At 72.4% G+C, this 47,050-nt stretch carries 44 protein-coding genes and 3 tRNA genes (1 of these 47 running past the window's edge); 11 read left to right on the forward strand and 36 right to left on the reverse strand.

Going from position 1 to position 47,050, the window contains the following annotated elements:
• Window positions 1-248, forward strand: partial view of a DUF402 domain-containing protein gene (locus BUE44_RS20375; RefSeq protein WP_073500403.1) — the 3' end only. It extends 256 nt beyond the left edge of the window; 248 of the gene's 504 nt are visible here — the last part of the coding sequence; its start codon lies off the left edge, out of view; it ends in the stop codon at window positions 246-248.
• A gap of 49 nt (window positions 249-297) precedes the next feature.
• On the opposite strand, the gene BUE44_RS20380 is transcribed toward BUE44_RS20375, so the two are convergent.
• The 6 genes from BUE44_RS20380 to nsdA all read right to left on the reverse strand — a co-directional run bounded on the left by BUE44_RS20380 (window position 298) and on the right by nsdA (window position 8,330).
• On the reverse strand, window positions 298-813 hold the full coding sequence (locus BUE44_RS20380; RefSeq protein WP_073500404.1) for a GNAT family N-acetyltransferase: 516 nt from the start codon (window positions 811-813) through the stop codon (window positions 298-300).
• Window positions 814-849: 36 nt separating this feature from the next.
• The gene (gene ffh, locus BUE44_RS20385; RefSeq protein ID WP_073500405.1) at window positions 850-2,406 is read right to left on the reverse strand and encodes a signal recognition particle protein; all 1,557 of its coding nucleotides are present in this window, start codon (window positions 2,404-2,406) and stop codon (window positions 850-852) included.
• Window positions 2,407-2,512: 106 nt separating this feature from the next.
• The gene (locus BUE44_RS20390) at window positions 2,513-4,942 is read right to left on the reverse strand and encodes a [protein-PII] uridylyltransferase (protein WP_073500406.1); all 2,430 of its coding nucleotides are present in this window, start codon (window positions 4,940-4,942) and stop codon (window positions 2,513-2,515) included.
• Between the two features lie 26 nt (window positions 4,943-4,968).
• Complete coding sequence (locus tag BUE44_RS20395) at window positions 4,969-5,307, reverse strand: P-II family nitrogen regulator (RefSeq protein WP_033173073.1); 339 nt, start codon at window positions 5,305-5,307, stop codon at window positions 4,969-4,971.
• Window positions 5,304-6,635, reverse strand: a complete 1,332-nt coding sequence (locus BUE44_RS20400; protein WP_073500407.1) for an ammonium transporter — start codon at window positions 6,633-6,635, stop codon at window positions 5,304-5,306. The genes BUE44_RS20395 and BUE44_RS20400 overlap by 4 nt, the downstream gene beginning before the upstream one ends.
• A 234-nt stretch (window positions 6,636-6,869) precedes the next feature.
• Window positions 6,870-8,330, reverse strand: coding sequence for a transcriptional repressor NsdA (nsdA, locus tag BUE44_RS20405; RefSeq protein WP_235002291.1), 1,461 nt, complete (start codon window positions 8,328-8,330; stop codon window positions 6,870-6,872).
• A 351-nt stretch (window positions 8,331-8,681) separates the two neighbouring features.
• Between nsdA and BUE44_RS20410 the strand changes: the two genes are divergently transcribed.
• On the forward strand, window positions 8,682-9,416 hold the full coding sequence (locus BUE44_RS20410; RefSeq protein ID WP_073500409.1) for a bifunctional DNA primase/polymerase: 735 nt from the start codon (window positions 8,682-8,684) through the stop codon (window positions 9,414-9,416).
• Window positions 9,417-9,518: 102 nt separating this feature from the next.
• Here the strand turns inward: BUE44_RS20410 and ftsY are convergent, their stop codons facing one another.
• The 5 genes from ftsY to BUE44_RS20435 form a co-directional block, all read right to left on the reverse strand.
• The gene (ftsY, locus tag BUE44_RS20415) at window positions 9,519-10,730 is read right to left on the reverse strand and encodes a signal recognition particle-docking protein FtsY (protein ID WP_073500410.1); all 1,212 of its coding nucleotides are present in this window, start codon (window positions 10,728-10,730) and stop codon (window positions 9,519-9,521) included.
• A gap of 84 nt (window positions 10,731-10,814) precedes the next feature.
• A complete protein-coding gene (locus tag BUE44_RS20420) occupies window positions 10,815-12,230 on the reverse strand; it encodes a sugar porter family MFS transporter (RefSeq protein WP_073500411.1) in 1,416 nt (471 codons plus the stop codon).
• Window positions 12,231-12,324: 94 nt separating this feature from the next.
• Complete coding sequence (gene smc / locus BUE44_RS20425; protein ID WP_073500412.1) at window positions 12,325-15,957, reverse strand: chromosome segregation protein SMC; 3,633 nt, start codon at window positions 15,955-15,957, stop codon at window positions 12,325-12,327.
• A 222-nt stretch (window positions 15,958-16,179) separates the two neighbouring features.
• Window positions 16,180-16,380 carry a hypothetical protein gene (locus tag BUE44_RS20430; RefSeq protein ID WP_073500413.1) on the reverse strand — a complete coding sequence of 67 codons (201 nt, stop codon included), beginning with the start codon at window positions 16,378-16,380 and terminating at the stop codon, window positions 16,180-16,182.
• A gap of 365 nt (window positions 16,381-16,745) precedes the next feature.
• Window positions 16,746-17,027, reverse strand: coding sequence for an acylphosphatase (locus BUE44_RS20435; RefSeq protein ID WP_073500414.1), 282 nt, complete (start codon window positions 17,025-17,027; stop codon window positions 16,746-16,748).
• A gap of 136 nt (window positions 17,028-17,163) precedes the next feature.
• Here BUE44_RS20435 and BUE44_RS20440 point away from each other — a divergent pair, with 136 nt between their 5' ends.
• Together BUE44_RS20440 and BUE44_RS20445 are read left to right on the forward strand one after the other, a co-directional pair.
• Window positions 17,164-18,033, forward strand: a complete 870-nt coding sequence (locus tag BUE44_RS20440) for a CAP domain-containing protein (protein ID WP_073500415.1) — start codon at window positions 17,164-17,166, stop codon at window positions 18,031-18,033.
• Window positions 18,034-18,094: 61 nt separating this feature from the next.
• A complete protein-coding gene (locus tag BUE44_RS20445; RefSeq protein ID WP_073500416.1) occupies window positions 18,095-18,520 on the forward strand; it encodes a winged helix-turn-helix transcriptional regulator in 426 nt (141 codons plus the stop codon).
• Here the strand turns inward: BUE44_RS20445 and mutM are convergent.
• The 9 genes from mutM to BUE44_RS35895 all read right to left on the reverse strand — a co-directional run bounded on the left by mutM (window position 18,475) and on the right by BUE44_RS35895 (window position 28,081).
• Complete coding sequence (mutM, locus tag BUE44_RS20450; RefSeq protein WP_073500417.1) at window positions 18,475-19,341, reverse strand: bifunctional DNA-formamidopyrimidine glycosylase/DNA-(apurinic or apyrimidinic site) lyase; 867 nt, start codon at window positions 19,339-19,341, stop codon at window positions 18,475-18,477. The genes BUE44_RS20445 and mutM overlap by 46 nt on opposite strands.
• Before the next feature lie 134 nt (window positions 19,342-19,475).
• Window positions 19,476-20,225 carry a ribonuclease III gene (gene rnc, locus BUE44_RS20455; RefSeq protein ID WP_073500418.1) on the reverse strand — a complete coding sequence of 250 codons (750 nt, stop codon included), beginning with the start codon at window positions 20,223-20,225 and terminating at the stop codon, window positions 19,476-19,478.
• A gap of 19 nt (window positions 20,226-20,244) precedes the next feature.
• Window positions 20,245-20,418 (reverse strand): 50S ribosomal protein L32, encoded by a 174-nt coding sequence (rpmF, locus tag BUE44_RS20460; protein WP_073500419.1) that lies wholly within the window; start codon window positions 20,416-20,418, stop codon window positions 20,245-20,247.
• A 2-nt stretch (window positions 20,419-20,420) separates the two neighbouring features.
• Entirely contained in the window at window positions 20,421-21,044 is a 624-nt protein-coding gene (locus BUE44_RS20465) for a YceD family protein (RefSeq protein WP_073500420.1), read from the reverse strand.
• A 149-nt stretch (window positions 21,045-21,193) separates the two neighbouring features.
• Window positions 21,194-22,342: an ATP synthase F0 subunit B gene (locus tag BUE44_RS20470; protein WP_073500421.1), complete on the reverse strand. Its 1,149-nt coding sequence runs from the start codon at window positions 22,340-22,342 to the stop codon at window positions 21,194-21,196.
• Window positions 22,343-22,352: 10 nt separating this feature from the next.
• Window positions 22,353-22,832, reverse strand: coding sequence for a pantetheine-phosphate adenylyltransferase (gene coaD, locus BUE44_RS20475; RefSeq protein WP_073500422.1), 480 nt, complete (start codon window positions 22,830-22,832; stop codon window positions 22,353-22,355).
• Between the two features lie 23 nt (window positions 22,833-22,855).
• On the reverse strand, window positions 22,856-23,437 hold the full coding sequence (gene rsmD / locus BUE44_RS20480) for a 16S rRNA (guanine(966)-N(2))-methyltransferase RsmD (protein WP_073500423.1): 582 nt from the start codon (window positions 23,435-23,437) through the stop codon (window positions 22,856-22,858).
• A gap of 106 nt (window positions 23,438-23,543) precedes the next feature.
• Window positions 23,544-25,745: an ATP-dependent DNA helicase RecG gene (recG, locus tag BUE44_RS20485; protein WP_073500424.1), complete on the reverse strand. Its 2,202-nt coding sequence runs from the start codon at window positions 25,743-25,745 to the stop codon at window positions 23,544-23,546.
• Window positions 25,746-25,792: 47 nt separating this feature from the next.
• Window positions 25,793-28,081 carry a DAK2 domain-containing protein gene (locus tag BUE44_RS35895; protein WP_079189909.1) on the reverse strand — a complete coding sequence of 763 codons (2,289 nt, stop codon included), beginning with the start codon at window positions 28,079-28,081 and terminating at the stop codon, window positions 25,793-25,795.
• A gap of 459 nt (window positions 28,082-28,540) precedes the next feature.
• On the opposite strand from BUE44_RS35895, the gene rpmB reads away from it, so the two are divergent.
• The gene (rpmB, locus tag BUE44_RS20500) at window positions 28,541-28,726 is read left to right on the forward strand and encodes a 50S ribosomal protein L28 (protein ID WP_033173090.1); all 186 of its coding nucleotides are present in this window, start codon (window positions 28,541-28,543) and stop codon (window positions 28,724-28,726) included.
• Between the two features lie 121 nt (window positions 28,727-28,847).
• Here the strand turns inward: rpmB and thiD are convergent, their stop codons facing one another.
• The gene (gene thiD, locus BUE44_RS20505) at window positions 28,848-29,657 is read right to left on the reverse strand and encodes a bifunctional hydroxymethylpyrimidine kinase/phosphomethylpyrimidine kinase (protein WP_073500425.1); all 810 of its coding nucleotides are present in this window, start codon (window positions 29,655-29,657) and stop codon (window positions 28,848-28,850) included.
• Window positions 29,654-30,619 (reverse strand): thiamine-phosphate kinase, encoded by a 966-nt coding sequence (locus tag BUE44_RS20510; RefSeq protein WP_073500426.1) that lies wholly within the window; start codon window positions 30,617-30,619, stop codon window positions 29,654-29,656. Before BUE44_RS20510 ends, thiD begins: the two co-directional genes overlap by 4 nt.
• Before the next feature lie 158 nt (window positions 30,620-30,777).
• Here BUE44_RS20510 and BUE44_RS20515 point away from each other — a divergent pair, with 158 nt between their 5' ends.
• The gene (locus BUE44_RS20515; RefSeq protein WP_073500427.1) at window positions 30,778-31,011 is read left to right on the forward strand and encodes an Lrp/AsnC family transcriptional regulator; all 234 of its coding nucleotides are present in this window, start codon (window positions 30,778-30,780) and stop codon (window positions 31,009-31,011) included.
• A 19-nt stretch (window positions 31,012-31,030) separates the two neighbouring features.
• A complete protein-coding gene (locus BUE44_RS20520) occupies window positions 31,031-31,519 on the forward strand; it encodes a DUF3515 domain-containing protein (RefSeq protein WP_073500428.1) in 489 nt (162 codons plus the stop codon).
• Window positions 31,520-31,567: 48 nt separating this feature from the next.
• Here the strand turns inward: BUE44_RS20520 and BUE44_RS20525 are convergent, their stop codons facing one another.
• From BUE44_RS20525 to BUE44_RS20535, 3 genes are read right to left on the reverse strand one after another with little or no spacing between them, the layout of a single operon-like run.
• Window positions 31,568-32,755, reverse strand: a complete 1,188-nt coding sequence (locus BUE44_RS20525; protein WP_073500429.1) for a D-alanine--D-alanine ligase family protein — start codon at window positions 32,753-32,755, stop codon at window positions 31,568-31,570.
• A gap of 12 nt (window positions 32,756-32,767) precedes the next feature.
• Window positions 32,768-33,769 (reverse strand): NAD(P)H-dependent glycerol-3-phosphate dehydrogenase, encoded by a 1,002-nt coding sequence (locus BUE44_RS20530; RefSeq protein WP_073500430.1) that lies wholly within the window; start codon window positions 33,767-33,769, stop codon window positions 32,768-32,770.
• Window positions 33,766-34,488, reverse strand: a complete 723-nt coding sequence (locus tag BUE44_RS20535; protein ID WP_073500431.1) for a lysophospholipid acyltransferase family protein — start codon at window positions 34,486-34,488, stop codon at window positions 33,766-33,768. The genes BUE44_RS20530 and BUE44_RS20535 overlap by 4 nt, the downstream gene beginning before the upstream one ends.
• Window positions 34,489-34,616: 128 nt before the next feature.
• Here BUE44_RS20535 and cofC point away from each other — a divergent pair, with 128 nt between their 5' ends.
• Both cofC and BUE44_RS20545 read left to right on the forward strand, forming a co-directional pair.
• Entirely contained in the window at window positions 34,617-35,243 is a 627-nt protein-coding gene (gene cofC / locus BUE44_RS20540; RefSeq protein WP_073500432.1) for a 2-phospho-L-lactate guanylyltransferase, read from the forward strand.
• Between the two features lie 132 nt (window positions 35,244-35,375).
• Window positions 35,376-35,594, forward strand: coding sequence for a hypothetical protein (locus BUE44_RS20545; protein ID WP_073500433.1), 219 nt, complete (start codon window positions 35,376-35,378; stop codon window positions 35,592-35,594).
• 129 nt (window positions 35,595-35,723) lie between these two features.
• On the opposite strand, the gene BUE44_RS20550 is transcribed toward BUE44_RS20545, so the two are convergent.
• The 4 genes from BUE44_RS20550 to leuC all read right to left on the reverse strand — a co-directional run bounded on the left by BUE44_RS20550 (window position 35,724) and on the right by leuC (window position 38,896).
• A complete protein-coding gene (locus BUE44_RS20550; protein WP_073500434.1) occupies window positions 35,724-36,326 on the reverse strand; it encodes an HU family DNA-binding protein in 603 nt (200 codons plus the stop codon).
• 132 nt (window positions 36,327-36,458) lie between these two features.
• A complete protein-coding gene (locus BUE44_RS20555) occupies window positions 36,459-36,683 on the reverse strand; it encodes an SCO5555 family protein (RefSeq protein ID WP_073500435.1) in 225 nt (74 codons plus the stop codon).
• A 189-nt stretch (window positions 36,684-36,872) separates the two neighbouring features.
• Window positions 36,873-37,466 (reverse strand): 3-isopropylmalate dehydratase small subunit, encoded by a 594-nt coding sequence (gene leuD / locus BUE44_RS20560; protein ID WP_073500436.1) that lies wholly within the window; start codon window positions 37,464-37,466, stop codon window positions 36,873-36,875.
• Window positions 37,467-37,471: 5 nt separating this feature from the next.
• Complete coding sequence (gene leuC / locus BUE44_RS20565; RefSeq protein ID WP_073500437.1) at window positions 37,472-38,896, reverse strand: 3-isopropylmalate dehydratase large subunit; 1,425 nt, start codon at window positions 38,894-38,896, stop codon at window positions 37,472-37,474.
• 144 nt (window positions 38,897-39,040) lie between these two features.
• On the opposite strand from leuC, the gene ndgR reads away from it, so the two are divergent.
• Window positions 39,041-39,757, forward strand: coding sequence for an IclR family transcriptional regulator NdgR (gene ndgR / locus BUE44_RS20570; protein WP_033173104.1), 717 nt, complete (start codon window positions 39,041-39,043; stop codon window positions 39,755-39,757).
• A gap of 137 nt (window positions 39,758-39,894) precedes the next feature.
• Here ndgR and BUE44_RS20575 read toward each other — a convergent pair.
• The 7 genes from BUE44_RS20575 to BUE44_RS20605 all read right to left on the reverse strand — a co-directional run bounded on the left by BUE44_RS20575 (window position 39,895) and on the right by BUE44_RS20605 (window position 43,598).
• Window positions 39,895-39,967, reverse strand: a tRNA-Glu gene (locus BUE44_RS20575).
• Between the two features lie 67 nt (window positions 39,968-40,034).
• Window positions 40,035-40,107 (reverse strand) — tRNA-Glu (locus tag BUE44_RS20580).
• A 13-nt stretch (window positions 40,108-40,120) separates the two neighbouring features.
• Window positions 40,121-40,192, reverse strand: a tRNA-Gln gene (locus BUE44_RS20585).
• 83 nt (window positions 40,193-40,275) lie between these two features.
• Window positions 40,276-40,995: an HAD family hydrolase gene (locus BUE44_RS20590; protein WP_073500438.1), complete on the reverse strand. Its 720-nt coding sequence runs from the start codon at window positions 40,993-40,995 to the stop codon at window positions 40,276-40,278.
• Window positions 40,996-41,028: 33 nt separating this feature from the next.
• Window positions 41,029-42,513, reverse strand: a complete 1,485-nt coding sequence (gene gltX / locus BUE44_RS20595; protein WP_073500439.1) for a glutamate--tRNA ligase — start codon at window positions 42,511-42,513, stop codon at window positions 41,029-41,031.
• Window positions 42,506-43,315 (reverse strand): fumarylacetoacetate hydrolase family protein, encoded by an 810-nt coding sequence (locus BUE44_RS20600; protein ID WP_073500440.1) that lies wholly within the window; start codon window positions 43,313-43,315, stop codon window positions 42,506-42,508. The genes gltX and BUE44_RS20600 overlap by 8 nt, the downstream gene beginning before the upstream one ends.
• Window positions 43,316-43,391: 76 nt before the next feature.
• Window positions 43,392-43,598, reverse strand: a complete 207-nt coding sequence (locus BUE44_RS20605) for a hypothetical protein (RefSeq protein ID WP_073500441.1) — start codon at window positions 43,596-43,598, stop codon at window positions 43,392-43,394.
• Between the two features lie 585 nt (window positions 43,599-44,183).
• On the opposite strand from BUE44_RS20605, the gene BUE44_RS20610 reads away from it, so the two are divergent.
• Window positions 44,184-47,050, forward strand: a 2,867-nt coding sequence (locus BUE44_RS20610; RefSeq protein ID WP_073500442.1) for a nitrate- and nitrite sensing domain-containing protein, incomplete at its 3' end; no start/stop codon positions are given.

Raw genomic sequence — 47,050 nt, forward strand, 5'->3', positions numbered from 1 at the left:
AGGGCTGGTACTGCGACATCACCCGCCCGGTCGCCGTCGCGGACGGGGTGCTCACCTCGGAGGACCTGGACCTCGACCTGTGGGTGTCGGCCGACGGCACCGAGGTGCTGCGGCTGGACGAGGACGAATTCGCCGCGAGCGGTCTGGCGGCACGCGACCCGGACGCGGCCCGGCGTGCGGTGCGCGCCCTGGACGAACTGGAGGCGCTGGCCCGCCGCGACGGCGGCCTGGCACCGCTGCTCGGCTGAACCGGGACCCGCGGGCACCCGCCCTCACCCGGCCTCGGCCATTACCCGGTCACACGCCGGGCCATTCCTCCACGGTCAGGGCGAAGCGCTCGTGGTCGCGCCAGGCATCGTTGATGTAGAGCATCCGCGGTGAGAAGCCCTCGTGCCGGAACCCGAGCCGCTTGGCCATGGCCACCGACCTGACGTTGTCCGGCTGGACGCTGATCTCCAGCCGGTGCAGGCCGAGGCCCCGGGGCTCGGCGGTGAAGCAGCGGTCCACCACCAGCCGCAGGCCCTCGCTCATCCGCCCGGTCCCGTTGTAAGGCACGTAGCTGTCGTAGCCGAGCGCGCCGTTGCGGAAGCGCGCCATCACGATGTTGGCGACATTGCACTTGCCGACGATGCCGCCGTCCTCGTCGTTGATGATCAGGAAGGTCCGCAGGCCCTCACCCTGCCGCCGGAGCAACTCGGGCAGTCCGTCGGGCTCCACCGGATTCCACGGCGCGAGGTGCTCGACGGACCGCAGCACGGCGCTGCGGTGCGCCTCGGCGTCACTGGACCTGGGCTCTCTGATCGATACGCGCATGAACCCATCATCCCCGGACGCCGGCAGGCGCCCGCATCAGCCCATGAACTTCTTGAACTCGTCGGGCAGTTCGAAGTCCTGGCCACCGGCCGGCAGACCGAACGGGCTGTCGCCCTGGCCGGCGCCCTGCCCCTGCTCCTCGCGACGGGCGGCCGCCGCGGCGGCGTCGGCCTTGCGCTTCATCGGGTTGCCGCTCTGCCGCTTGCCCTTGGCCTGCTTCTGCTGCTTCTTCTGCCGGCCCGGGCCGCCGCCCATGCCCGGCATCCCCGGCATACCCGGCATGCCGCCGCCCTGCGCCATCCGCGACATCATCTTGCGCGCCTCGAAGAACCGCTCCACCAGGCTCTTGACCGCGCTGACCTCGACACCGGAGCCCTTGGCGATACGGGCCCTGCGCGAGCCGTTGATCAGGTGCGGGTCGGCCCGCTCGCCCGGCGTCATGGACTTGATGATCGCCGCGGTGCGGTCGACGTCCCTCTCGTCCAGGTTGTTGATCTGGTCCTTGATCTGGCCCATGCCCGGCAGCATGCCGAGCAGCTTGGAGATCGAGCCCATCTTGCGGACCTGCTCCATCTGGGCCAGGAAGTCGTCCAGCGTGAATTCCTTGGGGCCCTTCGCCAGCTTGGCCGCCATCTTCTCGGCCTCGGCCTGGCTGAAGGTCTGCTCGGCCTTCTCGATCAGCGACAGCATGTCGCCCATGCCCAGGATGCGGGACGCCATCCGGTCCGGGTGGAACGCGTCGAAGTCGTCCAGCTTCTCGCCGTTCGACGCGAACATGATCTGCTTGCCGGTGACGTGCGCGATCGACAGGGCCGCGCCGCCGCGGGCGTCGCCGTCGAGCTTGGAGAGCACCACGCCGTCGAAGCCGACGCCGTCGCGGAAGGCCTCCGCGGTGTTGACCGCGTCCTGGCCGATCATCGCGTCGACGACGAAGAGGATCTCGTCGGGGTGGGTCGCGTCGCGGATGTCCGCGGCCTGCCGCATCAGCTCCTGGTCGACGCCGAGGCGGCCCGCGGTGTCGACGATCACGATGTCGTACTGCCGGGACTTGGCGAAGTCGATGGAGTCCTTGGCGACCTTGACCGGGTCGCCGACGCCGTTGCCCGGCTCGGGCGCGTAGACCGCGACGCCGGCGCGCTCGGCGACGACGCTGAGCTGGTTGACGGCGTTCGGCCGCTGGAGGTCGCACGCGACCAGCAGCGGGGTGTGGCCCTGGCCCTGCAGCCACTTGCCGAGCTTGCCCGCCAGCGTGGTCTTTCCCGCGCCCTGGAGGCCGGCCAGCATGATCACGGTCGGCGGCTGCTTGGCGAAGCGCAGGCGGCGGGTCTCGCCGCCCAGGATGGTGATCAGCTCGTCGTTGACGATCTTGATGACCTGCTGCGCGGGATTCAGCGCCTGCGAGACCTCGGCGCCCGAGGCGCGCTGCTTGACGTTGGCGATGAAGGCGCGCACGGCGGGCAGCGCGACGTCCGCCTCGAGGAGCGCGATCCGGATCTCGCGCGCGGTGGCGTCGATGTCCGCCTCGGACAGACGGCCGCGCCCCCGGAGGGTCTTGAAGGTATTCGCGAGGCGATCAGACAGAGTGTCGAACACGGTGGTCGCAGATCCTCGGGGTCGGGAGTGGAAACGTCGCCTCCCAGAGTATCCGGCCGGGCAGAAAGCTGTTCCTGCCCGCCGGACTCGAGCCGGCGGTACGACGTCAGCGCAGCGCCGCCTCCACCTGGCGGGCCACTTCCGCCGCCCTTGCGGGCGGGAGCACCTTGCCGTCCTTGCCGACGACGTAGAAGGCGTCGACCGCGTTGGCGCCCAGCGTGGAGATGCGGGCAGACCGTACGGTGACGCCCGTGGCGGTCAGGGCCAGGCCGATGCGGTGCAGCAGGCCGGGGGCGTCGTGGGCGCGGACCTCCAGCACGGTGGCGGTCTGCGAGGTGTGGCCCGGGGCGACGGTGACCCGGGGCGGCGGCGGGGTCACCCCGCGCCGCCTGGGGTAGGCGGCCTCGCGCTCGGCGAGCCTGGCCTCGATGTCCAGGGTGCCCTCGAAGGCCCGCGCCAGGTCGGCCCGCAGCCGCGCGGCCTCGGGCAGGGCGCCGTATTCGGCCGAGACCCGCCAGCTGAGCAGGGCGACAGGGCCCTCGCCGATCGGGTCGACGGCCCGCAGGTCGGCGGCTCTGACGCCGAGCCGGTGCAGCGCGAGCACACCGGCGGCCTGGGCGAGCAGCGCGGGGCGGTCGGGGACGGCGAGCAGCAGTTCCACGCCCAGGGCCTCGTCCAGGGCCTCGCCCTCGCCGTCGGGCTCGGCGTGGGCGTGCAGGGCCAGGACGGGGCCGTGGGTGCGGGCGGCCTCGATGGCCAGGCGCTCCTCCTCCGCGGTGGAGTCGCGCTCGGCGGCCTCGGGCAGCGCGCCGGTGTCCAGCGCCCCCGCGACCCGCTCGACCAGTTCGGCCAGCAGCGAGGCCCGCCAGGTGCTCCAGGCGGCGGGACCGGTCGCGAGGGCGTCGGCCTCGGTGAGCGCGGCCAGCAGCTCCAGCGTGGAGGTGTCCCGTACGACGCCGGCGACCGCGCGTACGGTCTCCGGGTCGTCCAGGTCGCGCCGGGTCGCGGTGTCGATCAGCAGCAGGTGGTGGCGTACCAGCAGCGCCAGCGTGTCGGCGTCGGCGCTGTTGAAGCCGATCCTGGTGGCGACGTCGCGGGCGATGACCTCGCCGGCCTCGCTGTGGTCGCCGGGCCAGCCCTTGCCGATGTCGTGCAGCAGGGCCGCGGTCAGCAGCAGGTCGGGGCGGCCGACCCGGCGGGTCAGGCCCGCGGCCTGCACGGCGGTCTCGACCAGGTGCCGGTCGACGGTGAAGCGGTGCACGGCATTGCGCTGCGGGCGGCAGCGGACCCGCTCCCAGTCCGGCAGCAGCCGGGTGATCAGGCCTTCGGCCTCCAGCGCCTCCCAGACCTGCACGGTGGACTCGCCGGCACCGAGCAGCGTGACCAGCTGCTCACGCGCCTCGGCGGGCCACGGTTCGGGCAGCGGTCGGGCGGCGGCGGCCAGCCTGCGCACCGCGTGCAGCGACAGCGGCAGGCCCGCCTGCGCGGCGGCAGCGGCGGCCCGCAGCGGAAGGACGGGGTCGCGTTCGGGCTTGGCGGCGAGCGCGAGCACCGCCTCGCCCTCCTGCTCCACGACGCCTTCCGCCAGCGGTACGCGCTCGGGCGTGCTGCCGGCCGGGGTGCTTCTGCTACGGCCGAGCAGTCGGCGGCGGGGCCGGGATTCGCGGGCCCGCAGCACCCGGCCGACCTCGCGCCAGGTGACGTCGGAGGCGTAGGAGATCCGCCGGGCGGCCTCGTAGATCTGGCGCAGCAGCGTGTCGGCGTCGAGCAGGCCGAGGGCGGCGGCGACCTGGTCCTGCTCCTGGAGCGCGAGCCGGTCGGTGGCCCGCCCGGTGACCAGGTGCAGCGCGTCGCGGGCGTCGAGCAGCCGGGTACGGGCCTCCTCCAGGCCCTCGCGGGGCGCGTCGGCCAGCCAGGAAGCGGCGACGGCCCGCAGCGCGGTGGCGTCCCGCAGGCCGCCGCGGGCCTCCTTGAGGTCGGGTTCGAGCAGGTAGGACAGCTCGCCCTGGCGCTCCGCGCGCTCCTGGCACAGTTCGAGCAGCGCCGGCAGCCGCTTGGGCGCCTGGTTGCGCCAGTCGGCCAGCACGGCGGTGCGCAGGCCGGAGCTGAGGGCCTGGTCGCCCGCCAGGTGGCGGGCGTCGAGCAGGCCGAGCTGGACCTTGAGGTCGTCGGCGGCCGTCTTGCGCGCCTCGTCGGGGGTGCGCACCGAGTGGTCGAGGGCCAGGCCCAGGTCCCACACCGGGTACCAGAGGCGGTCGGCGAGGGCCCCGACGGATTTCTCCGAGTCGTGCAGCAGCACCAGGTCCAGGTCGCTGCGCGGGGACAGCTCGCCGCGGCCGTAGCCGCCGACGGCGAGCAGAGCCCAGCCGCCGGTTCCGGTGGCCTCGGCGGCGTCGGCAGCCAGGCCCGCGAGCCAGCGGTCGGTGAGCGCGGCCAGCGCCGCGCGGCGCGGCGGCCCGGACCGCGCCTCCTCGTTGAGAAGGCGCAGCCGGGCCGCCGCGTAACTGTCGTCCTGCGCTTCGACGCTGTCGCTCACTCGTTCTCCAGCGCTGGGTTCGGGGATCAGAGCGCGTCGGGTCCGCGCTCGCCGGTACGGACCCGCACGGCCGTGTCGACCGGGAGGCTCCACACCTTGCCGTCTCCGATCTTGCCGGTTCTGGCCGCTTTGACGACGACATCGATGAGCTGGTCGGCGTCCGAGTCCTCGACCAGGACCTCTATCCGGATCTTCGGTACGAGGTCGACGGTGTACTCGGCACCGCGGTAGACCTCGGTGTGGCCGCGCTGTCTGCCGTAGCCGCTGGCCTCGGTCACGGTCAGGCCGTGCACGCCGAACGCCTGCAGCGCTTCCTTGATCTCGTCCAGGCGATGCGGCTTCACGACCGCGGTGATGAGCTTCACGCGTCCACCTTCTTGCTCGTCGCGGTGTCGACACCCGCGGGTGCGGCCGCGTGTCCTGTGCTGCCGATGCCGGCGAAGTCGTACGCGGTCTCCGCGTGCTCGGCCTGGTCGATGCCGCTGACCTCGACCTCTTCGGGGACCCTGAAGCCCATCACCATGTCGATGGCCTTGGCGAGGATCGCCGAGACGACCAGGGAGTAGCCAAGGACGGAGAAGACGCCGATGGCCTGGATACCGAACTGGTGCCAGCCGCCGCCGTAGAAGACGCCCTTGACGTCCTGGCCGACGCCGCCAGTGGCCAGGAAGCCGATGAGCAGGGAGCCGACGATGCCGCCGACCATGTGGACGCCGACGACGTCGAGCGAGTCGTCGTAGTTGAAGCGGTACTTCAGGCCGACCGCGGCAGCGCAGATCACACCGGCGATGACACCGACCGCGATGGCGCCCAGCGGGCTGACCGAGGCGCAGGACGGGGTGATGGCGACCAGTCCGGCGACCGCGCCGGACGCGGCGCCCAGGGTGGTGAAGGAGCCGTGCCTGACCCGCTCGTAGAGCAGCCAGCCGATCATGGCGGCGGCGGTGGCGATCTGGGTGTTGATGAAGACCGTGGACGCGACGCCGTCGGAGGTGATCTCGGAGCCGGCGTTGAAGCCGAACCAGCCGAACCACAGCAGGCCGGCGCCGAGCATGACCCACGGCATGCTGTGCGGGCGCATCGGGTCGCGCTTGAAGCCGACCCGCTTGCCGATCACCAGGATCACGCCGAGGGCGGCCGCGCCCGCGTTGATGTGGACCGCGGTACCGCCGGCGAAGTCGATGACGCCCTTCTTCATCAGCCAGCCGCCGCCCCAGACCCAGTGGGCCACGGGGAAGTAGACCACCGTCGCCCACAGGGCGATGAAGACCGACCAGGCCACGAACTTGACGCGGTCGGCGAGTGCGCCGCTGATCAGGGCCGGAGTGATGATGGCGAACATCAACTGGAAGGCGGCGAAGGCGAATATCGGCGTACCGGTGGCCCCCCACAGGTCATCGGGAGCGATGTCGCGCAGGCCGAGCCAGTTGGTGCCGCCGATGAATCCGCCGTGGTCGCTGTCGAAGGCGAAGCTGAATCCGTAGCCGGTCCACAGCAGGGTGATGATGCCCAGGCTGATGAAGCTCATCATCAGCATGTTCAGGGCGCTTTTGACCCGGACCATACCGCCGTAGAAGAACGCCAGCCCCGGTGTCATCAGCATCACCAGCGCGGAGCTCAGAAGCAGAAACGCGGTATTGCCGGAGTCGAGCTTGGGCGCATCTGCGGCCAGTGTGAAGATGGCTGGTGCCATCGGCGTCTCCTCTTCGTCCGAACGGCCCGGGCGGGGCGGTGCAGGGTGGGCCGGTTTTCGCCATGAGATTGGCTGAGCCGGGTTTCCGCCGATGCCGCAGGGTGTTTCGCCGCCGTGACGAAGAAGTCGGGTGTGTTACGTGGAGATGAACCGTCCCCTGGTTCGGTGAAAGCTGTATACGGGTGGGGAAAGAGATCGCCGGGGACTGCGGTCTCCACGGCCCGCGGCCGTTCGTCAGGCGGTCTCGGCGACCTCGGGCAGTTCCACCGAGAGCCTATCCGCAAGCCTCGCCACAGCGGGTACGTCGCCGAAGTCGCGGACCGCCGTGTCGGTGGTTTTGCGGATACGGGTGTTCACCCGTTCCGACCTGACCCTTTTGGCGACCGTCATGGCCTGCTCGGTGAAATGCGCCGCCTGTTCGGGTTCGCGCTGGAGCAGGTGGACACTGGCCAGACCGACCAGGTTCAGAGCATAGGCGCGCTGGTGGACGGTGTCGTTGCTGAATCCCTCGACCGCCTTCTCCATCACCGGGTGGGCGAGCGAGGCGTAGGCGGGGCTGCGGCCGGCGACATAGGCCAGGTCGCGGTAGGAGTGGGCATTCTCCGCGTGCAGCTCGGCCAGGTTGAAGAAGCTGATCCAGCTCGGGTCCTCGTCGGGGCGGGACTCGGTGAAGGTGTCCTCGGCGGCCCGGACGGCCCGGTGGCACTTGTTGACCTGGCCCATGTTGGCGTAGGCCCGCGCCTCCAGGGCGTGCAGCATGGCCTGGGTGGTGGCGCTCGCCGAGTCGCGGCTGCCGTACTGCGCCAGGTGGATCAGCTCCAGGGCGTCGTCGGGCCGGTTCAGGTGGATCATCTGGCGGCTCATCGAGGACAGGATGAAGGCGCCCAGCGGGCGGTCGCCGGCCTCCTTGGCCGCGTGCAGCGCGAGCACCAGGTACTTCTGGGCGGTGGGCTGCAGGCCGATGTCGTAGCTCATCCAGCCGGCCAGTGCCGCGAGGTCGGCGGTGACGCGGTAGAGGCGCCGGGCGACGGGCTCGGTGTGCGACTCCTGGAGCAGGTCGGTGACCTCGTGCAGCTGGCCGACCACCGCCTTGCGGCGCAGGCCGCCGCCGCACTGGTTGTCCCACATGCGGAACATCTCGGCGGTGGACTCCAGCAGTTGCAGCTCCTGCTCGGAGAGCCGGGACGGCCGGCCGCCGCCGTCGCGGGGCCCGGCGGGCGCCGGGATCGGCAGGCCGGCCGGGGAGGTGGGCACCAGCCAGCGCTGCATGGGCTCGATCAGCGCGGGCCCGGCGGACAGCGCCAGGGAGCCGCCGAGGAAGCCGCGGCGGCCGAGCATTAGGTCGCTGCGGGAGAACTCGCTGATCAGCTCGACGGTCTGCGGCCCGGCCCAGGGCAGGTCCACGTCGCCGCCGGCCTGCGGCTGGTGCGCGGAGCGCAGGCCCAGGTCCTCGACAGGGACGACGCAGCCGAAGCGCTCCGAGAACAGCTCGGACAGGATGCGTGGTATCGGTTCGCGCGGCTGCTCGCCGTCCAGCCAGCGGCGCACCCGTGAGGTGTCGGTGCTGACGTGGTGCGCGCCGAGCTGGCGCGCCCTGCGGTTGACCTGGCGAGCCAGCTCGCCCTTGGACCATCCACTGCGCACGAACCACGAACTCAGCTGCGCGTTGGGCTGCCTGTCTGCTGCGCCGCCCACGGTCAAGCCCCCATCCCGGTCTCGCTCGACCCGTCGCCCCAGTGATTACCAGGGCCGGTCGGGTGCTGTCCGCCGGTTGCCGAAAGTGTCGGCGGCCGGACCGCTGGCCATGGGCCGGACGAAGGTGCCTGCGGCACATGCACAGGACGCGAACGGTCCACGGCCATGGACTCACCAACTGAAAGTAGTCCTACCCTCACTCGTCCGGCGACCAGGTGTGGGGAAACGCCACCATTCGCCACCCCTTCGAATGAACTCGGTTGCGACTCCAGGCGATTCACTTGACACATGCCGGTCGCACAAGGTCGGACGGGCGCGTAACCATCGCGGCGGCGATCCGTTGGAGGTGTCATGGTGTTCACGATCGGCAGCATGCGGGAGTCGCGGCAGCAGCGGAACGGCGTACGGGAGGTCGCCAGAGCGGCGGTGCGACCCGGTGCGCGTACCGGCGTGCGCCGGCGGACGCACGCCGAGGTGTGCACCACCGTCGGTGACTACGCCTGGCGGTGCGGCTGGGCGGTGGTGCCGGGGGCGCGGGTCGCCCGCGGTGGCGGGCCCTGCTCGTGCGGCGACGCGGGATGCCCGCAGCCGGGCGCGCATCCGCTGCCCTTCGCCGACGAGATCCCGGCCGGCGCCGCACCGGAGGGCGCCGCGCAGGCGTGGGCGCGGGTGCCCGGCGCGGCGGTGCTGCTGCCCGCCGGGCGCGCCTTCGACGTCATCGAGGTCGCCGAGGCCCCGGGCCGGCGGGCGCTGGTGCGGCTGGAGCGGATGGGGCTGCGGCTCGGTCCCGTGCTGCTGACGCCGGCGGGGCGCGCGCAGTTCTTCGTCGCGCCGGGCGCGGCCGCGGCCCTGCCGCACCTGCTCTACCGGATGGGCTGGGACGACGCGGATCTGGACCTGCGCTGCCTGGGCCCCGGCGACCATGTCACCGCTCCCCCGTCCGACCTCGGCGGCCTCGGCCCGGTGCGCTGGCTGCGCGAGCCGCTGCCCGGCAGCGCCCCGCAGGTCCCCGAGGCCAGGCTGCTGCTGGGCACGCTGGCGTTCGTCTGCCACCGGGACCGGGCGCACGCCTGCGGCAGCGCGTAGGCGCGAGGCGGCGTCCATGGCGAGGCCTTCGCACGCGTAAGGGGCGCCCGTCAGGACGGGCGCCCCTTACCCACGCGGCGCGAAGCTCACCGCGCGTGACGGCTACTCGCCGATCAGCGCGTCCACGAAGGCCTCGGGCTCGAAGGGAGCCAGGTCGTCGGCGCCCTCGCCCAGGCCGACCAGCTTGACCGGGACGCCCAGCTCGCGCTGGACCGCGATCACGATGCCGCCCTTGGCGGTGCCGTCGAGCTTGGTCAGCACGATGCCGGTGATGTCCACCACCTCGGCGAAGACCCGCGCCTGGATCAGGCCGTTCTGACCGGTGGTGGCGTCCAGGACCAGCAGCACCTCGTCCACCGGGCCGTGCTTCTCGACGACCCGCTTGACCTTGCCCAGCTCGTCCATCAGGCCGGTCTTGGTGTGCAGCCGGCCCGCGGTGTCGATCAGGACGGTGTCGGCGCCCTCGGCGATGCCTTCCTTGACGGCATCGAAGGCGATCGACGCCGGGTCGCCGCCCTCCGGGCCGCGTACCGTGCGCGCGCCGACCCGCTCGCCCCAGGTCTGCAGCTGGTCGGCCGCGGCGGCGCGGAAGGTGTCGGCGGCGCCCAGGACGACGCTGCGGCCGTCGGCCACCAGGACCCGGGCGAGCTTGCCCGTGGTGGTGGTCTTGCCGGTGCCGTTGACCCCGACGACCAGCACGACCGCGGGGGACTCCTCGTGGCTCTCGGTGTGCAGCACCCGGTCGAGGCCGGGGTCGACCAGGGTGAGCAGTTCCTCCCTGAGCAGGCTGCGCAGCTCGGCGGGGGTCCTGGTGCCGAGCACCCGCACCCGGGTGCGCAGCCGCTCGACGAGCTCCTGGGTGGGGGCCACGCCGACGTCGGCGGTGATGAGGATGTCCTCGACCTCTTCCCAGGTGTCCTCGTCCAGGCGCTCCCTGGACAGCAGCGTCAGCAGGCCCTTGCCCAGGGTGTTCTGCGAACGGGACAGCCGGGAGCGCAGCCGGACCAGCCGGCCCGCGGACGGTTCCGGCTGCTCGATGGCCGGCGCCGGCGGGAGCTGCACCTCCTCCAGGGCCTCGGGCGCGGCGGTGGCCCCCGGCAGGGGGACCTCTTCGACGGTCCTGCGGGGTTCCTCCCGCGGGGCCTCGGCCTCGTCCCCGACATGCGGTTCCGCGGGGGGCGCGGTGACCTTCGGGGGGCTCGGCGGCGCGGCCGGCGGCAGCTGCTTCTTCTTGCGGCGGCTGCCCACCACCAGTCCGCCGGCCCCGAGGATCACGACCAGGGCGATGACTACGACAAGGATGACGATTTCCATAACCCCCCCAGTATCGGGTACGCGCGCCGCGGGACCGGCCCGATAGTCCGGCCCGGTCCCGCGTGCCTGCCGTCAGTGACCGCCCTAGCCCATCTCCTCCAGGCTCTTGCCCTTCGTCTCCTTCACGAAGAGCAGCACGAAGGGGATGGAGAGCACCGCGAAGCAGGTGTAGATGACGTAGGTGCCCGACAGGTTCCAGTCGGCCAGCGTCGGGAAGCTCGCGGTGATGGCCCAGTTGGCGATCCACTGGGCGGAGGCGGCCACGCCGAGGGCGGCGGCGCGGATCCTGTTCGGGAACATCTCGCCGAGGAAGACCCAGACCACCACGCCCCAGGACAGGGCGAAGAAGAGCACGAAGACGTGCGCGGCGATGAGGGCGACGGTGCCCTCGGTGTTGGGCAGGGTGGTGCCGTTCTTGGAGGAGAAGGCCCACGCTTCGAGGGCGAGCGAGACGGCCATGCCGGTCGAACCGATCAGCGCCAGCGGGCGGCGGCCGATCCGGTCGACGAAGACCATCGCGATGACCGTACCGATGATGTTCACGATGGAGGTGGTGAAGGAGTAGAAGAACGAGCTGCTCGGGTTGATGCCGACGGACTGCCACAGCGTCGAGGAGTAGTAGAAGGCGACGTTGATGCCGACCAGCTGCTGGAAGACCGACAGGCCGATACCCACCCAGACGATGGGCAGGAAGCTGATGCGCGAGGCGAGCAGGTCGGAGAAGACCGACTTGTGCTCGCGGCGCATCGCGGTCTGGATCTCCTTGACCCGCCCGTCGAGGTCGGTGTCCTCGCCCTCGACGTCGGCCAACACCGCCCGCGCGTCGGCGGTCCGGCCGACGGAGAGCAGGTAGCGCGGCGACTCGGGGATGGCGAAGGACAGCAGCCCGTAGATCACCGCGGGGATGACCATGACGCCGAGCATGACCTGCCAGGCCTCAAGGCCGATGATCTTGCCGCGCTGGTCGCCGTTCGCGCCTTGCAGGATGGCGTAGTTCACCAGCTGCGACACGGCGATGCCGAGCACGATCGCGGCCTGCTGGAAGGAGGCGAGCCTGCCGCGGATGGCGGGCGGCGAGACCTCGGCGATGTACGCCGGGCCGATGACCGACGCCATACCGATGGCGAAGCCGCCGATGATGCGCCAGAGGGCCAGGTCCCAGAGGGCGAAGGGCAGGGCGGAGCCGATCGCGCTGACGGTGAAGATCACCGAAGCGATCCGCATGCAGTAGATCCGGCCGATCCGGTCGGCGATCCGCCCCGCGGTGGCGGCGCCGATGGCGCAGCCGATCAGGGCGATCGCGATGACCTGGGCGAGCGTGCCCGAGCCGATGTTGTACTTGTCGCGGATCGCTTCGACGGCACCGTTGATGACGGAACTGTCGTAGCCGAAGAGGAAGCCGCCCATGGCCGCGGCGGCGGTGATGAAGATGACATGGCCCAGGTGTTCCGGCAGTGGTGCGCGGTCGCCTGTCCCGGAGTCGCGTGCAGTGGTGGTCACATCGGCTCCTCGTACCCGGCTTCGAGCCCTCCAAGGGGGCTGGATTTCCAAAGTCTCGGCCGGTTCGGGACCGGCCACCACTTGGAGGGGGCCGTCAGGCGGTACGTTGCCTGCCGCTGCGCAGCCGCTGGCTGATCACCTTGGACACGCCGTCGCCCTGCATGGACACGCCGTAGAGGGCGTCGGCGACCTCCATCGTCCGCTTCTGGTGGGTGATGACGATGAGCTGGGAGCTCTCCTGCAGCTCCTCCATGATCCGGATCAGCCGCTGCAGGTTCGTGTCGTCCAGCGCGGCCTCGACCTCGTCCATCACGTAGAAGGGGCTGGGCCGGGCCTTGAAGATCGACACCAGCATCGCCACCGCGGTCAGCGAGCGCTCCCCGCCCGACAGCAGCGACAGCCGCTTGACCTTCTTGCCCGGCGGCCTGGCCTCGACGTCGACGCCGGTGGTGAGCATGTTGTCCGGGTCGGTGAGCAGCAGCCGCCCCTCGCCGCCGGGGAAGAGCCGGGAGAAGACGCCCTCGAACTCGCGGGCGGTGTCGTGGAAGGCGGCGGTGAAGACCTGCTCGACCCGCTCGTCCACATCCTTGATCACCTGGAGCAGGTCGGCCCTGGTCCTGCGCAGGTCCTCCAGCTGCTCGGTGAGGAATTTGTGCCGCTCCTCCAGGGCCGCGAACTCCTCCAGTGCCAGCGGGTTGACCTTGCCGAGCTGGGCGTACGCCTTCTCGGCCGCCTTGAGCCGCTTCTCCTGCTCGGGGCGCACGTACGGGCGCGGCATGTTGCGCGGGTCCTCGGGGTCCTCGGGCAGCGTCTCGCCCTCGGCCGGCAGCGACGGCGGTACGAGCTGGTCGGGGCCGTACTCGGCGACCAGGCCCGCCGGCTCCATGCCGTGCTCCTCCAGCGCCCTGCCCTCCAGCTGCTCGATCCGCAGCCGCTTCTCGGCGCCCAGCACCTCGCCCTTGTGGACGTCGCCGGTGAGCCGGTCCAGCTCGCTCTTCAGCTCCCGGCCGCGGCGGCGCTCCTGGCCCAGCTCCGCCTCGCGCTCCGCCCTGGCCTGCTCGGCGGCCACCCGTTCGGCCTCGGCCCTGGACAGCGACACCTGGACGCAGTCGAGCAGGCCGCGGGCCCCGTCCCGCACCGCGGCGGCGACCGACGCCTCGTAGGCGAGCCGCAGCCTGCGCCGCTCGGCCCTGGCCCTGGTCTCCCGCTCGGCGTGGGCTGCCCGGTCCAGGCCGTCCGCGCGGCCCGCCAGGCCCTTGACCCGCTCCTCGTGGGTACGCAGCTGGAGCCGCGCCTCCATCTCGGTCTGCCGGGCGTTCGCGCCGTCCGCGGCGAGCCGGTCCCGCACCGAGGTGTCGGGCTCCTCCTCGCCCGGCTCCTCCTGGGCCTCGCTGAGCCGGTAGGACAGCTCCTCGAACTCCTCGCGGGCCGCCGCGAGCGACTCCTGGCTGCGGCCGACCGCGGTGGCGGCCCGGTCCGCCTCGCCCGCGGCGGCGCGGGCCTGGCCGCCGAGCCGGCCGAGCTGCTGGGCGACCGACGACTTGGCCTTCTCCGCGGCCCTGCGCCGCTGCCCCAGCTCGTCGACCGCCCTGGCCGCGGCGGAACGCCGCTCCTTGGCCTCCTGCTGGCGGTCCGCCAGCTCGGTGCACTGCTCTTCGAGCCGGGCCAGCTCCGAGACCGCCTCGTCCACCTGGGCCTGCACCTCCAGCAGGCTGGGCGCCTTGGCGCTGCCGCCGACGGCGGTGTGCGCGGCCAGCAGGTCGCCCTCCGCGGTCACCGCGGTCAGCTCGGGCCGCGCGGTGACGAAGGCCTCGGCGTCCTCCAGCGACTCCACCACGACGATGCCCCGCAGCAGCAGCCCGACCGCGGGCGCCAGCTCCTCGGTGGCGCTCACCAGCTCGGCGGCATACCGGGCGCCGCCCGGCAGCGGGGCCTCCGGGCGGCTGTACGGGCCGGCACCGGCCGCGGTGTGCGGGCCTGCCTCCGGCGCCCCGCCGAGCAGCAGGGCCGCGCGGCCCGCGTCCTCCTTGCGCAGCAGCCGCAGCGCCTCCGCGGCGGCCGACAGGCCGCTGACCGCGACCCCGTCGGCGGCGGCGCCCAGCGCGGCGGCGATCGGGATCTCGTACCCCGGGGCGACCCGCAGCAGCGTGGCGGCCGGGCCGAGGACGCCGGCGAGCGGGCCGCCCGCGGCCGTGCCGTGCGCGCCGCCGGACAGCAGCGCGCCGCTGCCGTCCTTGCGGCGCAGCGCCGGGGCCAGGGCGTCGCGGCGGGCGGCGACCGCGGCCCGGCTGCGCTCGGCGGCGGTGGCGGCCTCGCGGGCGGCGGTGAAGTCCTCGTCGGCGGCGGCCTGGTCGGCGCGGGCCGCCTCGAAGCGGGCCTCCAGCTCGGAGTCGTCGGCGTCGAGGCCCTCGACCTCGGCGCGCAGCTCCTCGTATTCGGCCTGGGCCGACTCGGCGCGGTCGCGGGCCTCGTCGCGGGCGGCGGCGAGCCGGCCGATCTCGGCCTCGGCGGAGGCGGCCCTGGAGCGAGCCGCGTTGACCTGGCCGCCCAGCCGGGCCAGGCCCTCGCGGCGGTCGGCGATGGCGCGGGCGGTGGCGCGCAGCCTGCCCTCCTCCTCGGCGAGCCGCCGCTCCAGCTCGGCGCGGTGGCCGACGGTGTCGTCCAGCGCGCGCTGCGCGGCGTCCAGGGCCTCGGTCAGCTCGGCTTCCTGCTCGCGGATGCGGGCGGCCTCGCGCTCCATGTCCTCCGGGTCGCGGCCGCGCCGGTCCTCGGCGGGCTGGCTCGTGGCGTGGCGGTGGCGCTGCTCGGCCAGGCCGACGGTGCCGCGGACCCGTTCGGTCAGCTGGGACAGGGCGTACCAGGTGGCCTGCGCCTCGTTGACCCGCGGGGTCAGGTCGCGTACCTGCTCCTCCAGGCGGGCCTCGCGGCGGACGGCGTCGGCCAGTTCCGCCTCGACGGCCTCCTTGCGCTCCTTGAGCGCGGCCTCGTCGGCGACCTCGGCGCGCAGCGCCTCGCGCAGGGTGACCAGGTCGTCGGCGAGCAGCCGGAGCCGGGCGTCGCGCAGGTCCGCCTGGATGACGGCGGCCCTGCGGGCGACCTGGGCCTGCCGGCCCAGCGGCTTGAGCTGGCGGCGCAGCTCGCCGGTGAGGTCGGTGACGCGGGCGAGGTTGGCCTGCATCGCGTCCAGCTTCCGCAGCGCCTTCTCCTTGCGCTTGCGGTGCTTCAGGACGCCGGCCGCCTCCTCGATGAAGGCGCGGCGGCCCATCGGGTCGGCGTGCAGGACGGAGTCCAGCTGGCCCTGGCCGACGATGACGTGCATCTCGCGGCCGATGCCGGAGTCGGACAGCAGTTCCTGGATGTCCAGCAGCCGGCAGGTGTCGCCGTTGATCTGGTACTCGCTGCCGCCGTTGCGGAACATGATCCGCGTGATGGTGACCTCGGCGTACTCGATGGGCAGCACGCCGTCGCTGTTGTCGATGGTCAGCGACACCTCGGCGCGGCCCAGCGGGGGCCGCCCGGTGGTGCCGGCGAAGATGACGTCCTCCATCTTGCCGCCGCGCAGCGACTTGGCGCCCTGCTCGCCCATGACCCATGACAGTGCGTCGACCACGTTGGACTTGCCTGACCCGTTGGGGCCGACGACACAGGTGATTCCGGGTTCGAAGCGCAGCGTCGTCGCCGAGGCGAAGGACTTGAAGCCGCGCAGCGTGAGGCTCTTGAGATGCACGCCCGCCGACTCTACTAGCCGCCTGCGGTTTCACCAGGGAATGTGCAGGGCACATCAGACGGTAAGGAGCGGCGTAGGGCCGGTCTTCAGGGGGAGGGTGCCACGACGAAGGGACGCCGAAGCGTCCCTCGCGGTTTCTGCAGTTGCTGTGATCTCAGCCTGTGAGCTGCTGCACAGTCTCAAGCGGTGTCGTGCACACCGGATCCGGCAGGGGCCGCCGGATCAGGCGAGTACGGGCTCCGCGTGAGCTACGTCGATGCCGAGCAGCGACTCTTCGTGCGACGCGACAGTCAGCGCGTCGTTCTGGGCCTGCATCCGGATCAGCTCGGATTCCAGGTCCTGAACACGCTGCTGCAGCCTTCGCATCTCGGCGAGGAGTCGCGGGTCGGGACCGCCGACGTAACCGAGAAGCGCCTTTGCCATGATTGATGGTCCTCCACGCTGAGTGACCGACCGAAGCGGTTTGGGTCGTGGGTGAGGGGTACGCACCCGCGCAGGGTTTACGTCGTGACCGCCGCCGAACAATCCTTGGAGCCACGATGCGCGGGGCTTCCAGCGTCTCACCAAATAAGGGGACGGTCAACACGATCACAGCCCAGTCGTCGGGTCCGCCTCAGAAAACACGGCGCGAAGGCGCCGCGGGCTGCCCGCGTGGCGTCGAGATCATTCTCGATGGGGGCAGCCTGACACGACATCCGCCGTATGGCAACCGGTCGTGCCCCTCGGATCGTAAAACCTCGGCCACCCCGGTGACGCTCCCGCGGGACGGCTCCGCGGCTCGGATCGGGTCAGCGGATCTCGAATCCGTCGTATCCGCCGCGCGGCTCCGACCAGATTTCCGTGACGCCCTCGACGCGGCCGGGCGTGTCGCCGTGCCGCAGCCAGTCGAGCAGCCGCTCGCACCGGTCACGGGCGCCCTCGGCGACGACCTGCACACGGCCGTCCCCCAGGTTGCCCGCGTAGCCGGACAGGCCGCCGATCTCCAGCGCGGTGGCCCTGGTCCACCATCGGAAGCCGACACCCTGCACCCGGCCTCGCACCCAGGCGGTGAGCCGGACATTCTCGTTCATGCGGGGAGGTTATCCGGTCCGCCGGACACCGGTTGCGACCGGAGGACCGCGCCGCCGGGCGTGATTCGCTACAGTCGCCCCGCAGCAGGACTTCACCCGAACGGGTGAAGCACCGGAGCATTGAGGAGCGCACCCGATGGGCCGACACAGCCGTCAGGCGCAGCCTGCCGCGTCGCAGCCCGGCCCGCGCGGCCACCGCGGCCGCCGCAAGCACCACCCGGTGCGCACGGGGCTGCTGACCACCTCCGCGGTGATGGCGGTCGGCGCGGTCGCCGCGTCGTCCGGGCTGCTGTCCGGGGTGACCGGCGGGCTGACGTACGGCGGCGGCGGCAAGGACCAGACGCAGGCCGACGGCCCGACGGGACCGGTGCGGGCCGGCAGCGACGAGCCGTCGCCGCAGGGCAGCACGGACACCGCGATCCCCGGCTCCAGCAGCAGCCCGTCCGCCTCACGTACGCCCGCGCCGTCCGCGTCCAGTCCCTCGGTACGCGCCGGGTCCGCGACACCAACCGCCACCAAGCCGTCGGCGACGCCTTCCGTGTCGCCGACCCGTACGGCGCCGGCGCCCACCGTCCCGGTCCGCACTCCGAGCACCAAGGCGTCCACCGCGACCCCGAGCAGCGACACGCTGACCGCCGCGAGGGCGGCCATCCTGTCGCTGGTCAACAAGGAGCGGGCCACCGCCGGCTGCAAGCCGCTGACCGCCAGCTCCTCGCTGGACGGCCTGGCCCAGGCCTTCAGTGACGACATGGCCGCCCGCGGCTTCTTCGACCACACCGACCCGGACGGCCACACCCCCTGGGACCGCGCCAAGGCCCGCGGCATCACCAACCTCGGCGGGGAGAACATCGCCCGCGGCCAGGCCACCGCCGCGGCGGTGATGACCGCCTGGATGAACAGCCCCGGCCACCGGGCGAACATCCTCAACTGCGACTACACCACCCTCGGCGTCGGCATCCATTTCGGCACCGGCGGCCCGTGGTGGACGCAGGACTTCGGCTTCTGAGGCACTGGCGAAACGACAGCGCCACCCGCTGGGCGGCGCTGTGGCGCGGTAGGCTCTGGCCATGGGTGAGGCGATCGGGGCGGACGCGCGGGCCGAGGGCGAGGACGTCTTCGACGTCTTCGCGCGGGACTGTCCCTCGCGCTCCACGCTGGCTCATGTGACCGGGCGCTGGGGCAGCCTCACGCTGGGCGCGCTGCGTGAGGACACGCTGCGCTTCAACGAGCTGCGGCGGCGGGTCGACGGGGTCAGCGAGAAGATGCTCTCCCAGACGCTGCACGCGTTGGAGCGCGACGGCCTGGTCGTCAGGGACGCCAGGCCGACGAATCCGCCGCACGTCGAATACCGGCTCACCGCTCTCGGCGCGGACACCGCGGACCGGCTGCTCGCGCTGATCGACCTGGTCGAGGAGCGGATGCCGGACGTGCTCGCCGCCCAGCGGGCCTACGACACCGGACGCGGCGCCGGCTGGCAGCGCGGGCAGAAGTAGCTCGACCTGTTCATCCAGGCGCGGCGCCTGATCGGCGTGCCGCAGCGGCGGCAGGGCAGGTCCTCGCGGCCGTAGGCGTCCAGCGACCGGTCGAAGTAGCCGGACTCGCCGTTCACGTTCACGTACATGCTGTCGAAACTGGTGCCGCCGGCGGCCAGCGCGTCGCCCATCACCTCGCGGATGTGCCGGACCAGCTCCGCGGTACGGGGACGGGTCAGGCCGGCGGTCGGGCGCTCGTAGTGCAGCTTGCTGCGCCACAGCGCCTCGTCGGCGTAGATGTTGCCGACCCCGCTGATCAGGCTCTGGTCCAGGAGCGCCCGCTTGACGGTGGTGCGCTTGCGGCGCAGGGCGGCGTGGAAGGCGTCCTCGTCGAATTCCGGGTCGATCGGGTCCCGGGCGATATGGCTCAGCGCCTGCGGCAGGCCTTCCGGGTCCCCCGGCACCGTCTCCTGGAGCGAGAGCCCGCCGAAGGTCCGCTGGTCCACGAACCTCAGGTCCGTACCGTCGGCGTCGGCGAAGGTGAACAGGACGCGCAGGTGGGTCTCCGGCGGCGCCGTGGTCGGGCGGATCAGGAACTGCCCGCTCATGCCCAGGTGGGCGAGCAGGGCCGCGTCCCCCGTGACCGGCAGCCACAGGTACTTGCCCCTGCGGTGCGGCTCACCGATCCTGGTGCCACGCAGCCGGGCGGCGAAGTCCTCGGCCCCCGCCGCGTGGCGCCGCACCGCGCGCGGGTGCAGGACCCGCACCGTCTCGACGGTGCGGCCCGCGGCCCAGCGCGCCAGCCCCCGCCGCACCACTTCCACTTCCGGCAGCTCCGGCATGTCCTTCCTTCCACGCGAGGGGTTGACGCACAGGGGCGCGGGGAGCCGGCGGCCACCGGCCGATGGCCGGCTGGCCGCGCGGTTCCCCGCGCCTCAGGAAAAGCTCACCCACCCCCGCGCGGCGGAGCCGCCGGTCAGCTCGCGGCGGCGGAGGTCTTGCGGATGGAGCGCCAGGCGGCCTCGGCCGCCTGCTGCTCGGCTTCCTTCTTGCTGCGGCCGGTGCCGGTGCCGTACTCGACACCACCGACGCGGGCGGCAGCCGTGAAGGTCTTCTCGTGGTCGGGGCCCGACTCGGAGACGATGTATTCGGGTACGCCGAGACTCTCGCTCGCGGTCAGCTCCTGGAGGCTGGTCTTCCAGTCCAGGCCCGCGCCCAGGTTGGAGGACTCCTCGATGAGCGGGTCGAAGAGCCGGTGGACCAGCTCGGAGGCCGCGTCGAGGCCCTGGTCGAGATAGACGGCGCCGATGACCGCTTCGAGGGTGTCCGCGAGGATCGAGGCCTTGTCCCGCCCGCCGGTGCCCTCTTCACCGCGGCCCAGGCGGATGAACGCGCCGAGGTCGAGACCCCGGCTGACGCCCGCGAGCGCTCGCGAGTTGACCACCGCGGCCCGCAGCTTGGCCAGTTGGCCCTCGGGCAGGTCCGGGTGGGTGCGGTAGAGGGTGTCGGTGACCACCAGGCCGAGCACGGAGTCCCCGAGGAACTCCAGCCGCTCGTTGGTGGGCAGCCCGCCGTTCTCGTACGCGTACGAGCGGTGGGTGAGCGCACGTACCAGAAGGGCGGGCTCGAGGTGATACCCGAGCCGCCCTTCCAGAAGCGTGGGGGACGAGGCTGTTTCCGTCGCGGCGTCCGTCGCGGCCTGCTTCGGCGCTGAGGCGTCTGACATGGAGCCTGTCACCTGCCGATCAGACGTCGAGGACCTGACGGCGGTTGTAGGTGCCGCAGTTGGGGCACGCGATGTGCTGCAGCTTGGGCTCGTGGCAGCGCTCGCACGCCACCAGGCTCACGGGCGCAGCCTTCCACTGCGAACGGCGGTGGCGCGTGTTGCTGCGCGACATCTTCCGCTTGGGAACAGCCACGGCTACTTCTCCTGATCGTCGTCGGAGCCGTTTCCGGCACCGTTCTGCTGGGTCGTCGGATCCACGGTGAGATCCTGCAGGGCCGCCCACCGGATGTCGGTGACCGCGTGGTGGTGGTCCGGGTCGTCGGCGAGCCGGGCTCCACAGGTGGAGCACAGGCCCGCGCAGTCCTCCCGGCACACCGGCTGCATGGGCAGTGCGAGCACCACCGCGTCTCGCAGCACGGGTTCGAGGTCGAAGAGATCGTCCTCTAGTTCAAGCGCGTCCTCGTCCTCGGCGTCGTCACCGGCTTCGTCCCTGCGGGCGGTCCGGGTGTCGGCGTCGGGGTAGGAGAACATCTCCTGGAATTCCGCGTCCAGCTCGCGCTCGACGGGCTCCAGACACCTTACGCACTCCCCCGTGACCGGTGCATGGGCGGTGCCGGTGACCAGCACACCCTCCATGACCGACTCCAGGCGGAGGTCCAGCTTGACGGTGGCGCCCTTCGGCACTCCGATGACGTCGGCGATGCCGAGGGCGTCGGGGGCCGGCACCGAGCGGGAGACCTTCTTCATCGCGCCCGGACGCCTGCCCAGCTCGTGTGTGTCGAACACGAGCGGGTTGCGGTGGTCAAGGCGGGTGTTCAGGGCTCCTGCTTTCCTCGGTTACGGCCTGCCGCGTCCCTTGCGGGCGGGCAGGCAGAAGCGCCGGCGATTCACACGGCTGGAAGTGACAGGATACTGGACGCGCAGCCCCCGCCCAAACGGAGCAGGGCGGGGCCGCCCCGGCGGACCGGTCAGCGGCCCTGTTCCAACTCCCGCAGCCGGTTGAGGTCGATCATCCCGGTGTCGAAGAAGCTGGTCTCGTCCAGCGCCGCGGGCGGCTGCGCATACCCCTGGCCCTGCTGCTGGTACGGGATCTGCGGCGGATACTGCTGCTGGTCGTAGCCGGGCTGCTGCTGCTCGTAGCCCGGCTGCCCGCTGTAGTCGTAGCCCTGGTCCTGGCCGTAGCCCGGCTGCGGGGCGTACGGATCCGCGTAGCCGGCCTGCTGGGCGTACTCCTGCTGCTGGTAGCCCTCGCCGGTCTCCTGGCCGTAGCCCGGCTGCGGGTACGCCTCCTGCTGGTAGCCGTACGCGGGCTCCTGCGGGGGCTCGGCGGCCTGCGGCTGCGGGTCGTAGCCGTACTGCGCCAGGTCGGCCTGCTCGGGCGCGGGGGCGGCCAGGCCCGCCAGGTAGTCGGCGTCGGACTGCTGGTGGTGGTGCTGCGGGTCGGCGCCGTCCGCCGCGGCGATCTGCGCCGCCAGGTCGTCGATCGGGTTGTGCCCGGTGAGCTTGAGCCGGCCGCGGCCGACCGCCTCCAGCGTCTTGGTGAGCACCGCCTCGAAGGCGCCGAGCTTGGTGTCGACGTACTCGTCTGCGCGGCGGCGCAGCGTCTCGGGGTCGGCGCTGCGCTCGGGGGCGTCCGGGTCGTCCTCGGCGTAGCCCTGGTCGTCGAAGTCGGGGTGGCGGCCGAGCAGCTTCTCGCGGCCGCGGTCGACCGAGCCGATGGTCTTGGTGAGGACCACCTCGAAGTTGGCGAGCTTGCTGTCGACGTAGTCGTCGGCCTCGGCGCGGATCTCGTCGGCCTCGCGGCGGGCCTCGGCGACGATCCGGTCGGCCTCGTCCTTGGACTGCCGGGCGACATGCGTCTCGGAGACCAGCGAACCGCGTTCGGCGTGCGCCGACTCGATGATCCGCCGGGCCTCGGCCCTGGCCTGTTCGACCATCTGCTCGCGGTCGCCGAGCAGGTCCTCGGCCTGGGCGAGGGAGTCGGGCAGCGCGGCGGACACCTCGTCGAGCATGGCGAGCAGCTCGGCCCGGTTCACCACGCAGGAGGCCGACATCGGCATCGACCGGGCGTTCGCCACGGTGGCCGCGATCTCATCGAGCTTCTTCTGGACGTCCACGCCGAAGACTCTAGCGCTGACGCAGCTTGGTGTTCAGCGCCTGGAGAACCGGGGCCGGGACCAAGTGCGAGATGTCCCCGCCCCATTGGGCGACTTCCTTCACGAGGGAGGAGGACAGGAAGCTGTAGGCGGGGTTGGTGGGCACGAAGAGCGTCTCCACGCCGGACAGGCCGATGTTCATCTGCGCCATCTGCAGCTCGTAGTCGAAGTCGCTGACGGCGCGCAGGCCCTTGACGATGGCCGGGATGTCGCGCTGCTTGCAGAAGTCCACCAGCAGTCCGTGGAAGGACTCCACCTCCACGTTGCCGAGGTCCGCGGTGACCTCCTGGATCAGCGCGATCCGCTCGTCCACGGTGAAAAGGCCCTGCTTGGACTGGTTGATCATCACCGCGACGTGCACGACGTCGTACAGCCGGGAGGCGCGGGCGATGATGTCGAGGTGTCCGTTGGTGACCGGGTCGAAGGACCCGGGACAGACTGCGCGGCGCATAGCTGGCTCCTCGCTCTGCGGGCTCATGACCCGGCGGTAACTTGGGCGGCGCGACCGTACCAAAGAGTCGCCTCGCCGTACCGCCGGGAGCGCAGTTCCTCGAAGCCGGACGGCCAGTCGAAGTCACCGCCCCTGGTCCTGCGTTCCACGGTGACCAGTGTGTCGGGCGCGAGCCAGCCGCCGGCCAGGAGTGTGAGCAGAATCTCCCGCAGGTCCTCGGCCGGGGTGTCGTAGGGCGGGTCGAGGAAGACCACGTCGTACGGCTCGGCGGGCGGCGGTCCCGCGACCACCTTCTCGGCCTTCCCGGCGCGCACCTCGGCGCCCGGCAGCCCGATCGCCGCGGCATTCTCCCGGATCGTACGGGCCGCCCGCGGGTCGGCCTCGGCCAGCAGCACATGGGCGGCGCCACGCGACAGCGCTTCGAGGCCGACGGCGCCCGAGCCCCCGTAGAGGTCCATGACCCTGGCGCCCGCCAGGGTGCCGCGCAGCGACTGCAGGGTCGAGAAGAGCCCTTCCTTGGCCCGGTCCGAGGTCGGCCGGGTGGCGGTGCCCGGCGGTACGGCAAGCCGCCGGCCGCCGGCCGCCCCGGCGATCACGCGCGTCATCTGCTGCCCACCCTTCGCCTCACCCTTCGCACCCTATCCGGCCGGGGCGGTCGGCTCCCGTGCGGCGCCTGCCCCTGCCTGCCGCGGCCCTCGCCCCGGCCGCGCCTCAGCCCTTGTCGAGATACTGCTCGCGGTCGGCGTCCAGCAGGCTGTCCAGGGCGCTGCGCAGGTCGGGGTGGCCGGCCAGATCGGGGTCGGCGGCGACCACGGCGACGGCCTCCTGCCTGGCCTGCTCGATGACCTCCCGGTCCTCGATCACCGTCAGCATCCGCAGCGACGACCTGCTGCCGGACTGCGCCTGGCCCAGCACATCGCCCTCGCGGCGCTGCTGGAGGTCGATCTCGGACAGCTCGAAGCCGTCCAGGGTGCCGGCCACCGCGTCGAGCCGGCCGCGCGCCGGGCTCGCCTCGGGCGCCTCGGAGACCAGCAGGCACAGGCCGGCGGCGGAACCGCGACCCACCCGGCCGCGCAGCTGGTGCAGCTGCGAGACGCCGAACCGGTCCGCGTCCATGATCACCATGGCGGTGGCATTGGGCACGTTCACCCCGACCTCGATCACCGTGGTCGCCACCAGCACGTCCACCTCGCCGCCCGCGAAGCGCCGCATCACGTCGTCCTTCGCGTCCGGGGCCATCCGCCCGTGCAGGACCTCGACACGCAACCCGCTCAGCGGTCCCGCGGCGATCTGCTCGGCGATCTCCAGCACCGCGAGCGGCGGCCTGCGCTCGGCGTCGTCGGCCTTCTTCGCCGCGGCCTTGGTGTCCTCGTCGTCACCGATGCGCGGGCACACCACGTACGCCTGGTGCCCGCCCTCGACCTCCTCGCGCACCCGCTCCCAGGCCCGGCTGAGGAAGTGCGGCTTCTCCGCCGCCGGTACGACGTGGGTCGCGATCGGCGAACGCCCGGCGGGCAGCTGGTCGAGCACCGAGGTCTCCAGGTCGCCGAAGACGGTCATCGCGACCGTCCGCGGGATCGGCGTGGCGGTCATCACCAGCAGGTGCGGCGGCTGCGGCGCCTTGGCCCGCAACGCGTCGCGCTGCTCGACGCCGAAGCGGTGCTGCTCGTCCACCACGACCAGCCCCAGGTCATGGAATTTGACCTTGTCCTCGATCAGCGCGTGGGTGCCCACCACGATCCCCGCCTCGCCCGTCACCAGGTCGAGCAGCGCCTGCCGGCGGGCGGCGGTGCCCATCGAGCCGGTCAGCAGCACCACCTTCGTGCCCAGCTCGGCGCCGCCGAGCATGCTCGCCGACTCCGCCAGCTCCCCCATCATCTCGGTGATCGACCGGTGGTGCTGCTGCGCGAGCACCTCGGTCGGCGCCAGCATCGCGGCCTGCCCGCCCGCGTCGACCACCCCGAGCATCGCCCGCAGCGCCACCAGGGTCTTGCCGGAGCCGACCTCGCCCTGGAGCAGCCGGTGCATCGGGTGGTCGGTGGCCAGGTCGGCGAAGACCTCGTCGGACACGGTGCGCTGGCCGTCGGTGAGGGTGAAGGGCAGCTTCGCGTCGAAGGCGGCGAGCAGCCCGTCGGCGGCCGGGCGGCGCGGCACCGCGGCCAGCGCGGACTCCGCCGCCCGCCGCCGGGCCAGCGCCACCTGGAGCACGAAGGCCTCGTCCCAGCGCAGCCGGTCCCTGGCCGCGGCGATGTCGGCCTTCGACCGCGGCCGGTGCACCTTCTCCAGCGCCTCGGGCAGCGGCGCGAGACCGCGCACCGCGCGCAGCTCGTCGGGCAGCGGCTCGCCGACGCCCTCCCAGCCGGTGGCCGCCAGCGAATTGAGCGCCGTCTCGACGGCCTGCGCGATCTTCCACGAGGTGATCTGCTTGCACGCCGGATAGAGCGGGATCAGCCGGTTGGCGAAGGCGTCGACCGCCGCCTCGCCCGCGTCGTCCGCGTCCAGCAGCTGGTAGTCGGGGTGGGCGAGCTGCCGGGTCCGGTTGAAGACCGACACCTTCCCGGAGAACATCCCGCGGCGCCCCGGGATCAGCCGGTGAGCGTGCGCGTGGGCGGCCTTGCTGAAGAACACCAGCGTCAGCGACCCGCTGCCGTCGCTGACGACGACTTCGAGGCGTACGCCCGAGCCGCCGCCGTACGTCCGCTTGTCCGCCTTGGAAATCTGCGCCACCACGGTCACGTACTCGTCGACCGGGAGGTCGGCCAGCCGCGTCAGCTCCCCGCGCTCGGCATACCGCCGCGGGTAGTGGTGCAGCAGGTCACCTGTGGTGTGCAGGTCGAGATGCTCGCCGAGCACCTTCGCGGTGCGGTCGCCGACGAGCTTGCGCAGCGGTTCGTCCAACGGGTTGCCAGTCATCGCCCTCCATCTTGGCGCACCCCCCTGACAAACCGGCGACCGCTCCGCTACTCCACGCCGATCAGCAGCGGGCAGGCCGCCTGCCCGCCGTCGTACGTCACGGTGTCCACCGCCAGATGTCTGCCGCGGACGTGCGACTCCAGGCGGGCCGCGAGCCCCGGCGGCGCGGTGGCGCCGAGCACGAGGGTGACCATCTCGCCGCCCGCCGCCAGCATCCTGTCCAGCACGCGGACGGCGGTCTCCGTGACGTCGGCGCCGATCACGGCCACGTCGCCGTCGATCAGCCCGAGGACGTCGCCGGCCTGGCAGACGCCCGCCATCGTCCACGACTCGCGCTCGGCGACGGCCACCTCCGCGTAGCGCGTGGCGCCCGCCGCGGACGTCATCGCCACGACGTCCTCGTCGAAGCGGCGGGACGGCTCGTGGACGGCCAGCGCCGCGATCCCCTGGACCGCGGAGCGGGTCGGGATCAGCGCGACCCGCACCCCGTCCGCACGGGCCTGCTCCACGGCGGCGGCCGCCGTGTGCCGCAGCTCCGTGTCGTTCGGCAGCACTATCACCTCGCGGGCGCGCGCCCGGCGGATCGCGGCGGCGATGTCACCGCTCGCCGGCTGCTCACCGGCCCGCACGGCGACGACGGTGGCGCCGGCCTGCGCGCACAACTCCGCCATCCCGTCCCCCCGCACCAGCGCCACGACCGCCCGCTCGGGCCGCCCGGCCCCGCCGCTCACCTGCTCGCCGAAATGCGTGACGCGAATCCGGTAGGGCCGCCCGGCCTCGATCCCCGCCTCGACGGCGGCCCCCACGTCGTCGACGTGCACGTGCACACTCCACAGCCCGTCCCCGCCGACCACGACGAGGGAGTCCCCGAGCCGGTCGAGCCGGGCCCGCAGCGGCGGGATCGCGGCGTTCGCCGCCTCCAGGAGGTAGACCACCTCGAAGGCCGGCCCGCCAACGGCCTGGCAGTCCTCCGGCCCGCCGGCCGGGGCCGTCGCCTCGGCGGCGGCCGTCGGCCCGGCGGCCTGGGCGGGCATGGCCGCCGGGGCGCTGCCCGAACCCGCCTCCGCGGCGGTCGCGAGCGGCGACCTGCCGGTCAGGCTGCCCGCGGCATCCGCCGTCGCCTCGGCGGCGGCCGTTCGCCCGGCGCTCTGGCTGGGCATGGCCGCCTGGGCGGCACCCGGACCCGCCTCCGCGGCGGGCTTTTGCCCAGTGCCGTGGGGGGGCATCGCTCCCTGGGCGGCCCCCGAAGCCGCCTCCGCGGTGACGGCGCCCGGCGACCTGGCGGCCGCACCAGCGCCCTCGGCGGCCGCGGTCGGCCCAGCGCCCTGGGCAGGCATGGCTGCCTGGGCCGCGTCCGGACCCGCCTCCGCGGCGGGCGTCGGCCCAGTGCCGTGGGGTGGCGTCGCTCCCTGGGCGCCTGCGGCTGTTGTACGTCCGCCGGTCGGGACCCCCGCATCCGCATCCGTCGATGGCCCGCCAACCTGGGTGCGATGAGCCGGCGTGGCCGCCGGGCCTTCCACGGCACCGGCCTCGGCGGCGGTGGCGCCCGGCAATCTGTCGGTCGGGACTGTCGCGGCATCCGCCGTCGCCTCGGCAGCGACCGTTGGCCCAGCGTGGGCTCGGCCGGCCGCCGGGGCGACGGGCGCGCCCGGTGTGGTGGCCGTGTCGCCCGTTACCGCGTCGGACAGTGCCGCCAGTACCGCGACCAGGCCGAGGCCTCCGGCGTCCACGACGCCCGCGTTGCGCAGTACGCCGAGCTGGGCGGGAGTCGCCGCCAGTGCCGTGCGGGCGCCGGTGTGGGCCGCGCGTACCACCTCGGCCAGGCCGCCGACCGCCGCTTCGGCCGCGCTCGCCGCGGCCCTCGCCACGGTGAGGATCGTGCCCTCGACCGGGCGGGCGACGGCCTCGTACGCCGAGTCCGCGGCCGACCGCAGCGCGCGGCGCAGCGCCGTGGCGTCCGGGCCGCCGGCGTCCTCGGTCAGCGGTCCGTTCATGCCGCGCAGCAACTGGGCCAGGATCGTGCCGGAGTTGCCGCGGGCACCGATGAGGGCGCCGTGGGACATCGCCCGGAACGCCTCGGGCAGTGTCGGGCCGGCCGCCGTCCCCGCGGCCCCCGCGGCAGGGTCCGCCGTCGAGTCCGCCGCCGCGTGGGCGTCGAAGACGGCTTCCACACTTTGCGCGGCGGACTCGACGGTGAGGTAGAGGTTCGTGCCGGTGTCGCCGTCGGCGACGGGGTAGACGTTGATCGCGTCGATCTCTTCGCGGGCGCGGCCCAGTGCGGCGAGGGCGAGCCGGCACCAAGTGCGCACCGTGGGTGCGTCGAGCGAGGGCGGCACGAATCCTCCTGCGGAGAGCGATTTCTCCGCCCGAGCGTAGCCGTCTCCCGGGTGGCTCCGGTTTCGCCCTTCCGGCGGGGGCCGGTGCTGCGGTTTCCCGCGGCCGTGGGGTCCTGCCGCCTGCGGTGCGTCGTCTGCCCGCGGCCGGGTCGTGGCTTGGCGCGCAGTTTCCCGCGCCCCTGAGGGCCTGCCGCTTGCGGTGCGTCGCCTGCCCCCGGCCCGGGGGTCCTGCCCCCTGCGGTGCGTCGCCTGCCCGCGGCCGCGTCGTGGCTGGGCGCGCAGTTCCCCGCGCCCCCGGGGCGATCCCCTGCGGTGCGCGCTGGCGCGCGGGCGTGGGTCGGGGGTGGGTGGGAGCGTGGTAGTTTCGTGGCATGGGAGCAGTCGTTGTATGCTGCTCCGGTTGCCTGGGGTTCTCCCGGGCTTTTCCTCGTAAATGTATCTGAAGTCTTGGAGTGTCCCGTGGCTGCCAACTGCGACGTCTGCGGCAAGGGGCCGGGCTTCGGCAACAGCATTTCCCACTCGCACCGCCGTACCCCGCGTCGTTGGAACCCCAACATCCAGCGGGTGCGTGCAGTCGTGGGGAAGACGCCGAAGCGGCTCAATGTCTGCACCTCGTGCATCAAGGCCGGCAAGGTCTCGCGCTAGCGAGTGACCCCCCTCCGCCCCCCGGGGTGGAAGGGACCCGGTCCGCGCTGACGCGTCATCTCGCAGCGGCGCAGCCTTCCGGCTCCGGAGAAGCCGGTCCACCTTCGGGTGGGCCGGCTTTTCAGCGTGCGCGCAGAGCGTGGCCGTGGTCGACCGGGCCGATGCCCGCGCCAAGGGGGAAGCCGGCCGCGATCGCGCCGGTGACGTAGGTCTTCGCCAGGCCGACGGCGGTGGGGACGTCGTGGCCGAGGGCGAGGTACGAGGCCAGTGCGCCGGCCAGGGTGCAACCGGTGCCGTGGGTGTGGGGACCGGGGTGGCGCGGGGCGCGGAACCAGCGTTCGGTGCGGCCGTCGGTGAGCAGGTCGGCGCATTCGGTGCTGCCGGGCAGGTGGCCGCCCTTGATCAGGGCCCAGCGCGGGCCGCAGGCCAGGACGGCGTCGGCGGCGGCCCGCATGCCCTGCTCGTCGGTGACGGTGATGCCGGTGAGCCGGGTGACCTCGTCCAGGTTGGGTGTGGCGACGGTGGCCAGCGGCAGCAGCCTGGTGCGTACGACGTCGGGCGCGTCGCCGCGCAGCAGGGCGTCGCCGTGCTTGGAGACTCCGACGGGGTCGACGACGACGGGGGCGTCGAGCCCGGTGAGCAGGTCGGCGACGGTGCCGGCCAGTTCGGCCGAGGCGAGCATGCCGGTCTTGACGGCCTGCACCCCGATGTCGTCGACGACGGCTCGGAACTGCGCGCGTACGGCTTCGGCCGGCAGGTCCCAGGTGCCGTGCACGCCGAGCGAGTTCTGCGCGGTCACGGCGGTGATCACGCTCATGCCGTGGACGCCGAGGGCGAGCATCGTCTTGAGGTCGGCCTGGATGCCGGCGCCCCCGCCGGAGTCGGATCCGGCGACGGTGAGCACCCGCGGGGGCGCGGTCGGGACGTTCACGCGTCGTCGCCGAAGTGGTCCCAGCCGCCCGCCTTCTCCCAGGGCGCACCGTCGACGGTGACCTGCGGGGTGCGGCCGGCGGGTGCGGTGACCGTGCCGATGACCCGCCAGCGGGCGGGCAGTTTCACGTCGGGCGGGAAGGCGGCGACGATGGCGTGGTCCTCGCCGCCGGTGAGCACCCAGTGCAGCGGGTCGACGCCGACGGCCTGCCCGATGTCGGTCATCTGCGCGGGCACGTCGACGGCGGCGGACCGCAGGTCGATGTCGGCGCCGCTGGCCGTGGCGATGTGGCCGAGGTCGGCGACCAGGCCGTCGCTGACGTCGGTCATGGCGGTGGCGCCGAGTTCCGCCGCCGCGGGGCCCGCGTGGTAAGGGGGTTCGGGGCGGCGGTGGGCCTCGACGAAGGCACGCGGGGAGCGGAAGCCGCGGGACAGGACGGCGAGTCCGGCGGCGGACCAGCCGAGCCAGCCGGTGACGGCGATGACGTCGCCGGGGCGCGCCCCCGCCCGGGTGACGGCGGCCCGGTTGCGCAGGTCGCCGAGCGCGGTGACGGCCACGGTGATGGTGTCGCCGCGGACGACGTCGCCGCCGACGACGGCCGCGCCGGCGACCTGGCACTCGTCGCGGATACCGTCCATCAGCTCGACCGGCCAGGTGGCGGGGAGTTCGGCGGGCACGACCAGGCCGAGCAGCACGGCGGTGGGGACGGCGCCCATGGCGGCGATGTCCGCCAGGTTCTGCGCGGCGGCCTTGCGGCCGACGTCGTAGGCGGTGGACCAGTCGCGGCGGAAGTGCCGGCCCTCGACCAGGATGTCGGTGCTGGCCACCACCCGCCGGTCGGGCGCGGTGATGACGGCGGCGTCGTCACCGGGGCCGATTTTCACGGCCGGGGTCGAGGTGAGGCGGGAGGTCAGTTCCCTGATGAGCCCGAACTCCCCCAACTCGCCCACAGTCCCCTTCATCTCATCGTCCCCTTAGGTCTCGGCATTCGCCGGTTCTGCTGCGTGATTTCCCGTCAATACGGGGGTCAGGTACCGCGCGGGTCTCCCCGCTGTGCGCGACGACGCGATAACGTGGCGTCCCCCTCCCACATGATCCTCGTAGCCGCCCTGGAGGTTCCGTGGTACAGGCCTACATCCTGATCCAGACCGAGGTCGGCAAGGCCTCGGCAGTAGCGGAGGTGATCTCCAAGATCGACGGTGTCATCCAGGCCGAGGACGTCACGGGTCCCTATGACGTCATCGTCAGGGCCCGGGCGGACACGGTCGACGAACTCGGCCGGATGGTGGTCGCCAAGGTCCAGCAGGTGGACGGCATCACCCGGACCCTCACCTGCCCCGTCGTCCATATCTAGCCCTCGATATGCTCGCCCGATGACGCTGTATCACCGGGTCGTCCTGATCAACGTGTCCGCCGTCGCGTGCCTTGCCGCGGCGGCGGCCTATGGTTTCGCCGAGTCCGCAGGCAGCGACGGCACCATCGCCGTACCGGTTCCCGACGCGCGTACGGCCGGCTACTGCCGCGCGCTGCACGACGCGCTGCCGCAGCAGGTGGCTGGGCTCTCCCGGCATGACCTGCGACCGCGCTCCGAGCTGATCACCGGATGGGGGGACCCGGCGATCGTACTGCGCTGCGGGGTGCCGCGGCCCGCGGTGGACAACAATCCCAACGCGGTCGGGGTCGAGGTGGACGGGGTCAGCTGGTCGGTGGAGCCCGGCTCCACCGGGTCGCGGCTGCTGACCACGACGCTGCGCCAGGCGTACGTCGAGGTCACGCTGCCGAAGAAGTACGCCGACGCCGGCGATCTCGGCCCGCTGACCGATCTCGCCGGCGCCGTCAAGCAGACGATTCCGGATCTGTGACGCGCTGCCGCCGACCGCGCTCACCGGCCTACGTCACGCAGGGACGTTTCAGCGCAGTCCGGTGGAGCGGCGCAGCGCCGCCTGGATGAGCCGGTCGACCAGTTCGGGGTAGTCGACGCCGCTCTCCTGCCACATCCGCGGGTACATCGAGATCGGGGTGAAGCCCGGCATCGTGTTGATCTCGTTGATCACGAACTCGCCGCTGTCGAGCAGGAAGAAGTCCGCGCGCACCAGGCCCTCGCAGGAGACGGCGTCGAAGGCGGCGACGGCGAGCCGCTGCACCTCGGCGGTCTGCTCGGGGGTGAGCGGCGCGGGCACGATGCCCTCGGCCGAGTCGATGTACTTCGCTTCGAAGTCGTAGAAGGCGTGCGTGGTGACCGGCGGGATCTCGGCTGGCACGGAGGCGCGCGGGCCGTCCTCGAACTCCAGTACCCCGCACTCGATCTCGCGGCCGCGCAGCAGCGCCTCGACGACGAGCTTGGGGTCGTGCCTGCGGGCCTCGGCGATGGCCTCGTCCAGCCCCTCGGGCCCGTCGACCTTGCTGATGCCGAAGGAGGAGCCGCCGCGGGCGGGCTTCACGAACAGCGGCCAGCCGTGCTCGGCGGCGAAGCCGACGAGGCGGTCGCGGACCGCGGCCGGGTCGCGGTCCCACTCGCGCGGGCGGACCACGGTGTAGGGGCCGACGGCCAGGCCGAAGGAGGTGAAGACCCGCTTCATGTACTCCTTGTCCATGCCGACGGCGGAGGCGAGCACGCCCGCGCCGACGTAAGGGACGCCGGACAGTTCGAGCAGCCCCTGCAGGGTGCCGTCCTCGCCGTAGGGGCCGTGCAGCAGCGGGAAGACGACGTCGACCTCGCCGAGTGCCTTGGGGACGGCGCCGGTCTCGGTGTAGACGACCTCGCGGTTGGCCGGGTCGACGGGCAGGACGACGGCGCCCTCCTCGTCGGTGACCTGCTCCACGGTGGGCATGGTGCGGTCGGTGATCGCCATCCGGTCGGGCGCGTCCGCGGTGAGCGCCCAGCGGCCCTCGCCGGTGATGCCGATCGGCAGGACGTCGTATTTGGTGCGGTCGATGGCGCGCAGCAGGCTTGCCGCGGTCACCACCGAGACACCGTGCTCGGAGCTGCGGCCGCCGAAGACGACGGCGACCCGCGGCTTGCGTGCGTAACCGGACGGCGCCGGAGGGGCGGCGCTCTCGTCGGGTCCCGGACTCTGGGGAGAAGGCAGGTTGCTCATGTCGCGTTGACCTTACCTTTCGGACTTCGCGGAGCGTGACATCAACTCCCGCACGGCCACGACCGGCGGCTTTCCGTTGTGCACGATATCGACCACGGTCTCCGTGATCGGCATGTCCACGCCGTGGCGGCGGGCGAGATCGGCCACCGACTCGCAGGACTTGACGCCCTCCGCGGTCTGCCGGGTGACCGCGATCGTCTCGGCGAGGCTCATGCCGCGGCCGAGGTTGGTGCCGAAGGTGTGGTTGCGGGACAGCGGCGAGGAGCAGGTGGCGACCAGGTCGCCCATGCCGGCCAGGCCCGCGAAGGTGTGCGCGTCGGCGCCCATCGCCAGGCCCAGCCTGGTGGTCTCGGCCAGGCCGCGGGTGATCAGCGACGCCTTGGTGTTGTCGCCCAGCCCCATGCCGTCGGCGATGCCGACGGCCAGGCCGATCACGTTCTTGACCGCGCCGCCCAGTTCGCAGCCGACGACGTCGGTGTTGGTGTACGGGCGGAAGTACGCGGTGTGGCAGGCGGCCTGGATGCGGCGGGCGACGGCGTCGTCCCGGCAGGCGACGACGGAGGCGGCGGGCTGCCGGTCGGCGATCTCCGGCGCCAGGTTGGGCCCGGACAGCACGGCGACCCGGTCGGGCCCGGTCTTGGCGACCTCCTCGATCACCTCGCTCATCCGCTTGGCGGTGCCCAGCTCGACGCCTTTCATCAGGCTGACCAGGACCGCGTCGCCGCGCAGCAGCGGCGCCCACTCGGCGAGGTTGCCGCGCAGGGTCTGCGAGGGCACGGTGATGAAGACCAACTCGGCGTCGCGCGCGGCCAGCGCCGGGTCGGCGGTGGCGGTGACGTTCGCGGGCAGTTCCAGCCCTGGGTGGTATTCCGGGTTGCGCCGGGTGGTGTTGATCGCGTCGACCAGGGCCGGCCTGCGGCCCCACAGCGACACCTGGCACCCGGCGTCGGCGAGCACCATCGCGAAGGCGGTGCCCCACGAGCCGGTGCCGTAGACCGCGCAGCGCGCCGTCACTTGCCCTCCCGTGCCCTGCGCGGGTCGTAGAGCCCGTCGGGGGCAGGCTCTTCGCGCAGTTCGGCGAGCAGTTCCGTGACGCTGCGCATGATGGTCTCGGTGACCGCTCGCAGCGTCTCCGCGGTGGGCTCCTGGCCGTAGAAGGCGTCGAGGTCGACGGGCGGCCCGGCCAGCACGCGCAGCGTCTTGCGGGGCAGCAGGCGGACCTTCCTGTCCTTCGCGTACGGCGGCACGGCCTCGTTGGCGCCCCATTGGGCGACCGGGATGACGGGGGCCTTGGTGAGCAGGGCGACCCGGGCGATGCCGGTCTTGGAGACCATCGGCCACATCTCGGGGTCGCGGGTGAGGGTGCCTTCCGGGTAGAAGGCCACGCACTCGCCGGCCTCGATCGCGGCGACGGCGGCGCGGAAGGCGTTGGCGGCGTCGGTGGTCTCCCGGAAGACCGGGATCTGGCCGGTGCCGCGCAGCATCGTGCCGACGAAGAACGGTTTGAACAGCGCGGCCTTGGCGAGGAAGCGGGGCACGCGGCCGGTGTTGTACTGGAAATGCGCATACGACAGCGGGTCGAGGTACGAGTTGTGGTTCACCGCCGTGATGAATCCTTCGTCGGCGGGAATGTGCTCCATTCCCCGCCAATCCCGCTTGAACAGCACAATGAGCGGCGGTTTCGCGATGACAGCCGCCAGGCGGTACCAGAAACCGATTCTGCGGCGGGACACCCGGACTCCTCTACGTTGCGATGGCGCTGCCGCTCAGCATCGCGGCTACCAGAGACTAACGCCAGGTTCCCGGGCGCCGGGGGGCACCTCTGACACTCGGTGACAATGGTGAGGTGGATGTGACGGCTATGTGGTCGCTCGTGGTGCCGCTCAAGCCGCTGGCGGTGGCCAAGAGCAGGCTTGCGGAGGCGGCGGGGGCGGTACGCCCGGCGCTGGCGCTGGCGTTCGCGCTGGACACGGTGGCCGCCGTGCTGGCGTGCGGTGAGGTGGCGGATGTCACGGTCGTCACCGACGATCCGACGGCGGGCGCGGAAGTGGCCGGGCTGGGGGCGCTCGTGGTGGCCGACGTGCCGGCGGCCGGGCTGAACGCGGCTCTGCGCTACGGCGCCGATCTCGTACGGCAGCGGCGCCCGGCGGCGGCGGTCGGGGCGCTGAACGGCGATCTCCCGGCCTTGCGGCCCGCCGAGCTGGCAGAGGTCCTCAGGGAGGCCGCCCGGCTGCCGGGGCGGGCTTTCCTGGCCGATACGGCGGGCCCTGGGACAACCTTGCTCACCGCGTCCCCGGGTGTCGCGCTCTCCCCCGGCTTCGGCGGCGCCTCGCGGGCCCGCCATCTCGCGTCGGGGGCGCGTGAGATCACGCTCGCGGGGGTGGCTTCGGTGCGGCAGGACGTGGACACCGCGGCGGACCTCGACGCGGCCCGCGCGCTGGGCCTGGGTCCGCGGACCGCGCTGCTCTTCCCGGCCCGCACCGCCTGACATTTGCAGCCGGCGCGCGGCGCCCTTCAGGGCCTGTCCGGCGGATCGTGGCGGATCAGCCTGCGGCGTCCGGTGCCGTGCATCGCGTCGCACGCCCGCCAGGACCCGCCGGACAGGCCCTAGGCTGGTGCCATGCAAGCCACCGCGTTCACCTTTGATGCCGGCACCCGGGCGGGCAGCGTGCTGCTGGACGACGGGACGCCGGTGGCGTTCGACGCCGCGGCCTTCGACGCGGGCGGCCTGCGGCTGCTGCGGGTCGGACAGCGGGTGCGGATCCGCACCGAGGGCGAGGGCGACGCGCGGCGGGTGGTCTTCGTGACGCTGCAGACGTATCCGGACCCGGGCGCCTGAGGCGCGGCGCGGGCGCGGGCGCGTGAGCCGGGCCGGGCCCGGGCACACGGCCGGCGGGAGAACGGCGCGGGCCGGGCAACCCCATTTCGGGATGCCCGGCCCGTCGCGGTCGTCCGGCGGCGCCAGTCGCTAGCTCGCGGCGGCCCGCTTGGCGGTGGTCTTTCGCGCCGCGGTCTTCTTGCCCGGCGTCTTCTTGGCGGTGGCCTTCTTGGCCGGGGCCTTCTTGGCCGCGGTCTTCTTGCCCGCCGCCTGCTTGGTGGCGGTCTTCTTGGCCGCGGTGGTCTTCGCGGCGGTCTTCTTGGCGGGGGCGGCCTTCTTGGCGGCGGCCTTGCGGGCCGTGGTGGCCTTCTTGGCCGCGGCCTTCTTGGTGCTGGTCCGCGCGGTGGTGGAAGCACCACCGCTCAGGCTGCCCTTGGGGGCCTTCTTGACCGAGACCTCGCCGCCGCGCGGGAGCTTCTTGGCCCCGCTGACCAGGTCCTTGAAGCCCTGACCCGCACGGAACCGCGGTACGGAGGTCTTCTTGACCCTGACCCGCTCCCCGGTCTGGGGGTTGCGAGCGTAGCGGGCCGGGCGTTCCACCTTCTCGAACGAACCGAATCCGGTGACCGAGACCCGGTCGCCGGAGACCACCGCGCGGACGATCGCGTCGAGAACCGCGTCAACCGCGTCCGCGGCGGCCTGCCGGCCGCCTACCTTGTCGGCAATCGCTTCTACGAGCTGCGCCTTGTTCACGTCTTCCCCTTCGGAAACTTGCCCGGCGAATGAGTGCGGGCCTTTTCGCACGCTAGGCGGATATATACCGCAAATCAAATACGAAACGGGCGAATCACCCTTGTGCCGCAACGAACTCGGGGGCCTGCGTGATCAGCGATCGGGGATTCCCAGGTCGTCCAACTCGGCTGTCAGCACGTCCAGCCGCCGTGCCGCGTCGGCGAGGTCGTGCTTCGCCGCGGCGGTCACCGCGAGCAGCCTGCGAGTCAACTCCCGCCTGGTCTCATCAGGGACTTCGGGATTGGCCACCCGCGTGTGCGCCTGCTTCAGACGCGCGGCGAGAACCCCGTAGAGCTGGAGTTGGCCGTCGCGTTCCATGGGTCGATTGTGCCATCTGCGGCGAGTTGTCGGCGGCGGCAGGGCCAACCGGGTGTTCCGGTGGCCTTCCACCGGACTTTTGGACGACCGGGAGGGCCCACCCAACCCACGTCAAACGCGGCCGCGGGCACACGGAGAAGCGCCCCCCGCGAACTCGCGGAGGGCGCTTCGGTGTCCTGACGGGACGGGTCAGACCTTGACGGTGCTGGGCTTGTAGGACGGCCGGCGGCTTTCGAAGGCGGCGATGTCCGCCTCGTTGGCCAGCGTCAGGCTGATGTCGTCCAGCCCTTCGAGCAGCCGCCAGCGGGCGTTGTCGTCCAGCTCGAACGGCGCGGTCAGGCCCTCGGCGCGGACCTCGCGGTCCACCAGGTCCACGGTGATCTCGGCGGTCGGGTCGGCCTCGGTCAACTGCCACAGCCGCTCGATGGTCTCCTGCGGCAGCACCACCGTGAGCAGGCCGTTCTTGAGCGAGTTGCCGCGGAAGATGTCCGCGAAGCGGGACGAGAGCACGGTTTTGAAGCCGTAGTTCTGCAGTGCCCACACGGCATGCTCGCGGGACGAGCCGGTGCCGAAGTCGGGCCCGGCGACCAGGACGGTGGCGCCCTTGCGCTCGGGGGCGTTGAGGACGAAGGTCTCGTCCTTGCGCCAGGCCTCGAACAGCCCGTCCTCGAAGCCGTTGCGGGTGACCTTCTTGAGCCAGTGCGCCGGGATGATCTGGTCGGTGTCGACATTGCCGCGACGCAGCGGCACGGCCCGGCCGGTGTGGGTGGTGAAGGCTTCCATCGGGCTCAGACCTCCGTCAGGACAGGGGCGTCGGACAGGTCGGCGGGCGAGGCGAGGTGGCCCAGTACCGCGGTGGCGGCGGCCACCTGCGGCGAGACCAGGTGCGTACGGCCGCCCTTGCCCTGCCGTCCTTCGAAGTTGCGGTTGGAGGTGGACGCGGAGCGCTCACCGGGCGCGAGTTGGTCGGGGTTCATGCCCAGACACATCGAGCAACCCGCGTGCCGCCATTCGGCGCCGGCCTCGGTGAACACCTTGTCCAGGCCCTCGTGCACGGCCTGCAGCGCGACCCGTACGGAGCCGGGTACGACCAGCATCCGGACGCCGTCGGCGACCTTGCGGCCCTGCACGACGGACGCGGCGGCGCGCAGGTCCTCGATCCGGCCGTTGGTGCACGAGCCGACGAAGACGGTGTCCACGGCGACCTCGCGCAGCGGCTGCCCCGCGGCCAGGCCCATGTACTCCAGCGCCTTCTCGGCCGACAGCCGGTCGCCGGGGTCGGCGAAGGAGGCCGGGTCGGGCACCGACGCGCTCAGCGGCGCGCCCTGGCCGGGGTTGGTGCCCCAGGTGACGAACGGCGCCAGCGTGCTCGCGTCGATCCGCACCTCGTGGTCGAAGACCGCGTCCTCGTCGGTGCGCAGCGTCTTCCAGTACGCGAGCGCCGCGTCCCAGTCGTCGCCGGCGGGGGCGTGGTCGCGCCCTTCGAGGTAGTCGAAGGTGATCTGGTCGGGGGCGATCATGCCGGCCCGCGCGCCCGCCTCGATCGACATGTTGCAGATGGTCATCCGGGACTCCATCGACAGCTTCTCGATGGCCGAGCCGCGGTATTCGATGACATAGCCCTGGCCGCCGCCGGTGCCGATCTTCGTGATCACGGCGAGGATCAGGTCCTTGGCGGTGACGTCCGCGGGCAGTTCGCCGTCGACGGTGACGGCCATGGTCCGGAAGGGGGCCAGCGGCAGCGTCTGGGTGGCCAGCACGTGCTCGACCTGCGAGGTGCCGATGCCGAACGCCAGCGCGCCGAAGGCGCCGTGGGTGGAGGTGTGGCTGTCGCCGCAGACGACCGTGGTGCCCGGCTGGGTCAGGCCCAGCTGCGGTCCCACCACGTGCACGACGCCCTGCTCGACGTCGCCGAGCGGGTGCAGCCGCACGCCGAACTCGGCGCAGTTCTTGCGCAGCGTCTCCAGCTGGGTGCGCGAGACCGGGTCGGCGATCGGCTTGTCGATGTCGAGGGTCGGGGTGTTGTGGTCCTCGGTGGCGATGGTGAGGTCCGTGCGGCGCACCGGCCGGCCGTTCATCCGCAGCCCGTCGAACGCCTGGGGACTGGTCACCTCATGGAGGAGGTGGAGATCGATGAAGAGCAGATCGGGCTCACCTTCGGCGCGGCGGACGACATGGTCGTCCCAGACTTTTTCCGCGAGTGTCCTACCCATCGCTGTCCCTCCGGCCCCGGTCTTCTTCGCCCCGGGCCAACTCGGTGTGTGTTCCGCGCTGTCTTCCGCGCCGTGCTCCCAGCCTGACGGCTGCGCGGGAAAATTGAACTTGCGTTTCACAGTGTGAGACGCGAGTATCGTTGCATGGACAACTCTAGCGGCGTCGGCGTTCTCGACAAGGCTGCTCTGGTGCTCAGCGCACTGGAGTCAGGACCGGCCACCCTGGCCGGACTTGTCGGCGCCACGGGCCTCGCCCGCCCCACCGCGCACCGGCTGGCGGTCGCGCTCGAACACCATCGCATGGTGGCCCGCGACATGCAGGGCCGATTCATCCTCGGGCCGCGGCTGTCCGAACTGGCCGCCGCCGCGGGCGAGGACCGGCTGCTCGCCACGGCGGGTCCGGTGCTCACGCACCTGCGGGATGTGACCGGCGAGAGCGCCCAGCTCTATCGCCGGCAGGGCGACATGCGGATCTGCGTGGCGGCCGCGGAGCGGCTGTCCGGCCTGCGGGACACCGTGCCGGTGGGCTCCACGCTGCCGATGAAGGCCGGCTCGGCCGCCCAGGTGCTGATGGCCTGGGAGGAGCCGGAGCGGCTGCACCGCGGTCTGCAGGGCGCGCGCTTCACCGCGACCGCGCTGTCCGGGGTGCGCCGCAGGGGCTGGTCGCAGTCGATCGGCGAGCGCGAGCCGGGCGTGGCGTCGGTGTCCGCGCCGGTGCGGGGCCCGTCGAACCGGGTGGTGGCCGCCGTGTCGGTGTCGGGCCCCATCGAGCGGCTGACCCGGCACCCGGGCCGTATGCACGCCCAGGCCGTGGTGGACGCCGCCGCCCGGCTCTCCGAGGCGCTGCGCCGCTCCGGCTGACCCTGCCGGCCCGCCCGGCCCGGCCCGCGCCGTCCCCGCGGGCCGTGGCGGGCGGGCGCCGCGGGGCCCGGGCCCAGGAACGGCGGAAGCCCGTCGCACAGGCGACGGGCTCCACTTTTTCGACTTCCGCAGATGCGTACCCCCGACCGGATTCGAACCGGCGCTACCGCCTTGAGAGGGCGGCGTGCTAGGCCGCTACACAACGGGGGCGAGCTTTGGCGATCCTCGCGTCGTCACGGCCGGGAGCGACCCGGTGGAAACGGAATGAAAGGATCTGTACCCCCGACCGGATTCGAACCGGCGCTACCGCCTTGAGAGGGCGGCGTGCTAGGCCGCTACACAACGGGGGCTTGCACACATGCGCTGGGGTACCAGGACTCGAACCTAGAACAACTGAACCAGAATCAGCCGTGTTGCCAATTACACCATACCCCACCAAAACGCAACCCCTGCGGGTATTGTTCGGCTCGCGCTCCCGGCCGGGCCTTTCGGCCCTCTCGGGCGGCGCAGGAAGAACATTACCCGATCAGGGACACCGCTCCAAAACGGGTATCGGGGCGGAGCAGCGCGGGCAGCTCGCCGAGCCCGGTGATCCGGGCCAGCTCCGGGCGTCCGCCGGCCCCCTGCCGGTCCAGCCAGATGCCGAGCAGGCCCGCCTCGGCCGCGCCGCGGGCGTCGATGTCCGGCTCGTTGCCGACGTAGGCGACCTCGTGCGGCTCCAGACCCAGCGCCCGGCAGGCGGCGTGGAAGGCCTCCGCCTCGGGCTTGGAGACGCCCAGCTCCGCCGCGCACAGCAGCACCTCGAAGCGGTCCCTGACGCCCAGGACGCGCAGCTTGCGGTCCTGGTGGGCGAAGGCGGAGTTGGACAGCACCGCGTGCCGGTAGCCGTCGGCCAGGCCGTCCAGCGCCGGCAGCGTGTCGGGGAAGAGCGCCCAGGCGGCCTCGTAGTGGACCTTGTGCCGCTCGAACCACTCCTCGGCCTCGGCGTCGGTCAGCGGCGCCCCCAGGAAGTCCCGCACCCGCCCCCTGCGCTGCCCCTCGAAGTCGCACTCGCCCGCGGCGAAGCGCCGCCAGTGCTCGACGGTCAGCTCCCGCCACAGGTCGAGGGCCCGCTCGACGCTGTCACAGCCGTCGGGCAGGCCCTCGTGGTCCAGGTGGCGCCGCATGCCGGTGCGCTCGGCGCTCCCGTAGTCGAAGATCGTGTCGTCGATGTCCCAGAGCACCGCACGGATCGCCATACGGCCAATCTAACCCGGGGGACCGTCCCCGGGTCAGCCCGCCAGCCGGGCCAGCGCCCTGTCGATACGGGCCAGGGAGCGGTCGCGGCCGAGCACCTGGAGGGACTCGAAGAGCGGCAGGCCGACGGTGCGGCCGGTGACCGCGACGCGGACCGGCGCCTGGGCCTTGCCGAGCTTGAGGCCGTGGGCCTCGCCGGCGGCCAGGACGGCCTCCTTCAGCGCCTCGGGGCTCGACCAGTCGGCGTCGGCCAGCTTCTGCCTGGCGGTGGCCAGCAGCGCGTCGGAGCCCTCCTTCATGGCCTTCGCCCAGGATGCCTCGTCGAAGACCGGCTCGGGCAGGAAGAGGAAGTCGACGTTGGCCGTGATGTCGGACAGCACGGTCAGCCGGGTCTGCGCGTAGGGCGCGATGGCCTGCCAGGCCGCCTCGTCGAAGTCCTCGGGCGCCCAGGGCGCGTGCGGGGGGCGCAGCCAGGGGGTGCAGGCGTCGGCGAAGGCGGCGGGGTCGAGCAGCCGGATGTGGTCGGCGTTGATCGCCTCGGCCTTCTTCAGGTCGAAGCGGGCCGGGTTGGCGTTGACGTCGCCGATGTCGAACTTGGCGACCATCTCGGCCGGCGAGAAGACGTCCCGGTCAGCGGAGTACGACCAGCCCAGCAGCGACAGGTAGTTCAGCAGCCCCTCGGGCAGGAAGCCGCGCTCGCGGTAGAGGTTGAGCGAGGACTCCGGGTCGCGCTTGGACAGCTTCTTGTTGCCCTCGCCCATCACGTAGGGCAGGTGCCCGAACTCCGGGATCTGCTTGGCGACGCCCAGGCCGATCAGCGCCTCGTAGAGGGCGATCTGCCGCGGCGTGGAGGACAGCAGGTCCTCGCCGCGCAGCACGTGCGTGATGCCCATCAGGGCGTCGTCCACCGGGTTGACCAGCGTGTAGAGCGGGGCGCCGTTGGCCCGGACGATGCCGTAGTCCGGCACGTTCTCCGGGGTGAAGGTCAGCTCGCCGCGCACCAGGTCGGTGAAGGTGATCGGCCTGTCCGGCATGCGGAAGCGCACGATCGCGCTGCGGCCCTCGGCCAGGTAGGCCGCCGTCTGCTCGGCGGTCAGGTGGCGGCAGTGGCCGTCGTAGCCGGAGGGGCGGCCGGCGGCGCGGGCCGCGTCGCGGCGGGCCTCCAACTCCTCGGCGGTGCAGTAGCAGTCGTACGCGTGCCCGGCCTCCTTCAGGCGGCGGGCCACGTCGGCGTAGACGTCCATCCGCTGCGACTGCCGGTAGGGCGCGTGCGGGCCGCCGACCTCGGGGCCCTCGTCCCAGTCGAGGCCGAGCCAGCGCAGCGAGTCCAGCAGCGCCAGGTAGGACTCCTCGGAGTCGCGGGCGGCGTCGGTATCCTCGATCCGCAGCACCAGGGTGCCCTGGTGGTGGCGGGCGAAGGCCCAGTTGAACAGTGCGGTGCGGACCAGGCCCACGTGGGGGTTGCCGGTCGGCGAGGGGCAGAAGCGGACGCGTACGTCCGTGGAGGGTGCGCTAGCCACGCGAGATCACCTTGTTGGTGAGAGTGCCGATGCCTTCGATGGTGACGGCGACCTCGTCGCCGGGGTGCAGCGGGCCGACCCCGGCCGGGGTGCCGGTGAGGATGACGTCGCCGGGCAGCAGGGTCATCGCCTCGGTGATGTTGACGATCAGGTCCTCGATGCTGTTGATCATCTGCCCGGTACGGCCGGCCTGCCGCAGTTCGCCGTTGACGGTGGCGGTGATCGCCAGGTCGGCGGCGCCCGCCAGGTCGATGCCGGTCTCGATCCAGGGGCCGAGCGGGCAGGAGGAGTCGAAGCCCTTGGCCCTGGCCCACTGCTTCTCGGTCTGCTGGGTGTCGCGGGCGGTGACGTCGTTGGCGCAGGTGTAGCCGAGGATGACGTCCTTGACCCGCTCGCGCGGCACTTCCCTGCACAGCCGGCTGATGACGACCGCCAGCTCCGCCTCGTGGTGGACCTCGCGGGAGAACGACGGGTAGACGATGTTGTCGCCGGGGCCGATGACCGAGGTGGACGGCTTGAAGAAGGCCCAGGGCGCGGCCGGCACCTCGTTGCCCAGCTCCGCGGCGTGGGCGGCGTAGTTGCGGCCGATGGCGACGACCTTGTTGGGCAGGACCGGCGGCAGCAGGCGGACCTTGTCCAGCGGCACCTTCGTACCCGACAGTTCGAAGTCGGCGAAGGGGACGCCCTTGATGATGTCGAGGACGAGCCCGTCGAAGCTGCCGGGGCCGCCGCTGCCGGTCGGGTCGCCCTCGACCGCGCCGAAGGCGACATTCCCGTCGATGGAGAACCTGGCGATGCGCATGGGGTCAGCTTAGTAGTCCGGCACCGCTTCGCCCGCCGCCGCTTCACCGCAGGTCAAGCCGCCGCGGGCGGGGGGCTCAGCGCTCGGCGGAGGACTTCGGCAGCTCGTTGAGCACCGTACGGCGCGGGTTCGCGGTGGTCTGCGGCAGCTCGCGGACGGCGGCGGCCTCGTCGGCCTCCGGCGCGGCCGGGGCGACCCCGAGTTCCGTCGCGTCCTTCAGATGAGCGAGAGTGGTACGCCGCGGGTTGGCGATCATCTGGCGGAACATCAGGGTGGTCTTCATCGGCCGTCGGGACCTCGGGGGCTCGGCGGACCGCTCGGGGCGGACCGCGGTTGACAGAAGCGCGGTTCGTGTAAACCACCACGTTATCGGCGGCCATTCCCCTCGCCGGGCGCCCCAGACATCTGACGGGTTGTGATTTTGCTCACCAAGTGAGCGGCGATCCCGGCATTCCGGGCACTCTTCCCCGGTGCCCTATTCGGACATCACACCCCGACCGTCGGAAAACGCCCACGCCCGACCGCCTGCGGGCACCCGACACGACCTGTGCAAGCTTGACCCCAAGGTCCGCATTGCACCGGTTTCGGGGAATCACAGATCGACGGAACGTGCGGACCACTGGACAGTCAGTCACGGAATCCAACAGGTCGGCTACGGGCCTTGTTGGGAGATCCAGCACTGTGCTGCAATTCCCCGGACCGCCGCATCACATCGAGCCGGCGCGCAGGGGGCGCGTACGAGCACCGAGCGGCGGTGAAGGGCTTCAACGGCCTCCTCGCATTTTCGGGGCGGTCCCGGCCCCCATGACTCGACACCGTCCTGTCCGCTTCACCGCGGGGGACGCCTGGTCCAGAGGTTGCGACGCTAGTGCAGGGACGTTTCAAGAGGGACAGCGGCGCGGCGGGCGAGCCGGAGCAGCAGCCCGGCGGGACCGGCAACGGTCCTGCCCAGGCGGCGGGAGACTCCGGAGGCGCCACGCCGGGGACGACTGCGGCCACCGGACGGACGAGCACGCCCAGCGGTATCGAGGCGGGCCGGATCACCGGCCTGGACAGCAAGCCGGGACCGCGAATAGCGATGCGCAACTGGCGCATCAGCACCCGCCTGGTCTCGCTGCTCGCCCTGCCGGTGGTCACCGCCGGCGCGCTCGGCGGTCTGCGCATCCACAACTCGCTGCAGAACATCAACCAGCTGCAGCGGATGAACTCGCTGACCGACATCGCCGAGCACGCGACCGACCTGGCCGACGCCCTGGCCGAGGAGCGCGACAGCGCGGCCGGTCCGCTGAGCGCCGGCAGTCCCACCGACGCGGTCGCCGCGTCGCGGCAGACCACGGACCGCGAGTACAAGCTCTACCGCGACTCCAGTGACAACATCTCCTCGAACGACTCCCTGTTCACGGGCGTGCGCTCCAGCCTCATCGCGATCGACACCCAGCTGACGCAGCTCAGCCAGCTGCGGGACCAGGCCTTCACCAGCCAGTCCTCGATCGCCCAGACCGTCAACTCCTACGACGGCCTCATCCAGTCGCTGCTGGGCCTGTCCGTCGACATGGCGCAGGCCACGCAGAACTCGGAGATGGTGACCGCCACCCGTGCGCTGGCGGCCTTCTCGTCCGCCAAGGAGTACGAGTCGATCCAGCGCGCGGTGATCAGCGCCGCGCTGGCCAAGGGCCGGCACCTCGACGGCAGCGACTACCAGTCGGTGAAGTGGGGTGCCGCCAACGAGGACATCAGCATCACCCGTTTCCAGACCCTCTACGGCACCGCGAGCGCCGAGCTGCTCAAGCCGATCCAGGGCGGCAACGACACGATCACCGCGCACGACGTGATGCGCGAGCGGATCGCCGGCACGCCCGACGCCATCAACGGCGTCACCACCTCGTACCTGGACTGGGACGACGCCGCCAAGGCGAAGATCGACGCGATGAACCGCATCGAGCGGTCGCTGCTGAACGAGCTGCGGCAGAAGTCGCTCGAACTGCAGAGCACCGCCAAGCAGGACGCGCTGATCGCCGGTGCGATCATCCTGCTGGTGCTCGGTGTCGCGGTCGTCGGCGCCTTCGTCGTGGCCCGCTCCATGATCCGCTCGCTGCGCAGGCTGCAGCAGACCGCGCAGGACGTCGCCCAGAAGCGGCTGCCCGACCTGGTCAAGCAGCTGTCGGACACCGACCCGCAGGACGTCGACACCTCCGTCGAGTCGATCGGCATCAACAGCCGCGACGAGATCGGCCAGGTGGCCCGCGCCTTCGACGAGGTCCACAGCGAGGCGGTCCGGCTGGCCGCCGAGCAGGCGCTGCTGCGAGGCAACGTCAACGCGATGTTCACCAACCTCTCCCGCCGCAGCCAGGGCCTCATCCAGCGCCAGCTGTCGCTGATCTCCGAGCTGGAGTCCCGCGAGGCCGACCCGGACCAGCTCTCCTCGCTGTTCAAGCTGGACCACCTCGCGACCCGTATGCGCCGCAACGGTGAGAACCTGCTGGTCCTCGCCGGTGAGGAGCCGGGCCGCCGGTGGACCCGCCCGGTCCCGCTGGTCGACGTGCTGCGCGCCGCGGCCTCCGAGGTGGAGCAGTACGAGCGCATCGAGCTGACCTCGGTGCCGTCGGCCGAGGTCACCGGCCGTATCGTCAACGACCTCGTCCACCTGCTCGCCGAGCTGCTGGAGAACGCCACGTCGTTCTCCTCGCCGCAGACCAAGGTGCGGGTCACCGGTCACGCGCTGCCCGACGGCCGGGTGCTGATCGAGATCCACGACACCGGTATCGGCCTGTCGCCCGAGGACCTCGCCGACATCAACGAGCGGCTGGCCAACCCGCCGACCGTCGACGTCGCGGTGTCCCGCCGCATGGGCCTGTTCGTGGTCGGCCGGCTGTCCTTGCGGCACGGCATCCGCATCCAGCTCCGCCCCTCCGACTCCGGCGGTACGACCGCGCTGGTCATGCTGCCCGTCGACGTGACGCAGGGCGGTGCGGGCGCCAAGGGCAACACCATGGGCGGCCCCCGCGCCGGCGCCACTCCCCCGGCGGCGGCCGCCGGCGCCGGCACCGGCATCGCCGGCGCCTTCGGCAACGCTCCGGCGTCGGCGCCGGTCCCCAGGACCCCGCAGCGCGGCCAGGTCGGCGGCGGCGCGCAGCGCCCGGCGCTGGGCGCCGGCGCGGGACGGCCTGGCGGCGGCGCACCGCAGCAGCCGGGAACGCCCCGCTGGGCGGCCCAGGACGGCTCTCAGGGCTTCCCCGCGGACGACCGCGGGATGCAGGACACCCCGCGCGGCCACGAGGACGTCGAGGCGGCTCCCGCGTTCGACGCCTTCGACGGCAGCGGCCAGGGCCAGGGTCCCGGGCAGGGCGGCGACGAGGCGTTCAGCGGCCAGGGCCAGCAGGGCAACCGGCAGTTCCCGCCGCCGCAGCAGCAGGGCACCGGGCCGAGCGGCTTCCGCTCCGACGTCTTCGGCGGCCGTTCCGGCCCGCGGCAGGGCGGCGCCGGCGACCAGCAGCGTCCGCAGGGCGGTCCGGGCGACACCGCGCAGTTCCCGCCGGTGCCCGCGGCCCGCGACGACTTCCCGCAGGGCGGCACAGGGCAGTTCCCGGCCCAGCGCGGCAACGACGGCCAGGACTTCGGCCGCACGCCCCGCAGCCCGCAGGAGACGTACGGCACCGGGCAGTACCCGGTCCAGGGCGGCCCCGGCGACACCGGCCAGTTCGCCCGCCCCGGCCACGGGCGCACCGACGGCACCGG

The sequence above is a fragment of the Actinacidiphila paucisporea genome (genome assembly GCF_900142575.1).
GTDB lineage: Bacteria > Actinomycetota > Actinomycetes > Streptomycetales > Streptomycetaceae > Actinacidiphila > Actinacidiphila paucisporea.

What these genes read in the sequence shown, in the direction of transcription:
- BUE44_RS20380 (WP_073500404.1), bottom strand. Translation starts at nt 813, where the DNA reads ATGCGCGTATCGATCAGAGAGCCCAGGTCCAGTGACGCCGAGGCGCAC.
- BUE44_RS20400 (WP_073500407.1), bottom strand. Translation starts at nt 6,635, where the DNA reads ATGGCACCAGCCATCTTCACACTGGCCGCAGATGCGCCCAAGCTCGAC.
- BUE44_RS20410 (WP_073500409.1), top strand. Translation starts at nt 8,682, where the DNA reads ATGGTGTTCACGATCGGCAGCATGCGGGAGTCGCGGCAGCAGCGGAAC.
- ftsY (WP_073500410.1), bottom strand. Translation starts at nt 10,730, where the DNA reads ATGGAAATCGTCATCCTTGTCGTAGTCATCGCCCTGGTCGTGATCCTC.
- BUE44_RS20430 (WP_073500413.1), bottom strand. Translation starts at nt 16,380, where the DNA reads ATGGCAAAGGCGCTTCTCGGTTACGTCGGCGGTCCCGACCCGCGACTC.
- BUE44_RS20435 (WP_073500414.1), bottom strand. Translation starts at nt 17,027, where the DNA reads ATGAACGAGAATGTCCGGCTCACCGCCTGGGTGCGAGGCCGGGTGCAG.
- BUE44_RS20440 (WP_073500415.1), top strand. Translation starts at nt 17,164, where the DNA reads ATGGGCCGACACAGCCGTCAGGCGCAGCCTGCCGCGTCGCAGCCCGGC.
- BUE44_RS20445 (WP_073500416.1), top strand. Translation starts at nt 18,095, where the DNA reads ATGGGTGAGGCGATCGGGGCGGACGCGCGGGCCGAGGGCGAGGACGTC.
- mutM (WP_073500417.1), bottom strand. Translation starts at nt 19,341, where the DNA reads ATGCCGGAGCTGCCGGAAGTGGAAGTGGTGCGGCGGGGGCTGGCGCGC.
- rnc (WP_073500418.1), bottom strand. Translation starts at nt 20,225, where the DNA reads ATGTCAGACGCCTCAGCGCCGAAGCAGGCCGCGACGGACGCCGCGACG.
- coaD (WP_073500422.1), bottom strand. Translation starts at nt 22,832, where the DNA reads ATGCGCCGCGCAGTCTGTCCCGGGTCCTTCGACCCGGTCACCAACGGA.
- rsmD (WP_073500423.1), bottom strand. Translation starts at nt 23,437, where the DNA reads ATGACGCGCGTGATCGCCGGGGCGGCCGGCGGCCGGCGGCTTGCCGTA.
- recG (WP_073500424.1), bottom strand. Translation starts at nt 25,745, where the DNA reads ATGACTGGCAACCCGTTGGACGAACCGCTGCGCAAGCTCGTCGGCGAC.
- BUE44_RS20510 (WP_073500426.1), bottom strand. Translation starts at nt 30,619, where the DNA reads ATGAAGGGGACTGTGGGCGAGTTGGGGGAGTTCGGGCTCATCAGGGAA.
- BUE44_RS20520 (WP_073500428.1), top strand. Translation starts at nt 31,031, where the DNA reads ATGACGCTGTATCACCGGGTCGTCCTGATCAACGTGTCCGCCGTCGCG.
- BUE44_RS20525 (WP_073500429.1), bottom strand. Translation starts at nt 32,755, where the DNA reads ATGAGCAACCTGCCTTCTCCCCAGAGTCCGGGACCCGACGAGAGCGCC.
- cofC (WP_073500432.1), top strand. Translation starts at nt 34,617, where the DNA reads ATGTGGTCGCTCGTGGTGCCGCTCAAGCCGCTGGCGGTGGCCAAGAGC.
- BUE44_RS20545 (WP_073500433.1), top strand. Translation starts at nt 35,376, where the DNA reads ATGCAAGCCACCGCGTTCACCTTTGATGCCGGCACCCGGGCGGGCAGC.
- BUE44_RS20555 (WP_073500435.1), bottom strand. Translation starts at nt 36,683, where the DNA reads ATGGAACGCGACGGCCAACTCCAGCTCTACGGGGTTCTCGCCGCGCGT.
- leuD (WP_073500436.1), bottom strand. Translation starts at nt 37,466, where the DNA reads ATGGAAGCCTTCACCACCCACACCGGCCGGGCCGTGCCGCTGCGTCGC.
- leuC (WP_073500437.1), bottom strand. Translation starts at nt 38,896, where the DNA reads ATGGGTAGGACACTCGCGGAAAAAGTCTGGGACGACCATGTCGTCCGC.
- ndgR (WP_033173104.1), top strand. Translation starts at nt 39,041, where the DNA reads ATGGACAACTCTAGCGGCGTCGGCGTTCTCGACAAGGCTGCTCTGGTG.
- BUE44_RS20590 (WP_073500438.1), bottom strand. Translation starts at nt 40,995, where the DNA reads ATGGCGATCCGTGCGGTGCTCTGGGACATCGACGACACGATCTTCGAC.
- BUE44_RS20600 (WP_073500440.1), bottom strand. Translation starts at nt 43,315, where the DNA reads ATGCGCATCGCCAGGTTCTCCATCGACGGGAATGTCGCCTTCGGCGCG.
- BUE44_RS20605 (WP_073500441.1), bottom strand. Translation starts at nt 43,598, where the DNA reads ATGAAGACCACCCTGATGTTCCGCCAGATGATCGCCAACCCGCGGCGT.